The organism is Psychromonas sp. 14N.309.X.WAT.B.A12 (assembly GCF_030397575.1).
In the GTDB taxonomy this organism is placed as follows: Bacteria; Pseudomonadota; Gammaproteobacteria; order Enterobacterales; family Psychromonadaceae; genus Psychromonas.
The window spans coordinates 230,687-288,357 of sequence record NZ_JAPNXS010000004.1 but is presented as its reverse complement, the minus strand read 5'-3'; the positions used below and the strand labels follow the sequence as shown (position 1 = coordinate 288,357).

At 37.9% G+C, this 57,671-nt stretch carries 47 protein-coding genes and 7 tRNA genes (2 of these 54 running past the window's edge); 19 read left to right on the top strand and 35 right to left on the bottom strand.

Annotated features, from left to right (window positions below; genetic code table 11):
* From OW492_RS07760 to OW492_RS07750, 3 genes are all read left to right on the top strand, one after another.
* Positions 1 to 512 carry the 3' portion of a fumarylacetoacetate hydrolase family protein gene (locus tag OW492_RS07760; protein ID WP_290039357.1) on the top strand. It extends 268 nt beyond the left edge of the window, so 512 of the gene's 780 nt are visible here — the last part of the coding sequence; the start codon falls outside the window, past its left edge; its stop codon occupies positions 510 to 512.
* A 49-nt stretch (positions 513 to 561) separates the two neighbouring features.
* Positions 562 to 1,452 (top strand): NAD(P)-dependent oxidoreductase, encoded by an 891-nt coding sequence (locus OW492_RS07755; protein ID WP_290039356.1) that lies wholly within the window; start codon positions 562 to 564, stop codon positions 1,450 to 1,452.
* 178 nt (positions 1,453 to 1,630) lie between these two features.
* Positions 1,631 to 2,389 (top strand): aspartate/glutamate racemase family protein, encoded by a 759-nt coding sequence (locus OW492_RS07750; protein ID WP_290039355.1) that lies wholly within the window; start codon positions 1,631 to 1,633, stop codon positions 2,387 to 2,389.
* Between the two features lie 113 nt (positions 2,390 to 2,502).
* On the opposite strand, the gene OW492_RS07745 is transcribed toward OW492_RS07750, so the two are convergent.
* The 11 genes from OW492_RS07745 to OW492_RS07695 form a co-directional block, all read right to left on the bottom strand.
* Positions 2,503 to 3,198, bottom strand: coding sequence for a GntR family transcriptional regulator (locus tag OW492_RS07745; protein WP_290039354.1), 696 nt, complete (start codon positions 3,196 to 3,198; stop codon positions 2,503 to 2,505).
* A 178-nt stretch (positions 3,199 to 3,376) separates the two neighbouring features.
* Positions 3,377 to 4,795 carry an amidase gene (locus OW492_RS07740; protein ID WP_290039353.1) on the bottom strand — a complete coding sequence of 473 codons (1,419 nt, stop codon included), beginning with the start codon at positions 4,793 to 4,795 and terminating at the stop codon, positions 3,377 to 3,379.
* Complete coding sequence (locus OW492_RS07735) at positions 4,796 to 6,088, bottom strand: TRAP transporter large permease (protein ID WP_290039352.1); 1,293 nt, start codon at positions 6,086 to 6,088, stop codon at positions 4,796 to 4,798. It abuts the gene before it with no gap.
* 11 nt (positions 6,089 to 6,099) lie between these two features.
* A complete protein-coding gene (locus tag OW492_RS07730) occupies positions 6,100 to 6,654 on the bottom strand; it encodes a TRAP transporter small permease (RefSeq protein WP_290039351.1) in 555 nt (184 codons plus the stop codon).
* Positions 6,655 to 6,779: 125 nt separating this feature from the next.
* Complete coding sequence (locus OW492_RS07725; RefSeq protein WP_290039350.1) at positions 6,780 to 7,769, bottom strand: TRAP transporter substrate-binding protein; 990 nt, start codon at positions 7,767 to 7,769, stop codon at positions 6,780 to 6,782.
* 1,199 nt (positions 7,770 to 8,968) lie between these two features.
* Positions 8,969 to 9,061 (bottom strand) — tRNA-OTHER (locus tag OW492_RS07720).
* Between the two features lie 62 nt (positions 9,062 to 9,123).
* Positions 9,124 to 9,200 (bottom strand) — tRNA-Pro (locus tag OW492_RS07715).
* Positions 9,201 to 9,346: 146 nt separating this feature from the next.
* A tRNA-Leu gene (locus tag OW492_RS07710) sits at positions 9,347 to 9,431 on the bottom strand.
* A 35-nt stretch (positions 9,432 to 9,466) separates the two neighbouring features.
* Positions 9,467 to 9,542: transfer RNA gene (locus tag OW492_RS07705), tRNA-His, on the bottom strand.
* Between the two features lie 19 nt (positions 9,543 to 9,561).
* A tRNA-Arg gene (locus OW492_RS07700) sits at positions 9,562 to 9,638 on the bottom strand.
* 48 nt (positions 9,639 to 9,686) lie between these two features.
* A tRNA-Pro gene (locus OW492_RS07695) sits at positions 9,687 to 9,763 on the bottom strand.
* A gap of 461 nt (positions 9,764 to 10,224) precedes the next feature.
* On the opposite strand from OW492_RS07695, the gene OW492_RS07690 reads away from it, so the two are divergent.
* On the top strand, positions 10,225 to 11,139 hold the full coding sequence (locus OW492_RS07690) for a DUF3014 domain-containing protein (RefSeq protein ID WP_290039349.1): 915 nt from the start codon (positions 10,225 to 10,227) through the stop codon (positions 11,137 to 11,139).
* A 163-nt stretch (positions 11,140 to 11,302) separates the two neighbouring features.
* Here the strand turns inward: OW492_RS07690 and OW492_RS07685 are convergent, their stop codons facing one another.
* The 4 genes from OW492_RS07685 to OW492_RS07670 form a co-directional block, all read right to left on the bottom strand.
* On the bottom strand, positions 11,303 to 13,075 hold the full coding sequence (locus OW492_RS07685) for a sugar phosphorylase (protein WP_290039348.1): 1,773 nt from the start codon (positions 13,073 to 13,075) through the stop codon (positions 11,303 to 11,305).
* Positions 13,076 to 13,157: 82 nt separating this feature from the next.
* Positions 13,158 to 14,381, bottom strand: coding sequence for a glycosyl transferase (locus OW492_RS07680; protein ID WP_290039347.1), 1,224 nt, complete (start codon positions 14,379 to 14,381; stop codon positions 13,158 to 13,160).
* Between the two features lie 16 nt (positions 14,382 to 14,397).
* Positions 14,398 to 15,261 carry an HAD-IIB family hydrolase gene (locus tag OW492_RS07675; protein WP_290039346.1) on the bottom strand — a complete coding sequence of 288 codons (864 nt, stop codon included), beginning with the start codon at positions 15,259 to 15,261 and terminating at the stop codon, positions 14,398 to 14,400.
* Between the two features lie 511 nt (positions 15,262 to 15,772).
* Positions 15,773 to 16,876, bottom strand: a complete 1,104-nt coding sequence (locus OW492_RS07670) for an OmpA family protein (RefSeq protein ID WP_290039345.1) — start codon at positions 16,874 to 16,876, stop codon at positions 15,773 to 15,775.
* 178 nt (positions 16,877 to 17,054) lie between these two features.
* On the opposite strand from OW492_RS07670, the gene pdsR reads away from it, so the two are divergent.
* From pdsR to pyrC, 4 genes are all read left to right on the top strand, one after another.
* Positions 17,055 to 17,762 carry a proteobacterial dedicated sortase system response regulator gene (pdsR, locus tag OW492_RS07665; RefSeq protein WP_290039344.1) on the top strand — a complete coding sequence of 236 codons (708 nt, stop codon included), beginning with the start codon at positions 17,055 to 17,057 and terminating at the stop codon, positions 17,760 to 17,762.
* Positions 17,762 to 19,924, top strand: coding sequence for a proteobacterial dedicated sortase system histidine kinase (gene pdsS / locus OW492_RS07660; RefSeq protein ID WP_290039343.1), 2,163 nt, complete (start codon positions 17,762 to 17,764; stop codon positions 19,922 to 19,924). Before pdsR ends, pdsS begins: the two co-directional genes overlap by 1 nt.
* 31 nt (positions 19,925 to 19,955) lie before the next feature.
* Positions 19,956 to 20,915, top strand: coding sequence for a coproporphyrinogen III oxidase (locus OW492_RS07655; RefSeq protein WP_290039342.1), 960 nt, complete (start codon positions 19,956 to 19,958; stop codon positions 20,913 to 20,915).
* A 142-nt stretch (positions 20,916 to 21,057) separates the two neighbouring features.
* Entirely contained in the window at positions 21,058 to 22,089 is a 1,032-nt protein-coding gene (pyrC, locus tag OW492_RS07650) for a dihydroorotase (protein WP_290039341.1), read from the top strand.
* A 112-nt stretch (positions 22,090 to 22,201) separates the two neighbouring features.
* Here pyrC and OW492_RS07645 read toward each other — a convergent pair whose 3' ends face one another.
* Positions 22,202 to 22,801, bottom strand: a complete 600-nt coding sequence (locus OW492_RS07645) for an alkylphosphonate utilization protein (RefSeq protein ID WP_290039340.1) — start codon at positions 22,799 to 22,801, stop codon at positions 22,202 to 22,204.
* Positions 22,802 to 22,889: 88 nt separating this feature from the next.
* A complete protein-coding gene (locus OW492_RS07640) occupies positions 22,890 to 23,966 on the bottom strand; it encodes a glycosyl hydrolase family 18 protein (RefSeq protein WP_290039339.1) in 1,077 nt (358 codons plus the stop codon).
* 115 nt (positions 23,967 to 24,081) lie between these two features.
* On the opposite strand from OW492_RS07640, the gene OW492_RS07635 reads away from it, so the two are divergent.
* Positions 24,082 to 25,230 (top strand): methyltransferase, encoded by a 1,149-nt coding sequence (locus tag OW492_RS07635; RefSeq protein ID WP_290039338.1) that lies wholly within the window; start codon positions 24,082 to 24,084, stop codon positions 25,228 to 25,230.
* 48 nt (positions 25,231 to 25,278) lie between these two features.
* Here the strand turns inward: OW492_RS07635 and OW492_RS07630 are convergent, their stop codons facing one another.
* The 9 genes from OW492_RS07630 to sdhC form a co-directional block, all read right to left on the bottom strand.
* Positions 25,279 to 25,767, bottom strand: a complete 489-nt coding sequence (locus OW492_RS07630) for a hypothetical protein (protein WP_290039337.1) — start codon at positions 25,765 to 25,767, stop codon at positions 25,279 to 25,281.
* A 396-nt stretch (positions 25,768 to 26,163) separates the two neighbouring features.
* A complete protein-coding gene (gene sucD / locus OW492_RS07625) occupies positions 26,164 to 27,036 on the bottom strand; it encodes a succinate--CoA ligase subunit alpha (protein WP_290039336.1) in 873 nt (290 codons plus the stop codon).
* Positions 27,036 to 28,202, bottom strand: coding sequence for an ADP-forming succinate--CoA ligase subunit beta (sucC, locus tag OW492_RS07620; protein ID WP_290039335.1), 1,167 nt, complete (start codon positions 28,200 to 28,202; stop codon positions 27,036 to 27,038). The genes sucD and sucC overlap by 1 nt, the downstream gene beginning before the upstream one ends.
* Before the next feature lie 120 nt (positions 28,203 to 28,322).
* Positions 28,323 to 29,489: a 2-oxoglutarate dehydrogenase complex dihydrolipoyllysine-residue succinyltransferase gene (gene odhB / locus OW492_RS07615; RefSeq protein ID WP_290039334.1), complete on the bottom strand. Its 1,167-nt coding sequence runs from the start codon at positions 29,487 to 29,489 to the stop codon at positions 28,323 to 28,325.
* Between the two features lie 49 nt (positions 29,490 to 29,538).
* Complete coding sequence (sucA, locus tag OW492_RS07610) at positions 29,539 to 32,349, bottom strand: 2-oxoglutarate dehydrogenase E1 component (protein WP_290039333.1); 2,811 nt, start codon at positions 32,347 to 32,349, stop codon at positions 29,539 to 29,541.
* Positions 32,350 to 32,402: 53 nt separating this feature from the next.
* On the bottom strand, positions 32,403 to 33,119 hold the full coding sequence (locus tag OW492_RS07605) for a succinate dehydrogenase iron-sulfur subunit (RefSeq protein ID WP_290039332.1): 717 nt from the start codon (positions 33,117 to 33,119) through the stop codon (positions 32,403 to 32,405).
* Positions 33,120 to 33,132: 13 nt separating this feature from the next.
* Positions 33,133 to 34,899: a succinate dehydrogenase flavoprotein subunit gene (gene sdhA, locus OW492_RS07600; RefSeq protein ID WP_290039331.1), complete on the bottom strand. Its 1,767-nt coding sequence runs from the start codon at positions 34,897 to 34,899 to the stop codon at positions 33,133 to 33,135.
* Positions 34,900 to 35,244: a succinate dehydrogenase, hydrophobic membrane anchor protein gene (sdhD, locus tag OW492_RS07595; protein WP_290039330.1), complete on the bottom strand. Its 345-nt coding sequence runs from the start codon at positions 35,242 to 35,244 to the stop codon at positions 34,900 to 34,902.
* Positions 35,238 to 35,612, bottom strand: a complete 375-nt coding sequence (sdhC, locus tag OW492_RS07590; RefSeq protein WP_290039329.1) for a succinate dehydrogenase, cytochrome b556 subunit — start codon at positions 35,610 to 35,612, stop codon at positions 35,238 to 35,240. The genes sdhD and sdhC overlap by 7 nt, the downstream gene beginning before the upstream one ends.
* Positions 35,613 to 35,980: 368 nt before the next feature.
* Here sdhC and gltA point away from each other — a divergent pair, with 368 nt between their 5' ends.
* Both gltA and aat read left to right on the top strand, forming a co-directional pair.
* Positions 35,981 to 37,258 carry a citrate synthase gene (gltA, locus tag OW492_RS07585; protein ID WP_290039328.1) on the top strand — a complete coding sequence of 426 codons (1,278 nt, stop codon included), beginning with the start codon at positions 35,981 to 35,983 and terminating at the stop codon, positions 37,256 to 37,258.
* Positions 37,259 to 37,342: 84 nt separating this feature from the next.
* Entirely contained in the window at positions 37,343 to 38,053 is a 711-nt protein-coding gene (aat, locus tag OW492_RS07580; protein ID WP_290039327.1) for a leucyl/phenylalanyl-tRNA--protein transferase, read from the top strand.
* A 225-nt stretch (positions 38,054 to 38,278) separates the two neighbouring features.
* On the opposite strand, the gene OW492_RS07575 is transcribed toward aat, so the two are convergent.
* Entirely contained in the window at positions 38,279 to 38,677 is a 399-nt protein-coding gene (locus tag OW492_RS07575; RefSeq protein WP_290039326.1) for a CBS domain-containing protein, read from the bottom strand.
* Positions 38,678 to 38,799: 122 nt separating this feature from the next.
* Between OW492_RS07575 and OW492_RS07570 the strand changes: the two genes are divergently transcribed.
* Both OW492_RS07570 and OW492_RS07565 read left to right on the top strand, forming a co-directional pair.
* On the top strand, positions 38,800 to 39,345 hold the full coding sequence (locus OW492_RS07570) for a DUF2058 domain-containing protein (RefSeq protein WP_290039325.1): 546 nt from the start codon (positions 38,800 to 38,802) through the stop codon (positions 39,343 to 39,345).
* Between the two features lie 103 nt (positions 39,346 to 39,448).
* Positions 39,449 to 41,770 carry a PilZ domain-containing protein gene (locus OW492_RS07565; RefSeq protein ID WP_290039324.1) on the top strand — a complete coding sequence of 774 codons (2,322 nt, stop codon included), beginning with the start codon at positions 39,449 to 39,451 and terminating at the stop codon, positions 41,768 to 41,770.
* A 99-nt stretch (positions 41,771 to 41,869) separates the two neighbouring features.
* Here OW492_RS07565 and serB read toward each other — a convergent pair whose 3' ends face one another.
* Positions 41,870 to 42,889, bottom strand: a complete 1,020-nt coding sequence (gene serB, locus OW492_RS07560; RefSeq protein ID WP_290039323.1) for a phosphoserine phosphatase SerB — start codon at positions 42,887 to 42,889, stop codon at positions 41,870 to 41,872.
* 127 nt (positions 42,890 to 43,016) lie between these two features.
* On the opposite strand from serB, the gene OW492_RS07555 reads away from it, so the two are divergent.
* The 5 genes from OW492_RS07555 to OW492_RS07535 all read left to right on the top strand — a co-directional run bounded on the left by OW492_RS07555 (position 43,017) and on the right by OW492_RS07535 (position 50,142).
* Positions 43,017 to 43,667 carry an AhpA/YtjB family protein gene (locus tag OW492_RS07555; protein ID WP_290039322.1) on the top strand — a complete coding sequence of 217 codons (651 nt, stop codon included), beginning with the start codon at positions 43,017 to 43,019 and terminating at the stop codon, positions 43,665 to 43,667.
* A gap of 117 nt (positions 43,668 to 43,784) precedes the next feature.
* A tRNA-Val gene (locus OW492_RS07550) sits at positions 43,785 to 43,860 on the top strand.
* A gap of 864 nt (positions 43,861 to 44,724) precedes the next feature.
* Positions 44,725 to 46,323, top strand: a complete 1,599-nt coding sequence (locus OW492_RS07545) for a glucan biosynthesis protein G (RefSeq protein ID WP_290039321.1) — start codon at positions 44,725 to 44,727, stop codon at positions 46,321 to 46,323.
* Positions 46,311 to 48,464, top strand: a complete 2,154-nt coding sequence (mdoH, locus tag OW492_RS07540; protein WP_290039320.1) for a glucans biosynthesis glucosyltransferase MdoH — start codon at positions 46,311 to 46,313, stop codon at positions 48,462 to 48,464. The genes OW492_RS07545 and mdoH overlap by 13 nt, the downstream gene beginning before the upstream one ends.
* A gap of 127 nt (positions 48,465 to 48,591) precedes the next feature.
* A complete protein-coding gene (locus OW492_RS07535; protein WP_290039319.1) occupies positions 48,592 to 50,142 on the top strand; it encodes a glucan biosynthesis protein in 1,551 nt (516 codons plus the stop codon).
* Between the two features lie 120 nt (positions 50,143 to 50,262).
* Here the strand turns inward: OW492_RS07535 and OW492_RS07530 are convergent, their stop codons facing one another.
* From OW492_RS07530 to OW492_RS07505, 6 genes are all read right to left on the bottom strand, one after another.
* A complete protein-coding gene (locus OW492_RS07530; RefSeq protein ID WP_290039318.1) occupies positions 50,263 to 50,805 on the bottom strand; it encodes a GNAT family N-acetyltransferase in 543 nt (180 codons plus the stop codon).
* Positions 50,806 to 50,929: 124 nt separating this feature from the next.
* Positions 50,930 to 52,198 (bottom strand): ArgE/DapE family deacylase, encoded by a 1,269-nt coding sequence (locus OW492_RS07525; protein ID WP_290039317.1) that lies wholly within the window; start codon positions 52,196 to 52,198, stop codon positions 50,930 to 50,932.
* A 116-nt stretch (positions 52,199 to 52,314) separates the two neighbouring features.
* Positions 52,315 to 53,373: an extracellular solute-binding protein gene (locus OW492_RS07520; protein ID WP_290039316.1), complete on the bottom strand. Its 1,059-nt coding sequence runs from the start codon at positions 53,371 to 53,373 to the stop codon at positions 52,315 to 52,317.
* A gap of 22 nt (positions 53,374 to 53,395) precedes the next feature.
* Entirely contained in the window at positions 53,396 to 54,190 is a 795-nt protein-coding gene (locus OW492_RS07515; protein ID WP_290039315.1) for an ABC transporter permease, read from the bottom strand.
* Positions 54,187 to 55,083, bottom strand: coding sequence for an ABC transporter permease (locus OW492_RS07510; RefSeq protein WP_290039314.1), 897 nt, complete (start codon positions 55,081 to 55,083; stop codon positions 54,187 to 54,189). Before OW492_RS07510 ends, OW492_RS07515 begins: the two co-directional genes overlap by 4 nt.
* 4 nt (positions 55,084 to 55,087) lie before the next feature.
* Positions 55,088 to 56,182: an ABC transporter ATP-binding protein gene (locus OW492_RS07505; RefSeq protein WP_290039313.1), complete on the bottom strand. Its 1,095-nt coding sequence runs from the start codon at positions 56,180 to 56,182 to the stop codon at positions 55,088 to 55,090.
* 157 nt (positions 56,183 to 56,339) lie between these two features.
* On the opposite strand from OW492_RS07505, the gene OW492_RS07500 reads away from it, so the two are divergent.
* The gene (locus OW492_RS07500) at positions 56,340 to 57,149 is read left to right on the top strand and encodes a helix-turn-helix transcriptional regulator (RefSeq protein ID WP_290039312.1); all 810 of its coding nucleotides are present in this window, start codon (positions 56,340 to 56,342) and stop codon (positions 57,147 to 57,149) included.
* A gap of 1 nt (position 57,150) precedes the next feature.
* Here OW492_RS07500 and OW492_RS07495 read toward each other — a convergent pair whose 3' ends face one another.
* Positions 57,151 to 57,671 carry the 3' portion of a LysR family transcriptional regulator gene (locus OW492_RS07495; protein ID WP_290039311.1) on the bottom strand. Its footprint extends 406 nt past the window's final position, so only the last 521 of its 927 coding nucleotides appear in the window; the start codon falls outside the window, past its right edge; it ends in the stop codon at positions 57,151 to 57,153.

Sequence of the window (57,671 nt, the reverse complement as noted above, 5' to 3'; positions counted from 1 at the left end):
AGCGGGAAGATGAATGCTTATTCACGGGCTTAGAATTAGAGTTAGCGGTCAAGTTAAATAAAACATTATATGCAGGTGATAATTTAGATGATGCGAAGGCGGCTATTGGTGAAGTTTATTTAGCATTAGAAGTATGCGACCAGCGAGCTCAGCAATGGCAATCTTTACCTAGCTTATTCAAACTAGCAGATCACCAAATGAATCGAAGTATTATTTTATGTGGCATGCCTTTATCTGAATGGGACGAACAATTAATGAATATCGCCCCTTTTATACAACTTGGCAAAGAGGTGATTAATGACAATACATTAATCACTCACCCACAAGGGCATCCACTAAAAATGCTGCCATGGTTAGCGACACTGAGCGAACAGCTTTATCAGCAACCTTTACAGGCTGGCAGCATTATAGCAACAGGTGCTTGGGCTGGGATACAAACCATCAGTGAATCAACCCCATTCAAAGCCACTCTGAATAACTTCCCAGAGATTAGGGTCGCACTAACAGCATAACAATAATTTTAACTTTAAATATAAATAACGCAGTTAAAAAAATAGCACTGTGTTTCAGCAATCAAAGGAAAATAAAAATATGAAAAAATTTGGATTTATAGGTTTAGGCATTATGGGTAACGCAATGGCTTTAAACTTACTCAAAGCAGGATTTGATGTCACTGTTTGGAATCGCAACCCTGATAAATGTACAGAGTTAGTTAACCAAGGCGCACATCAAGGTAAATCACCAAAAGAAGTTGCAACACATTGTGATGTTACTTTTACTATTGTTTCTGACCCTGCTGCTGCGATGGCTATTTGTAATGGTCCTGAAGGGGTTGCTGCTGGTATTGGAGATGGCCGTTGTTATATTGATATGTCAACGGTAGACGATGCCACTTCTCAATCGATTGCAACAACGATTATTGAAGCAGGTGGACGCTTTTTAGAAGCGCCAGTTTCTGGTACCAAAAAACCAGCAGAAGATGGTACGCTCATTATATTGGCAGCAGGAGATAAATCAGTCTATGACGAAGCATTACCAGCCTTTGAAGTCATGGGTAAAATGTCACCTTATCTTGGTGAAGTTGGTCAAGGTGCTAAAATGAAATTAGTACTAAATATGGTGATGGGAGGCATGTTAAGTATTTTCAGTGAAGGGCTTTCTTTAGGGTTAAAAGCAGATTTAGATGGTCAGCAAATTTTAGATATTTTAGATGCAGGAGCTATGGCAAACCCAATGTTCAAAGTGAAAGGACCGATGTTGTTAGATGAAAACTATACAACAAGCTTCCCTCTTAAACATATGCAAAAAGACATGAGATTAGCAGTCGATTTAGGTGACAAATTAAATTTAACCTTACCCACTGCTGCTATTGCCAATGAATCATTTAAACAAGCACGTAAAGCGGGTGCAGGTGATGAAGATATTGCTGCTATTTATAAAATAATAAAATAACATCTAACTAAACACCCAAAACATATAGTCGTTAACTAGTTAGGTTTTAAGGGGAAAGAGGTAAACAACTTATTGAAATAACAGGTTATATATAACTTTTAAAAAGCATCTGTAATCTAATGAAATGAATCACCTAAATTTAGGTGTTTCATTTTTTAAATAAATTGAGCGTACTATTATGAAATTATTAATAATAAATCCCAACATTTCAGAATCTTTAAGTGATTTGATCGAACAGGAAGCGAGACTAAGTATATCTAACGATACAGAGTTAACTGTATTAACTGCTCCGTTTGGAGTTGCTTACATAGAAACACGAGCAGAAGCGCAAATTGCAGGATATGCAGTAATGCAATTAGCAGCTGAAAATTATATGTATTATGACGCAATTATAGTTGCTGCTTTTGGAGACCCAGGCCTTGATGCCCTACGTGAAATATTACCTATTCCTGTTATTGGCATGACTGAAGCGGCATTAGCAAGTGCAAGCCAATTAGGAGGTAAGGTATCGATCATCGCTATTTCCCAACGAATACAAGCTTGGTATAAAGAAACAGTTGAAAAAGAAGGTTTTTCTTTAAAACTAGCTTCAATCAGAGCGTTAGATGAAACACTCGCAGACATTAGTTTAGTACAAGAAAACCAAGGTACTCGTCTCATTCAACTTGCCAATGAAGCGATTAAACAAGATGGTGCGGATGTGTTAATTTTAGCAGGAGCCCCATTAGCCGGCCTAGCCAGAAGCGTTCGCTCACAATTACCTGTTCCAGCACTGGATGGTGTAAGTTGCGCGGTCAAACAAGCAGAAGTTCTGGTACAACTGTACCCTGACCAATCATCACGTTTAGGGAGTTACGCATCTCCACCTAAAAAAGGATGTAAAGGGTTATCTACAGAACTATCAAATTTAATTGGAAGAGAAATTTTCGTTGAATAACTATAAAAGTGATAAGTTTTAATTGAAAAAAGGCTATTGATAACTGGCTCATGTTAGTAGCCACTAACGAATTGGCCTATAACTTAAAGAGTGATGCCATGTATCACTCTTTATTAAATAGCATTTAACGCATCAGCAAGGTCAAAACTTGTTTCTTTTTCATCAACCAAAATAAGATGCTCTTCTATTTCTTCGATATGCTTGACCATCAACTCAACAGCCTTTTTATTATCACCTTCCTGCAATGCGCTGAGGATATTCTTATGCTCACATGAAGCACAGCTTGGGACAGCATTACGGGAATAAAGCATCTCTATCATTGAGCTACGAATAAGTAAATTATCTAAAATGTCCATCAGTACAGAGTTCTCTGATACCTTGGCAAGGAGGCGATGAAAGGAAGTCAAGATCAATACAATTTTATGTGGGTCACCTTTTTCTATAGTGAGGCTCTCTTCTTCAATATGTGTAGTAAGCTCTTTTTGATAAGTGTTTATTTTTTCTGGTGTAATTTGCTCTAAAATTCCAAGCTCTACAACTCGGCGTGCTGCAAATACATCTCTAGCTTCCTTCGCGCTTGGTTGAGAAACAAAAGCCCCTTTATTTCGTTCAATATGGACAATATTCGCTAGTGCCATCTGTTTCAAAGCAACTTGAACATGGTTTCGGTTCGCATTTAAAATTTCTACAATCTTTGATTCTACAATACGTTGCCCGGGTTTAAGACGCCGCTGCGCAATTGCATTAACTAGTGTTTGAACAATACGCTCAATTTCACTTTCTTTGCTGGCTGTCACTTTTTTACTCATAAATCCTATTTTATGCTTAACAAAATAATGGCTTATTCTAGCATGCGTTAACAAACGATATAAACTATATTTCTGGCAAGTGAAATTGCTAATACACGATGATTTTCTCTAGACTTTACCTATTAAAACAATACTAAAACACTGTTAAATAGAGCTTAATTTTCTCTTAAATATTCAATTATTTATCCATAAAAGCCACTGTAGGCCATTGGCCTAACCAACTTTGCTTATCTTCTATTTGTTGTGCCAACTGCAGCAGCAACTCGTCTTGACCAAAACCTCCAACAAACTGAATACCTATTGGCATCGATTTTTGAGTCATTTTTCCCGGCAGGCTAATTGCTGGATGACCGCAACCATTGACCCAACCAGTAAAAACAGCAGAACCACGAGGGCCAACTGGTTGCCCGTCTATTTCTGTCGGAAAGTCCATTGCAGTAGACCAAGGCATAGCGGCACAGCAAGGGGTCATAATAATATCGAGAGTATCAAATACCTGAGCGGCCTGGTTCCTCAATTCTGTAATAATTTCAATAATATTTAATAAATCAGCTGCACTATGCTGGGTCTCTGCCCATTGAATATATTTACTAGATGCTAGCTTGCGTATATCTGGCTCACGTTGAATCAGCATGTTTAAACTAATACTGGCGATTGAAGCCCAGTGTTCGCTTAGTGGTTGAATATCTAATGGCAGTTCACCTGTCTCAACTTGGTGCCCCATCGATTTCATTAACTCGATCATTTGTCGGAAGCTATTGCGTATATCGGGATCCACAGGGTCACCAGCAAATTGCTCAACGGCGAGAATACGTAGTGACTTAGGTGCTTTTAATAAGTTTTGCATACTATTAGCAGGGGCAAATTGCAAAGAGCGATGATCTCGAGTATCTGGTTGTGCTAATACATCAAACAACATAGCTTGATCGCGTACACTACGGGTCAGTGGGCCAATTACTTCCATATCTAATAACAATGGCGGTAACCCACCTCCCCTAGGAATGCGCCCTAGTGTTGTCTTCAAACCAACTAAGTTAGTATAAGCTGCTGGGCGACGAATAGATCCGCCACCATCAGTACCAATGGACAACGGTATCATCCCTGCCGCTACAGCAGCAACACTACCTCCACTTGAGCCACCAGGGGTCATTGATGTATCCCACGGGTTAACCGTAGTACCGAATAATTTATTAGCAGTAAACCCTTCAACAGTGAACTCTGGTACATTAGTCTTACCTACAATCACAGCCCCAGCTTGGCGTAATTTTTCTACTGGAATTTCATCCTCACAGTCTATTTGCTCTGCGTAAAATTGGCATCCCCAAGTGTTTGGCATACCTTTAACAATTAAATTATCTTTAATCAAAATAGGTAAGCCGTCGATCAAGCTCAATGGCTTTTTCTCGGCTATCCGTATTGCACTAGCTTGAGCATTTTCCAGCGCTTCTTGACTGAGAAAAACAACAGCATTTATAGCTGGGTTTAATTGATCTATTCGTTCAACAAACTTCATTAATAAATCAACAGGATCGAGCGTACCTGCACGTAGTTGGCTGGCTAATGCAAAACCATCTTGTTGCCAGAAATCTACCTTCATTTACATCGTTCCCGTCAAGAACAAAGAGATAGGAGGAAAGAAGGTCACCAGCAAAATAACAACCGCTTCACAAATAACAAAAGGCAATGCCCATTTTGCTGCAGTTTCAAAAGGAACATTACCAATTTTAGCTGCAAGCATTAAACCAACTCCCACTGGAGGTGTTAAATGTGCCATCGACAAGTTAACGGTCATAATCGCACCAAAATGAACCAAATCAACACCCGCTGATAACAAAGCAGGCTTAACCAACGGTACTAATAAATACATTGCTGCAATAGGTTCCAAGAAAGCCCCTGAAACTATCAACAATCCATTAATCATTAAAAGCATTGCAGCAGAACTCTCACCGGACCAGGCAATTAACTTGCTAGTGACTAAAGCAGCTAACCCCTGTGTTTGCCAAATCCAAGCAAAAACTGATGAACAAGCAATAATTAAGACAATAACACCAATTGTTTTACCTGACTCAAGTAGTAAGTTTGGATAATTTTTGAGTCCTATTTTGCGGTAAATAAGCATATCAATCAGAAAAATATATACCACTGCAACTGCTGCTGCTTCTGTTGCAGTGAAAAGACCCGAATAAATACCACCTAAGATCACAACAGGTGCCATCAAACCCCAAAATGCATCCACAAAGGCAACTCTAAATGATTGCCAAGTGCGCTCAACCGCTAAACCTCGATAGCCATTACGTCTCGAAATAAAATAAATACAAAGACCTAATACCAAAAACATTAATAACCCTGGCCCTATACCTGCAAAAAACAGCTTAGGAATAGATTGTTCCGTGATCACACCATAAATAATCATACCGAGGCTTGGTGGAATCACCACTCCAAAAGTACAACCTGCGGCAACAACTGCGACAGCAAAAGGTTTGGGATAACCAACACTGGCCATAGCCGGAATAAGAAAACTTAATGCGGCAACAGTAGCGATGTTTGACCCAGACATAGAACTAATAACTGCACCAGTTAAAAGAGTCGCTAAAGCTAACCCACCCGGTAGTTGCCCGAGTACAACTTGGGCTAAATTAACGATTCTCTGTGACATACCCGATTGAGTGATCATTGCCCCAGCAATAATAAATAATGGTGTCGCTAATAGCGGGAATTTATCCAGCGAGCCACCTAAAATATAAGGAACAACCACCAAAGGGGCCGCATCAAAAAATATAATAGTAAAGAGAGCCGCTAAAGCCAGTGATGCAAAAACTGGCATATTAAACAGTAATAATAAAAGAAATACTGCAAAACCGATTACGCTTGGATTACTTAAAATATCCATAAAGTGAGTTCCTAACCTTCTACGTCTAATTTTTTACTTTCTGGTCGTTGCTCAGCTTTAAATGCGCCAAGAAAAAAACCTTGAATACAACGAATAGCACCAATGACAAAAGCGAGCATCATCCCAAAATTTATAACCCAAACAGGAATTTCAGTAGTCGTACTTATTTGCCCACTTTGGAAAGACTTTAGAGTCGACACCCCAGACATATAAATTAAATAAGACATAAACACTAAGATACCTGTAGCAACAAATATCTCGACAACGCGCTGCCACCGAGGACTAAACCGGTTGACGATAAGAGGGATACCGTTATGTTCACCAGTTTTAAAGGCTGCTGATGCACCTAATAAGCCACCCCATAAAAAAATAAATCGAGCAAGCTCTTCACTAAATGCAATTGAATAGTGAAAAACAAATCTTGATAATACACCCGAGAAAATCAGCACAACAACACCAATTAAGAGTGATACCAACGTCCATTTTTCAATGGCGTCGAGTGCTAACCCTAATCGTGTCGCTATCGTTTTAACTAAAGAGGAGCACCTGTTATAATTAATAATCATCTGCATTAATACCAAACGTTAGTGGTTAAAATTATGACTTTAAAAATTCAGATTAAAGTGGCTACTTTACAATTAACAAAGCAACCACTAAATCAGATCTTTCAGTTGAATAACTAACAATAAATTTATTTAGTTAAAGCTTTAACTTCTTCTTCAACCTTAGTAACTAACTCGCTACCAACAGACTCTTTAAATTGATCGTAAATTGGTTGCGCAATTTGTTTAAATTGGCTTAGCTCTTCATCCGTAGGTACATAAATTCTTGAACCTGCAGCGGTCATCTTAGTTAAGTATTCACTATTTTCTTTAAGAGCCAGTGCTCGTTGTGCTTTCATACCTTCGATAGCAGCTTGTTTAATAATGTCTTGATCTGCTTCACTCAGGCCATCTAACATCGCTTTATTTGCAATCATGCCAACAGATTCAAATGAGAAGTTAATAACTGAAACATACGGAGCAACTTCGTAAAATCTCTTAGCATAAATCAAAGGTGTTGTTGCTACACCACCATCGATAGCACCAGATTGTAATGAAGAAAATATTTCAGAAAAACTAATTGGTGTTGGCTCAGCCCCCACTCCATTCCATGTTTTAACAAAGATAGGGTTTCCAGGTACTCGAATCTTTACACCTGCGATATCGTTTGGAGTTTTAATAGGACCCTTTTTTGAATAAAGCTGGAAAAACCCCCCATCCCCCCAAGCTAGAGCCTCAAGACCAACTTTATTAAGGCTAGTAGAAAGTTGCTGACCAGTAGGGCCGTCCATAACTTCCATTGCTACTTCTGCATTTGGAAACATCCACGGCATTGCAGTTACTAAAAAGTCTTGGTTCAACTGTGACAGCCAAATCGTCGTTTTCATGATGATGTCTACTGCACCCGCTTGAGCCATTTCCAACTCAACACGATCGTTCCCACTAGCCAATACACCATTAGGGTAAATTTGAACAGTATGGGGGGTTTTACTCTCCACTATTTCTTTAAATGTATTAGCAGCTTCCATCCAATTTGATGTTTCTGGAACAGTCGTACTAATTTTAATCGTATTTGCCAAGGTTGAACTAGCGAAGGTCGCCAATGCCAGTGACAGTATTCCTGCTTTTAATCTACGCATAACTTTACCTCTATTTTATTATGAAATATGTGAATACATTTTATTTAGCTGTAACGTAGAATTAAATCTTCATTCATTACTAGCAATATCAATTATTACAACAAACTTAACAAGCAGCTAACGTGCCAAAAGATAAAAAAATTATTTTTTGATATAACTCTTTGTTTATAAATTGAATTTTAAAATTAAAATATAGAACTGAGACATTGTCATTTGCATAACCTGCCCTAAAAACCACAATTGCTAGCCATTTCAGCACAACAAAGGTGCAAAAATCAAAAATAGCTAGCAATAAATAAAACAACTAACCTCTTAAACTTAAAGTACTATTTAATACTTACTTTTTAGTTTCGATATTTTATAGTTATGCTCACCTCAGATTAATAGAACGTTTTGTATATAGCATTAAAGTAACTTTCATATATCTAGCTAGGAGTGGTATCGTTTTCTAGTTAATTAAACGGTCAAAATATGAAGAAAACACTCAAAATATAGTCTACCAAACAGCACTAACAACCAAAATCATTATTTGCATTTTAGAAAAAGAGACTGAGGTTTTAAAATGCGAAAGCCCGCAACATGATTAAATATTACGGGCTTTTCAAATGTGGTCGATGATAGATGGAGCGAATAAGCGACAGCTTAATGTCTGAGCTATCTTTTCAACTAATCTCGTACTTTCAAAGCCATAAACGAAAAAATCCGCTTAACTATTTCTAGCTAAGCGGATTATGCGGATTTTTTTTAATGTGGTAGGTGATAGATGGAGCGAATAAGCGACAGCTTAGTGTCTGAGCTATCTTTTCAACTAATCTCGTACTTTCAGAGCCATGAACGAAAAAATCCGCTTAACTATTTCTAGCTAAGCGGATGATTCTTAATGTGGTCGTGATATTAGACAGGAACCTAAAAACACTCTGTTCCAACTCTTTTTCAAAACACTGGAGATGCGCTACCAAACTGCACTAATCACCGAATATTGTTATTTGTATTTTAGAAACGAAAAGTAGAGGTTCTAGAATGCAAAAAGCCCGTAACATAATGAATGCTACGAGCTTCTTTAATGTGGTCGGTGATAGATGGAGCGAATAAGCGACAGCTTAGTGTCTGAGCTATCTTTTAAGCTAATCTCGTACTTTCAGAGCCATAAATGAAAAAATCCGCTTAGCTATTTCTAGCTAAGCGGATTATTCTTAATGTGGTCGGTGATAGAGGATTCGAACCTAAAAACACTTCTGGTCCAACTTTTACCCAAAACATGGAGATGCGCTACCAAGATGCGCTAATCACCGAGAATTTATTTCTAAAATGCAAAAAGCTCGTAACATAATGAATGCTACGAGCTTCTTTAATGTGGTCGGTGATAGAGGATTCGAACCTCTGACCCTCTGGTCCCAAACCAGATGCGCTACCAAGCTGCGCTAATCACCGAGTTTTTTATTTGTGATTTGTAATAATGGGTCAAACCCTCTGGTCCAACTTTCATCCAAAACACTGGAGATACGCTACCAAGCTGCGCTAATCACCGAGTTTTTGTTACATTTTAATCAACCGTGAGTGGTTGATTTTAGTTTAAATGGTGCGGAAGGAGAGACTTGAACTCTCACACCTTGCGATACTAGAACCTAAATCTAGCGCGTCTACCAATTCCGCCACTTCCGCAACTACTTAAACTTTTTAACTTAAGATTTAAAAAATGGGGCGAATGACGGGGTTTGAACCCGCGACAACCGGAATCACAATCCGGGGCTCTACCAACTGAGCTACATCCGCCACTAAACTTTTTTAAAAATGGTACGCCCTACAGGATTCGAACCTGTGGCCTACGGCTTAGAAGGCCGTTGCTCTATCCAGCTGAGCTAAGGGCGCAAAAGCAGGATTTATACCTTTATAACGATTTCTCATTATATTTAAATGTGGTCGGTGATAGAGGATTCGAACCTCTGACCCTCTGGTCCCAAACCAGATGCGCTACCAAGCTGCGCTAATCACCGAGTATTTATTTGCGCTTTGTAATAATGGGTCAAACCATCTGGTCCAACTCTTATCCAAAACACTGGAGATACGCTATCAAACTACGTTAATCACCAGTTTTATGCTTTAGCAGCAAAGGAAACTAAACAATCATTTCGTTACCTTTTGTGTTGAAACGCTTAATGCCTGTCAACGAGGCGAGATATTACTGAGTTGCGGACTTATCGTCAAACTTTATTTACATATATTTTGTTGCTTGCCGAATAATTAAACGCATTGCACAATATTAATTCACATATTAATTAAAAATGCTTTTTAATGCTATTTTTTAAACAGGTTTAACTTTATTTATCTCAATTAATTTATATGCTTAAGCAAAAAATCTACATAAACTGTTGTTAAATTCAGATATAGTGAATGTGCAGTTGAGTTAATGTCTTATCTCAACATGTTAACTACTTTAAAATGGAGTAAATAACACATGCCCTACCCTGACTTCCCAAAAGAAAAATCGTATTCATGGCTAAATATTCTATTAATTGTCATTTGTGTCTCAATATTTGGTTACAGTATTTTTTATTTCACTTACCCAGACCAGCACCATAGGCTAGTTGAAAGACTTGAATTATCTTCCTTATTTAATAATAACCAACAAGTTAGCAATGAAGATAAAACAACGGTTATCACTCAACCAACAGAAAGTGACACTAGCATGACTAAAAATGTAGGTGCGCCTTTAGTTTCATCCGCAGAACCTACAATCATAGCGCCTGTAGATCCTGATTTGCCGACATTGATGGAGTCTGACCCAGACGTATTATTATCCATTGAGGAATTTAGTAAGCCAAGTTTAATGAATAACAAGATTCTACAAAAAGGGATTATTAGCAGTACTGTTGTATTTATTGATAATTTTAGTCGAGGTGATTTCATTGCTAGTTTCAGCCCATTACTTCCACCTAAGTTACCTTTTGTCATTGATAGGGAAGCAGGACAGGCTATTTTATCTCAACAAAGTTACCAGCGTTATGATAAATATGCGGCTTACATTGACTCATTAGATGTTAAGAAGTTGATAAAGGCTTATCATACTTTTAAACCTTTGATAGACGAGTCATATCATGAAATCGCTCGTCCAGGATCGGAGTTTCATGATGTGTTAAATAATGCGATTGACGTTGCTTTAAGCGTCCCTGTCATTGAAGAGCCAATTACTTTGCATTCACCTTCTGTTATGTACCTATTTGATGATCCGACTTTAGAGGATTTAAATGATGCACAAAAGCTGTTGCTTCGCTTCGGTCCTGATAATTTGATCACTATACAAAATAAATTAGCAGAGATTCAATTGGAATTGAATAACCCCGAATCAACTGACGCATCTTCTTCCTTATAAATGAAAAAGCCAATCGTATTATCGCGATTGGCTTTAACATTATTGGTGCTTAAATGGTTAAGTCACCTTTCTTGAACATATCTATCACATCATAGACCAACCACGTATTAAACTGATTTCAGTTAGTATATCCAGTTATGCGCTATAGCAACTTTATGAGTGATTATTCATATAAAATATTACTTATCCAAACTGTTTGATACGGTGCAAGCATCATCATATCTGCCTGTACATCTATGACCTCGCCAGAGATTAATTCATACCAATTATCTGTCATAATAAGGTTGAGGTCATGAATAGCAAGTTCCATTTCATGACTTGTAATATTACTGATACAGAATATGCTTTGTTTTCTATCTAAGCTTTGACGCCAGAAACCAAACATTTGTAACCCTAAATGTAACGTAAATTGCGTTGCATTAGGATGGAATGCTGGTTGTTTAATACGAATATCCAATAAATCTTTTAATGAGTTTAATACGATTGAATGGTGGTTAGTTTCGTCATCTAGATTATCTTGTAACTCTTCGTAATCCCAACGATGTCTATTAATAGAGCGATTGTGCTGTGTATTAGCCACTTTCTCATAATCGTTTTGCGTTCCTAATAAACTATGAATGTAAACGCCAGGCACCCCTTCTAGCCCGAACATAATGGCATGAGCACACAAAAAGCGTTGTAGTCCTAATTTATCTTTGCCTTTGGTTGTTCCTTGTAATGCATCGTAGAGTGCAATATTAATTTCATAAGCTTTAGGTGCACCGGTTTCAGTGGTACGCCATGAAACCTTACCGCCAAATTGCTGCATGGTTTCTACTAACGTTGTTAATTCATAATCATTTAATAACCCTTCAGCTGGACGTAAACCGATACCGTCATGTGATGCAATAAAGTTAAAATAGAAAGTACCATTTTGTGAAGGAGGCATACTCATTAACCAGCGTTTTAGGTATAAGCAGTTGCCGGTTACTAACGTATTAATCAGTAAAGGAGGTAATGAGAAGTTATAGATTGCATGGGCTTCATTAGCATTACCAAAATAGGTCAGATTTTGAGTATTAGGGATGTTTGTTTCCGTAATAATCACTGCATCATGTTGAGCATGCTCTAATAAGGTTCTTAATAAACGAACTACTTCATGGGTTTCAGGTAAGTTGATAGAAGTGCTATTAAGTTTTTTCCATAAAAACGCTACGGCATCAAAACGGAAAATTTTAACTCCCATATCCAGATATAAACGGATAATAGACACAAAGCTTTTGAGCACTTCAGGGTTTCTAAAGTCAAAGTCGACTTGGTCATGGCTGAAGGTACACCATACATGTTGAGTGCCTTTACCTGTTTCTGTTTCTCTTAATAGGTCAGAGGTTCTTGGACGGACCACATTTGATAAGTCATCATCAGGTGATGCGGTATAGAAAAAGTCACTACCAATCCCTTCGCCTTTAATAAAATTATCAAACCATGCACTTCGACTAGAACAATGGTTAATCACTAAATCAGACATTAAGCGACGATCTTTCGCGATTGATTGAATTTCTTCCCAACCCCCTAGCGATTCATTAACACTAGAGTAATCAATAACTGAAAAACCATCATCTGAGCTATAAGGGAAAAAGGGTAAAATATGTACACTATTAACGCTATCACCAAGGTAATGATTCATAAAATGCTGAAGCGTCACTAACGGTTTTTCATCCGCTTTCATAACACTATCACCATAGGTGATCATGATAATATCTTTCTGTGACCAATGATTTTCATGAGGAACTGGCGCTGTGCAGCTTTCATTTAAACGCATCAATTCAACTAATTGATCGCTTAAATCTTCACAACTAATACTTAGCTCAACATCTTTATAAATAAAATTAAGCTGTTGTGTTAATTTACTTTTTAACAGTAACAGTTCATTTTCTGCTGCACTTAATTCCGCCATAAAACTCCCCTTATTAACACCAAGTAATTAACAGTGATTGCTTGGTGTCATTTTATTATTGATTTTAATATGAGTGATGCTTTTACTCACTGAACTCTTGATAATCTAACTCTACCGCTTCTTTCAGCTGGTCCAACACATCTGGCATCGCACTGATAACACGGCTCCATGATGGAATGAAAGGCGTATCCATTGGCTTATCTAAGAAGATCTGGCCTGCAGTCATGACATTCTCAGCAAACATCTCTATGGCTTTTTCTTCATTATGGATATCTAAACTTAACCCATTCATTAGTGCATCACCACGATACATTTCTAAATAATCTAATGCGATACGGTAATAAGTTGCTTTTAAAGTACGAATACTTTCGGTACTAAATGTTTCACCCTGTGTTGCCAGTTTACGAATAAAGGCTTTAGTAATGTCCACGGACATTTTAGATAATCCACCTTCTACGTTGTCCAGCGATAAATCTTGGTGTTTATGATCGTATGCATCTGAAATATCAACCTGACAAGTGCGGTTACTTGCATAGTTACGGTGCATTTCAGATAACACACCTATTTCAAGACCCCAATCGCTTGGAATACGCAAATCACTTAATACATCTTTACGGAATGAGAATTCTCCTGCCAATGGGTAAAGGAAGCTATCAATAAATTCTAGATAATCATTATGGCCAATAGTTTTCTTTAACGCTTTAACTAACGGCGTAACTAATAGGCGTGATACACGACCATTCACCTTGCCATCGGCAACCCTAGAGTAAAAACCTTTACAAAACTCATAGTTAAAACCAGGGTTTGCCACTGGGTAAATTAAGCGTGCTAATAGGGCGCGATCATAGGTTACGATATCACAATCATGTAATGCCACTGATTCTGCTTTGCCTGAAGCTAATGTATAGCCCATGCAATACCAAACATTTCGGCCTTTACCCAATTCTTTTGGTGCAACGCCCAGTGCTTGTAATTTTGCATCTAAGGCTTTTAATCTAGGTCCTTCATTCCATAATACTCGATGATGCTGTGGAAGCTTTTTGAAAAACTTAAGTGCATGACGATATTGCTCTTCATTAGCTCGATCCAATCCAATAACAATTTCGCTTAGGTAAGGAACTTCACAAAGGTGATCGACGATATCTGGGAATGCATCGCCTTCTAATTCAGAAAAGAGTGAAGGTAAAATTAAGCCCATTGGGCGTGCGGATGAAAATTTTTGTAGCTCTGCTTCTAGGTTTTCATTACTACGCTGTCTCAGGTTATGCATTGTAGTGACAATGCCATTTTGATAAAAATCAGCCATTATACAATTCCTTAATTTAGCAAATTAGTGTCGAAGATAAAATTTCATGTAACGATTCGGCCCAGCCAGCGGGCCCATACTGACGGCTTTGATAAATATTATTTTGTCTATTGAGAGTTGGAAATTCATGCACTGGGGATTTTATTTGGACAGCAAAAGTAGCCTGTTCCAGCATCGCGATGTCATTTTTACCATCCCCTAGTGCAATTGTGATGATATGTTCTTGTGGTGCGATGAAAGATGTTTGTGAAGAAGATTTTGCAGCATATTGTGAATATTGCTCGCTAAGCCACTGTTGCGCTTGCCCTTTGTCGCAATGTCCACTGATATGCAAAAAACGCCCTCCTTGTAATACTCTTGCACCATGAGACTCCATACAAGTAATAAATTTAGCTTGTGTTTGTTCATCTCCCTTCCAATGCAGAGGTTCGCTAAATTGTCGTTGCTTAGCCATTGACGCATTTTCATGACTTAAATCGGTTAACGCCATAAGATCTTCAACAGACATTTCAGAAAAACCTTGGAAATAAGGTTTAAAGTCTTGTGCATGTTGTTTTAATAGTGATTGCCAATGTTCACTATCATATGAAAAAGATTTAACCCAGTATTGCCCTGATATTACGGTGTCTATAGGTTGCTTTTCGAAATAGTCGATTGGGATGTAAATGGCCGCGCCATTCTCGGTGATAAAAGGAGAGTGAAAAGAGAGTTGTTGTCGAATCAGTTCGATTTCGGGTAATGTTTTACTGCTGTTTGGGATAATGGCAATGTCACTTTGCTTCAACCTATCCATCATATCTTGTGCATCTTCTGTTTGATACGTGTAATGGTCTAATAATGTGCCATCTAAATCAGTAAAAACTAATATTTTTTTATTCATCTATATTCCATTTATTTGATGAGCCACTTCTATTTTTTACCCTAATCAATATATTAATTCCATTAATATTATGCAATTTTCTGACTTTTAATAGATAAAAATCAATTTCAGAGAAAAATTGATAATCCTTATTTATTAGTTATTTAACAACAAATACCTCTTTTTTGTTAGGGCCAAAAAATGAATAATTTATATTATTTCAATTTCTATGGTGCCAACAACTTATTTCTAGAGATTTTAATACGTTAAAATATAACAATACATTAAATAGATAAATTGTACTAATTTTCGACAATTAACTGAGGTAACAATAGAGGTGTTAAAGCGAGCTTAATGGCGACTAAGCGCCGCCACTAAGTGATTAAAAAATAATAAATATTTAAATAAAAAAATGAATTAAGCAAAACAAACTAATACTCGAAATGAGAATTGAATTAACTAATTCACCCGCATTAAACGTATCATTCATATTTGATTGGTTATCTTGTTGTGATGACATACATAACTCCCTTTATAGTGAATAACCTGAGGCATAAGCCAGTGACTCAGGTTCATTTAGTGATAAAGTCGATACTTGACTAGTACTGATACTATTTTGAGTGTTAAGCAGGTTACTACCATCATCCACCAGCAACTCTTTATTGTTATTAATTCGATGGTTTGAAAGTGACTGTTTCATGCTAACTTCTTGTTCTTGCAAGTTTATATCACCCAAATTTAATTCAGTATTTAGTTGTACCGTATTATTATCTTCCTTTAATGTTTCAGTGATGTGTCGAAACTCCTTTTCGATTACATTTTTTTGATTATTAAGCTGTGCCTTAACCAAGCGATATTGCTCTGCTTGTTGGTTATCTCTCTTAATCATTTTAGCTAACTTTTCGATACTCGATTCGTAAGGCATCACCTGCACTTTTCTTAAACTTGCGTTATAAGTGCTGTTTTCAGTATGCCCTGCTTCATATTCACCTAAGGTGAATAAGGTTAGCTGTGTTTGTTGAACGCCATGCTCAACAAGAAATCGAGCGACATTATTAGCCCTTTCTTTTGCTAAATCTAAATTATAACTAGCACGTCCTGATTTATCGGTATGCCCTACCACTTGCCACTTTGTCTGGTCACCATGGCTATTAATGTAATCAGCAACGTCCAATAATTGTAACTTATATTCAGGTGTAATCTGTGAAGAAGATAACGAAAATAAGACATTCATATCATTTGGATCTATTTTCTGGGCTTGTTCTTCATTTAGATCTTGCTGTGAGATCGACTTATTTAATGCTATTTTTTCTGGTTGTACGTCTAATGGTTTTGACATCATACTTGTCTGTTTAGCAACTAAATTTTGCTCTGCAATTTTCGCTAATTCATTAGCATCAGTCGTCAATAGACTATCATCCTGATGTTTTTTAAAGAACACTTGCTCATGACCCTGCTGTGATTTTATTGTGACAGGATGACTAAATTGTTTTAAATGCTCTGAAAATTGCTGTGCTTCCCTAGTAATTCTGTAATCCTCTAAAATGACTAACCCACCAGTTAGTGCAGACAAGGCAACAATGCATACCATGGATTTTTTTAAATTAGCCGATAGTTTTTGAGATGATGTTGTCATAGTGTGACTCCTTAATAATAAATGCAACTTAGGTTGTTGTTTTGATGTCTGTATTAAAACAAACCTAAATGGCAAGATTAGGGAGCAAAAAAGGCAAACTACTGATCAATTATGTTCAAAAAGTGGCGGAGTCAATCTCTAGCTTGCATTGATACAAACCAAGAGGACTTTGTAATTTATGAAACGTATTGCCATCATTGAAGATGACCTTGCTATTCGAGAAAACTATCGTGATGTAATGATCCGTCATGGTTATCAAGTCGATGGCTATCAAGATCGTGAGCAAGCCATACAAGCATTTACAATTCAACTACCCGATTTAGCGATTATTGATGTGGGGTTAGGTCACGAATATGATGGTGGCTTTCTCCTTTGCCAACAATTACGCCAACTTTCTGCAACAGTTCCAATTATATTTTTAACTGCCAGAGATAATGACTTTGATACTATTTCAGGGCTGCGTTTGGGGGCAGATGATTACCTTAGTAAAGAGATTGGATTGGAACATTTAATGGTGAGGATCAGCGCTTTGTTTAGGCGAGCGAGCTTACATGAATCTGTCCCGCTTACTGAAAGCTCAGTCGTTATTCGAGGGGCGTTAATTATCGATAACGACAAAATGCAAGTTAGTTGGAATGAGACTTTATTGGATGTCACTATCACTGAATTTTGGATTATTCACGCGCTAGCGAATAAACCTAGTATGGTGAGAAGCCGTCAGCAATTAATGAATGAAGCTAATATGCTTGTTGATGATAATACTATCACTTCACATATTAAGAGGATTAGAAAAAAGTTTATCCAAATTGACCCCGGTTTTGATGAAATTAAAGCCATTTACGGTATGGGTTATCGTTGGGATGTCAGTACAGAGAGTGTTAAATAATGGCTATTAAAGTTGGCTTAAGAGCCAAACTTTTAATCTTGAGCAGTTTATTTTTATTGCTACCTTGGTTTGCCTATCAATTTGTCACTGAAATGGAAAGCTTCTTAAAATCAGGCCAACAACAAACCTTATTAGGTACCACTAGTGGAATAGCAGCAGCTTTGCATGAACGTTCAAGCTTATTTAATACTGATATCAACAATAATGACAATATTAAACAAGGTCATGACTTATATGTTTATAACCTTGAGCAGCCGATGATATTAGATGGAGAGGAAGATGATTGGCAAAGTATTATTAGCTTTAAGAATCATTACTCAGCAACAACATCAACAACAAAAGTTAACAACCCAGTACAGTTTGAACAGATATTAGGTAAATATAATGGTTATTTATATGCTTTTTTCAAAGTAAAAAATCAACATCCACTTATTCGTAGTATCGATACACCTCAATTGAATAAAGCTGACCATATGATCATCGCCATGAGCTCTCCACAAGGGAAATTGATGCGTTATATTGTTTCTGTCACTTCAGATGGTTGGTTTAATGCATATCGTTACCCTGAGCATAGCCTTTACACAACCCCAACTAATAGAGAAAAATCAATTCAAGGCATCTGGAAAACAACCAGCACTGGCTACGATATAGAGCTTCGTTTACCACTTGAGTTACTAGGTAATAAACTAGGTTTTCAACTTAATACTAGAGCCAACATTAATAGTAATAAAATCGATCAACAAATCATGACCTCAAATTTATTAGATGTTAAAGGCTTAGGCAGTGTTTTAATTCCATCTCCAGAGATCAAGAGCCTTCTTCAAGCTATGAGCCATACCTCTTCTCGATTGTGGGTCGTGGATAAGTTTCAACGAGTTATTGCGAACACCGGAGATATTCACCAAGCAAAAGGTATTTGGCCAGGCAGCTTGAATGATATAAACCAGAATAAGCAAGAGCATAACCTTTGGGAAACGATACAAGAACAGCTTTTATCACCTATTTATGGGCTGTTTTTAGATAAACCGGACCCTAGCTTTACTGATATTAAAATAAATCCAACGCACTTAAATGAGACGCTATTAACTCAAGCTTTATCTGGTATTGCTGCAACGCAGTGGCGCTCAACCAAGGACCATAAGGCATCCATTTTAAGCGCAGCACACCCTATTTTTGTCAATGGAAAAGTAGTTGGCGCAGTCTTAGCTGAAGAAACCAATCATGGATTACTAAGCTTACGAAATGAAGCGTTACAGAAGTTATTTAATGTATTGTTTACCGTACTCATTGTGGTTGGAATATTGCTTTTTGGTTTTATGTCGACAGTGGTTAAACGCATTAGACACTTACGCGATCAAAGTGAATCAATGCTCGATCAAAATGGCCGTTTAACCGGACACTTTGTTGCCAGTGGACAACAAGATGAAATAGGTGATTTATCACGCAGTATGGAGAATATGATAAAACGCTTAGGTCAATATCATCAATATGTTGAGCAGTTATCAGCAAGGTTATCCCATGAATTACGCACTCCTGTTGCGATAGTGAGGTCGTCTCTAGAAAACCTTTCCGCACTTCCGTCTGATTTAGAACAGCAGAAATATGTAATTCGCTCTCAACAAGGCATTCAACGTTTAAATAAAATTTTAACCAGCATGAGTGAGGCGAGTCGTATCGAACAAAGTTTATCTCATCTTGATAAGCAAAATATCGATCTGAATGAGTTAATCAAAGGTTGTGTACAAGGTTATCAGATGATTTATCCTAATAATGCCTTTACCGAACATCAGTCGTCGGCATCTATTCTGATAGAGGCAGATCCTGACTTTATCGTTCAATTATTAGATAAATTAGTGCATAACGCCGTTGAGTATTCTCCGCAAGATGAAGCAATTGTTTTTGAGCTACAACCCCACCATCAACATGCGATCCTTAGTATTAGTAATAAAGGCCCTTTACTGGTGGAAGGAACACAGCAAGATCTATTTCAATCTATGGTATCAATTAGACCCGAAGCACATCAACATGATGCTCACTTAGGGTTAGGGTTATATATCGCGAAAATGATTTGTGACTATCATGATGCAGATTTGAAGATCGCAAATAATACAAACTTGACTGGGGTTACAGTAACCATTACCTTTCCTATCATCCAACATTAATCCATGATTGACTCGATACTATAGGAAGCTCATGCGCGTACTCGCCACATCAGAACAAGCAAAATTTGCATTAACCGAACTTAGTCAAGTACAACATTATTTTGTAGATAAATTGTCGACACTTTCGACAGGCACTAAATTCTCACCTGTTGAATGGCTACGTGATGAGGGTTCTCATGGCGGAGGGAAACGCTATGAAGCTAGCAATAACAGTGTTTTTAACCGCGCTTCCGTCAATATATCGCAAGTACAATATGAAGATAAGCCTGATAAGGCCTTTTTATCTGCTACCGCATTATCGACAATTATTCATCCTCAACACCCTTTAGCACCTTCTATTCATATTCATGTTAGTTGGACTGAATTGAAGAATGGTCAACGCTACTGGCGACTGATGGCTGATTTAAATCCAGCTATCGAAGATGCAGCAGATAAAACCTTGTTCAATGAAACATTAAGGCATGCAAGTGGTAAATATTACGATAGCGGTATTGAACAAGGCGAACAGTATTTTTATATACCAGCATTAAATAAACATCGTGGTGTTTCTCATTTTTATTTAGAGGGATTTGTCGGCGATGAACAAACACCAAAGCACTTTGCCATTAACTTCGCTAAGCAAGTTATCGATTGTTATATCGCTATATTAACCGATAAATTTAGTAGCCTTCCACCTCCTTCTGACCAGGAGCTTGCTCAACAATTGGATTATCATACCCTGTATTTTTATCAGGTATTAACACTAGATAAAGGAACCACTGCAGGCCTATTAATTCATAACCAAAATGATGTTGGTACGTTGGGGTCTCTGCCCGCTTATATTAATCGTCATTTACTTTTAAGTTGGGTTGAGCAATCTGAAACAGCACAACAACCTTTGGTACAAGCATTAGTTAATTTGTTCCCAGAGCAACAGGCAGTTCATGTTAGCGCAACTATTAAGGCAAAAATTGCAGAGGCTATTCGAGCACATTATGCTCAATTAAGTTAACCAACAACTACACCGCTTGTATCTTAAGTATAAGCAGTAATATTGTTAAATGATTAAACCGGCCAGTTTGCTCTTTACTTAACTTAATGTAACTTCTAGAATCAGCCTCAACTTCCCCAGCCTCTATCACACGGAGTATTATATGAGCACTAAACTAACGATCACACGACCTGACGATTGGCACGTACACTTACGCGATGGCGAAGTGTTGGCAGATACAGTTCGCGATACCAGCCGTTATATGGGGAGAGCGATAGTCATGCCTAATTTAGTGCCACCGGTGATGACAACTGATAGCGCATTAGCATACCGCGATCGTATTTTAGCTGCACAACCAAAAACGACTTTTACACCTTTAATGGTGCTTTACCTAACAGACAATACAACACCAGAAGAGATCAAAAAAGCCAAGGCATCAGGCCATGTTTATGCAGCTAAATTATATCCTGCAGGCGCAACGACTAACTCTGACTCAGGTGTAACAGATGCAACTAAACTAAAGGCGACTTTTAAAGCAATGCAAGAAGTCAACATGCCTTTGCTGGTTCATGGAGAAGTGACTTCAAATCACGTTGATATTTTTGATCGTGAAGCGGTATTTTTAAAAGAGGTGTTATCACCAATTGTTGCTCAGAATCCAGATCTCAAGATTGTTTTAGAACATATTACGACAGCCAATGCTGTCGAGTTTGTTAATAAAGCTGGTGATAATGTGGGCGCGACAATCACGGCACATCATTTAATGTTTAATCGTAATCACATGTTAGTGGGCGGTATTAAACCACACTTTTATTGCTTACCAATTTTAAAAAGAAACACACACCAGGCCGCGTTAGTTAAAGCAGCGACTAGCGGCAGCAAAAAATTCTTTTTAGGTACCGATTCAGCGCCTCATGCTATTGGCGCAAAAGAGTCAGCTTGTGGTTGTGCAGGGTCTTATACCGCATTTGCTGCGTTAGAGCTCTATGCTGAAGTATTTGAAGCTGAAAATGCATTAGATAAATTAGAAGGCTTTGCTAGTTTCAATGGTCCTGATTTCTATGGCATTCCTCGAAATCAAGATACTGTAACATTAGAGAAAACGGCATGGCCGGTGCCAGATTCATTAGCTTTTGGTAATGATATTGTAGTGCCTATTAAAGCCGGCGAAGATATGACATGGAAAGTACTTTAATCGTCATTGAATAAAAAATTTAGTATTGCTAAAGGCCCTATCACTATTGAGTGTTAGGGCCTTTATAATTTTTGCATATAGTTCGTTGAATGGTTAGTTCATGTAACTGATATTACTTATCTTCAAACAAAGGCATCTTTTTAAGGTAAGTTGTTAACAAAACAATGCGTACGCCATTAACACGCCCTTCTATGTGCTCCGGGTTATCAGTCAATGAGATATTACGGACGGGAGTACCACGTTTTGCGGTAAAGTTTGCGCCCTTGACTTCTAAATCTTTAATCAGAGTTACATTATCACCCGCCACTAAAATTGTGCCATTAGAGTCACGTGTTGGTGCTACTTCCTCGATATCATCAGCTGCAACTCCATAATCAGCCCATGCTTTTTGTTCATCTTCCATGTACATCATATCTAATAAGTCTTGTGCCCAGCCTTCACCAGCTTTACTTAAACGAGTTAACATACGGAAAGCCGTTACTTGTACTGCTGGCACTTGGCTCCACATGCTATCGTTTAAACAACGCCAATGGTTATTATCCATTTCAGCTGTTTTAGCAATTTGCTCAGAACAGGTCGCACAGACTAATACTGACTTATCCGAATTAGGTTCTTTAACTGGTGGGACTTCAAATATAGACAATTCGTTGGTAGATGAACACAATTCACAACATCCGTTGCTACGTTCAGTTAAAGCGGCTTTAATCGGCATAATTCGACCTTAATGTGGTTAGAAAAAATAAGGGCGCTATTATGCGCCCTTTTAACCACAAAAAAAACCATGGAATTATATTTTATAATTAATCACAAATATCGTTTGCACTACCTGATACTTGCCAATCAACTGCCGCTAATATTGAGAAATAATCACTATCAAAATAGTCCTGCTCTAATGACGTAATAATTACACCGCCCGCATAAGACTGGGCATACTCTGTTTTATCGTTTACTGTTGGAATACCGTTGTAGTTAATGTCATCGTAATCATTACCGTCTTCATCTTCTACATTAGAAGCTTCATCAACACAGGCATTATCATCATCGTCATCAACAATTTCTCGGAAATCCAGCACACCATCACCTTTAGAATAAGCTGGGATTGCTAATACTAGTCGGTTTTTAACCACGCAACGATCAGTCCAATATTCAATGGCATCTTCCGCATCTTCCAATGAAGAATGTAAATCGTCATCATCGGTTGTATTTAATGCCATCACGTTCATAAAATCAGCATAATCTAATACATCATCTTGAACGCCATCGTCTGTGTCATCATCATCTTGCCCAGTATCAACCACAAAACTAAAGATTTTATCTTCGTCTTCTAATGATTCACTGACCTCTTTGACCAAGTCTTCAAAAAGATCACCTTCATCATCACCTTCTGGAAACTGCCAATTGATATCAATACCATCAAGGTCATAATCATCAATTAGGTCTTCCATGTTATCAATAAAATTACTCATAGCAGAGTCACTAGCAGCAATCGTATTAAATGCGGAGTCACTTGAGTTACCAATTGAAGCCATAGCATAAATACCCGCATCATGTGCGGCCTCAATCATATCTTCAAAATCGTCAGTGTCATCCGGTAATACTAATTCGCCACTAGAGGTCACACCAATTTTGTTATAGATAACATGAGTTAACATAGTAAAATCGATATCATCTAGCGTATCTTCATCATTCTCGCCCCAATAGGCAATCTGTTTAAAGTTAACGGTAGTCGTATCAGTGCCACAAACGACTTCATCTTCTCCATCGGCAATATCAGATAAAATATCATCAATTTGGTTATCACAAGCTGTTATAGTGAATAATGAAATACACATAATTAGTGCTTTCATTAATTTATTTTTAGTTATTATTATATTCACAAAGCATCTCATCCTTATTCATTTTGAGTACAGGCATAATATCACTTACCTTAAGCAAGCAAGCAAGTTAAAATAGCACATTAACTTACACTATATACATAACTAGGCTAAACCTATGAATGAAGCATTAATCATTGCAGATCAAACATTAATTTTACATCGTCACCCACGCAGAAAAAATGAAACCTTACAAGCATGGGATTCAGCAGATGAATACCTGATCAACCACTTCCAGGATAATGAATTAGGTAAATACATTACCGAAGATGGGCAATTATTAATTATCAATGATGGTTTTGGTGCACTAAGCTGTTTTTTTAAAGAGACACAAAGAACCGTTGTTTCAGATTCATTTTTATCTGTCAGCTCTATTAAACTCAATATGCAGCGTAATCAATGTCCTACTGAGACACTATTAATTCAAGATAGTTTGCAGCCATTACCAACAAATGCAAAAGTAGTGCTAATTAAAGTACCTAAGACGTTGTCTTTTTTAGAGCATCAATTACAACAATTAAGCACTGTTATCAATAAAGACACAATCGTTGTTGCTGCCGGTAAAGTTGATGCGATTCATAAATCAACATTAGCATTATTTGAAAAATATATCGGTACCACTAAAACTTCATTAGCTAAGAAGAAATCTCGTCTTATATTTAGCTTACCTGATCAAATAAACGTTCCAGAAAAAGAAGTAGCAATCACTTGGGACATAGAACGTTTTGATTGGAAAATACACAATCACGCCAATGTATTTTCACGCAACCACTTAGATATTGGTGGCCGTTACTTGATGGATAACCTTCCTGAAGGCGATTTCACTAAAGTTGTGGATCTGGGTTGTGGTAATGGTGTAGTGGGTATGGCTGCAGCACAAGCTTATCCAGATGCGCAAATTACCTTCATTGATGAGTCATATATGGCTGTTGATTCCGCACGTATTAATATGCTGAAAAACTTTGAAGAAGAGCGTTCAGATAACACGCGTTTTGTAGTGAATAATGGTTTAGTTGGATTCAAGTCTCGTAGCTATGATTTAATTTTATGTAACCCACCGTTCCATCAACAACATGCTATTACCGACCATATCGCTTGGAGCATGTTTAATGATGCACACTTCTGCTTAGCAATTAATGGTGAATTAGTTATTGTTGGTAACCGTCATTTAGATTATCAAGATAAGTTAAATCGTATCTTTGGTAATTGTGAGTTAATTGCAGAAAACAAAAAATTCGTTATTCTGCGTGCAATTAAAAGAGATTAACCTGCATATAGATCAGTTGATTAGGTCAGTGAAATTGACCTAATCATATTAAGCTCTAACGCATTGAATTAATTCACTGTAAGCATCTGACTTAACCGTTAACTCATTCTTGCTTAAGTTCACAATCTTTCCTGATTCATTAACCGTCGCTGGTAATATCTTCTTTAAATTTAAAATTGATTCTAGTTCTGGATGACTGACATTTTTAAAGTCTATATTTTGAGAATTCATGCTCAAAACGTCTTCTTTTAACTGCCACGTAGAGCTATCCGTTATACTGTATTTTAATTTTGGCATACCGCTTAACGTAAACAATAAAATCCCATAACCTTGCGAGGTATTATCTTGGTTATATTGGATACGGTAATTAACATCAACCACCATATTAGAGTTAGGCTCTTCAATTTTATGCTGACAAAACCAACTGCCATAGAGGTTGCTTGGATTGATTGGAGTTACATTGGTAACGCTTGTTTCTGCCATACTTGGGATTGCATAAAACAATAATAACGCAGGCAGTGTTTTAACTAAGTTCATGGATAACCTTGTCACAGACTAAATAAGAAATTAACAATAAAGCTTAAGTGATAATTAAGCTTGTCACAGTACTTAGTCAACAAGTTGGGTAAATAAATCCCATTATTTTAATAAATATTTTTTATAAAAAAGTCCGGTAAAATACGCGGCCCAATGTGATATGAATATCTATTATAAATGACCTTTCTTCCGATACACGGCAATAACTAGTTCAGTAAAGGTATATAAAAAGCATAAAGTAAATCGACTCGCTCTTTGACAAGAGTGCAGTGTCACTCTCAGTCAAAAAAGACTATGTAATAAGGAGAGAATAAAATTTGAGTGATAAAGTGAATACATAAAAAACCCCGCATAAGCGAGGTTTGATAATGAGATGGTAAAATTAAACTAAGTTAATTACCAACCAGTAATTTCACGCAATGCTTTGCCGATATCCGCTAACGATTTAGTGGTTTTAACACCTGCATCTTCTAATGCTTTAAACTTATCTTCAGCAGTACCTTTACCACCAGCGATGATAGCGCCAGCATGCCCCATACGCTTACCAGCAGGTGCAGTTACACCAGCAATGTAAGAAACAACAGGTTTAGTCACGTTAGCTTTAATGAAAGCAGCCGCTTCTTCTTCAGCAGTACCGCCGATTTCACCGATCATCACAATCGCTTCTGTTTCTGGATCTTCTTGGAACAGCTTTAAGATATCAATAAAGCTTGAACCAGGAATTGGATCACCACCAATACCTACACACGTTGATTGCCCAAAGCCTTCGTCAGTAGTTTGTTTTACAGCTTCATAAGTTAATGTACCTGAGCGAGAAACAATACCTACTTTACCTTTCTTATGAATATGACCAGGCATGATACCGATCTTACATTCATCAGGTGTAATAACACCAGGACAGTTAGGACCAACCATCACAACACCCGCTTGATCTAGTTTGATTTTAACTTCAACTAAATCCAAAGTAGGGATACCTTCAGTGATAGTAACAATCAACTTAATGCCTGCGTCAATTGCTTCTAAAATAGCATCTTTACAAAATGGAGCTGGTACATAGATAACAGAAGCTGTTGCGCCTGTAGATTGTACCGCTTCGCTTACCGTATTAAATACAGGTAAACCTAAATGCGTTTGACCACCTTTACCTGGTGATACACCACCGACCATTTTTGTACCGTACTCAAGCGCTTGCTCAGAATGGAATGTACCTTGTCCACCAGTGAATCCCTGACAAATTACTTTAGTATCTTTATTAATTAAAATGCTCATTATTTGCCACCTACCGCTTTCACAGATTGCACAGCTGCATCTGTTAATGATGTTGCTGCAATAATATTTAAACCAGACTCCGCTAAAATCTTACGACCTAATTCAGCGTTGTTACCTTCTAAACGAACAATAACTGGTACTGATACACCGACTTCTTCAACAGCTCCGATAACACCGTCAGCAATTAAATCACAACGTACAATACCACCAAAGATATTCACTAATACCGCTTCCACTTTATCGTCAGATAAAATAATCTTAAACGCTTCAGTCACACGCTCTTTAGTTGCACCGCCACCAACATCTAAGAAGTTAGCCGGGTTACCGCCATGCAAATGTACAATATCCATTGTACCCATTGCTAGACCAGCGCCGTTAACCATACAACCGATGTTACCATCAAGTGCTACATAGTTAAGTTCCCACTGAGCAGCATGCATTTCACGTGCATCATCTTGAGTAGTATCGTTAATTTCATTTAGTGCTTTTTGACGATACATTGCATTAGAATCAATGGAAATTTTGCCGTCTAAACAGATCAGGTCATCGCTACCAGTCACAACCAGCGGATTAATCTCTAATAGAGATAAATCTTTATCTTGGAAGATAGTCGCTAAGCCTAAAAATATTTTTGTAAATTGACCAATCTGCTTGCCAGAAAGACCTAATTTAAATGCTAATTCACGACCTTGATATGCTTGCGCACCAACCAATGGATCAATCGTCACTGTATGAATAAGTTCAGGTGTTTCTTCAGCAACCTTCTCGATTTCAACCCCACCTTCAGTAGATGCCATGAACGTCACACGTTGTGATGCACGGTCAATAACTGCACCTAAATATAATTCATTGGCAATATCGCTACAGCTTTCTAATAACAACTTGTTCACTGGCTGACCATTGGCATCAGTTTGATAAGTTACTAAGTTTTGACCTAACCATTTATTAGCAAATTCACGAATAGACTCTTTTGAATCAACTAACTGCACGCCACCCGCTTTACCGCGACCGCCTGCATGTACTTGGCACTTGATAACCCATTTGTCGCCGCCTAACTTAGACGCGGCATTAACTGCATCTTCACCACTATCACAGGCAACACCCTGTGGAACTGGTAGACCGTACTCTTTAAATAGCTGTTTTGCCTGATATTCATGCAAATTCATGTTTGATTTCCATTTGTTGAGTTAAACTTAATAGCCCGAAAGCTGTGAGTGTAAAAACAATTTATGAAATTAGCTGCCTACCAATATAGGCAGCTAAGGAAGGGATACTGAAGCGTGGAATTAAATGTCTAATAATAGACGAGTTGGATCTTCTAGTAGCTCTTTAATTGTTACCAAGAATCCTACTGATTCTTTGCCATCAATTAAACGATGATCATACGAAAGTGCTAAGTACATCATAGGTAATATCTCAACTTTGCCATCAATAGCCATTGGGCGGTCTTGAATTTTGTGCATACCTAAGATAGCAGCTTGCGGTGGATTAATAATTGGCGTTGAAAGTAATGAACCAAATACACCACCGTTGGTTACAGTGAAGTTCCCCCCCATCATTTCATCAACAGTTAATTTACCGTCACGGCCTTTAATTGCAAGGTCACGAATGCCCTGTTCAATCTCAGCAACGCTAAGTGTATCTGTGTCACGTAATACAGGTGTTACTAAACCACGTGGTGTAGATACTGCAATGCTAATATCGAAGAAGTTATGATAAACAATATCATCGCCATCAATCGCTGCATTTACTTCTGGGTAACGTTTTAACGCTTCAGTTACAGCTTTAATGTAGAAAGACATAAAGCCTAAACGAATACCGTGTTTTTTCTCGAATACTTCTTGGTATTGCTTACGAAGATCCATGATAGGTTTCATGTTCACTTCATTGAAAGTGGTTAACATTGCAGTAGAGTTTTTCGCCTCTAACAGACGTTCAGCAACACGTTTACGAAGACGAGTCATTGGAACTCGTTTATCACTTCGTGCGGCAACAGCAGCAACGATATCAACCTTAGGCGCAGTTTCACTTTTGTTCTTCTCTGTGCGGAATTTCTCAACGTCTTCACGAGTAATTACGCCGCCTTTACCAGAGCCTTTAATATCACGAGCATCTATATCTTGCTCTAACATTAAACGACGAACAGATGGGCTTGCATCAGCAGCTTTAGCAGGAGCTTGCTCTTCGACTACTTCCTCTTCTTTCGCCGCTGGCGCATCACCTTCTTCAAGTTTTGCTAACAATTGCTTAGATAAAACCGTTGCGCCTTCATCTTCAATAATTTCTTTTAAAATACCTGTCACTGTAGCAGGTACTTCAAGGACTACTTTGTCAGTTTCGATTTCAACTAAAACTTCATCGCGCTCTACAAAATCACCAGGGTGTTTATGCCAAGTTGCCACTGTTGCATCTGCAACTGATTCAGGCAATTCTGGAACTAATACTTCAATCATAATTAATACTTCCTACAATAAATTTTTATATAATTAAATTTAATTTTGATTACTGTTCATCAAAACCAAGTGCTTCATTAACTAATGCTTTTTGCTGCTTCACATGCAGTGACATATAACCTACCGCTGTTGATGCTGATGCTGCACGACCTGCATATTGCAAGTTAGCACCTTCTGGCAGAACAGTTCTAAAGTTATGTTGACTACAGTACCAAGCACCTTGATTTTGTGGCTCTTCTTGACACCAAACAAAGTCTTTAACATGCGCGTATTGTTCAATTATGTCGTTTAGCTCGTCCATTGGGAAAGGATAAAGTTGCTCAATACGAACGATAGCAACGTTATTTAATTCTTCAGTGCGACGTTTGTCTAATAATTCGTAGTAAACTTTACCACTACAAAGCACAACGCGATTGACCGATTTTGGATCTAACTCATCCACTTCACCAATTGCATTTTGGAATGTACCAGACGATAGTTCATCTAAACTAGATACGGCCATCGGGTGACGTAATAAAGATTTAGGTGACATAACGATTAATGGACGACGCATAGAACGAATCACTTGGCGACGTAACATGTGGTAAACCTGTGCAGGTGTAGAAGGAATACATACTTGCATATTATGTTCAGCACATAATTGTAAGTAACGTTCCAAACGTGCAGATGAATGCTCAGGTCCTTGACCTTCATAACCATGAGGTAACAACACAGTTAGACCACACATACGGCCCCACTTCTGTTCACCTGATGATAAGAACTGATCAAATACAACTTGCGCACCATTCGCAAAATCACCAAACTGCGCTTCCCATATACATAGACCTTTAGGTGCAGCTGTTGAATAACCGTATTCAAATGCTAAAACCGCTTCTTCTGATAATACAGAATCATGTACATCAAAATGGCCTTGCTCATCTGAGATATTTTGTAGTGGAATGTAACGACCCGCTTCAGATTGCTCATGTAAAACAGCATGACGATGGAAGAAAGTACCACGACCAGAATCTTGACCGACTAAGCGAATGTTGTAACGAGAATCGAGTAACGTTGCGTATGCTAAGTTTTCAGCAAAGCCCCAGTCACATAGTTTTTCACCACGTGCCATCATCAAGCGATCTTTATAGATTTTTGCAACACGTGAATGCTGTACTTGATCTTCAGGGTATTGACTAATAGATTCCGCTAATTCTCTTAAACGCTCTTTTTGGAAAGAAGCTTCGTAAGGTGATTGCCAAGTATGTTTAAGGTAAGGAGTCCAATCAATAGAGTTACCTTGCATCTCTTGCCATTCTTTAACAACACACTCACCGTTATCTAACGCATCACGATATGTGCTAATTAAACTCTTAGCATCTGCACTGCTAATCACACCTTCGCTTTCTAACTGTTTAGAGTAGATTTCGCGTGTAGTTGGGTGTTTTTTGATTTTTTTGTACATCACAGGCTGTGTTGCACTTGGCTCATCAGCTTCATTGTGACCATGGCGACGGTAACACACTAAATCAATGACAACATCACGTTTAAATTTATTACGGAAATCAATTGCAATTTGCGTTGCATGCATTACCGCTTCAGGGTCATCACCGTTAACATGGAAAATAGGTGCTTGGACCATTTTCGCGATATCAGTACAGTAACGCGTAGAACGTGTATCTTCACGATTAGAGGTTGTGAAACCAACTTGGTTATTAATCACAATGCGGATAGTACCGCTTACTTTGAAGGCTCTTGCTTGTGACATATTGAATGTCTCTTGCACAACACCTTGACCAGCAATCGCCGAATCACCATGAATAGTAATAGGCAGTACACTTTCACCGATACCGTTTAAACGTTCTTGACGCGCACGAACCGACCCAAGTACCACTGGATTAACAATTTCTAAATGTGATGGGTTAAACGCTAGTGATAAATGAACGTTACCTTTAGGTGTTTTAAAATCACTACTGAAGCCTTGATGATATTTAACATCGCTTGAGCCATCAATATTGTCGTGTTTACCAGCAAACTCATTGAAAAGATCAGTTGGCTTTTTACCTAATACATTAACCAGTACGTTTAGACGACCACGGTGAGCCATACCAATAACAACCGCTTCAGCCCCTTGCTCTCCAGAACGACGGATCAATTCTTTAAGCATTGGAACAAAAGAATCACCACCTTCTAATGAGAAACGTTTTGCACCTGGGAATTTCGAGCCAATGTAACGCTCTAATCCTTCAGCTGCCGTTAACTCTTCAAGGAAGCGTTGTTTTGCTTCATTACTGAAAGATGGACGACTTTCACTTGATTCAATACGATTTTGAATCCAACGCTTTTCTTCAGTATCCGTGATGTGCATATATTCCACACCTAACGAACCGCAGTAAGTACGTTTTAAAGAAGCCACTAAATCTTTTAAGATCATAGTTTCATTGCCAGCAGCAAATGAACCTACATTAAAGTTGGCATCTAAATCAGACCCTGTTAAATCATGGTAAAATGGGTCTAATTCTTTAATTGTTTCGTTTTTAACTAAACCAAGTGGATCTAAGTTAGCGGCTTCATGACCACGATGACGATATGCCCCGATCAATTGCAACACTTTTACTTGTTTAGCATCATTATGAACAGCACCTTGAGGAGGAGTGAAACATTTTGGCGCTTTAGCCGCATGTTTCATCTGTTCGCGGATAACGGAGTGACGCTCTTCAGGAGTGTCGCTCACACTTGGTAATTCATCAAAGACTTCTCGCCAATTAGCATCCACAGAGCATGGATCGTCTAAATAAGACTCATAAAGGTCTTCAATATAAGTGGAATTTGCCCCGGAAAGATGCGATGAGGCTAACCAAGTTTCCATAACATTAGTTGGCATTAACGTTCCTTATATTATTATGATTATTTCACTAATCATGTGTAAATTAGTAATTAAACAGCGCGCTGTAATAACATCGATTTTATTTTACCAATCGCTTTGGTTGGGTTTAATCCCTTAGGACAAACACTAACGCAGTTCATGATACTGTGACAACGAAAAACACTAAAAGCATCATCTAAATTCGATAAGCGTTCTTCTGTTGCACTATCTCGGCTGTCAATGAGAAAACGATAAGCAGCCAATAACCCAGCTGGACCAATAAACTTATCTGGGTTCCACCAAAATGAAGGACAAGAAGTTGAACAACATGCACATAAGATACATTCGTACAATCCATCAAGTTTTTCACGCTCTTCTGGTGATTGTTTAAATTCACCAGCAGGTGGAGTTCTGTCATCGTTAATTAAAAATGGTTTCACTTTTTCATACTGAGTATAAAATTGTGTCATGTCGATCACTAAATCGCGAATCACAGGTAAGCCTGGTAATGGACGAATAATTACTTTTTTGCCTGTTGATAACACCTCAGACAATGGCGTAATGCATGCAAGTCCATTTTTACCATTCATGTTAACGCCATCAGATCCACAAACCCCTTCACGGCATGAACGACGGAAAGAAAGTGACGCATCTTTTTCTTTTAGCAAGATAAGTGCATCTAACACCATCATATCTGAACCTTCAGGTACATCTAACGATGTATCCTGCATATAAGGTTTAGCATCAACATCAGGGTTGTAACGGTAAATTGAGAAATTAATATTCATATCTATAAACCTTCTAGTAAACACGCGCTTTAGGGGGGAAAGCTTCACGTAGTACTGGCGCCATATTAACGTCACGTTTACACATACTTTCTGTTTCTGCGATATACATACTGTGATGTAACCAGTTTGCATCATCACGATCAGGGAAATCGAAACGGCTATGCGCACCTCGACTCTCTGTACGGAAATTAGCTGATTTAGCAGTTGCCAAAGCAGTTTCCATCAAATTATCTAACTCTAAACATTCGATGCGATCAGTATTAAATTCACTACTCTTATCGCTTAATTTAGCATTTTTCAAACGCTTACGAATGTTTTCAAGTTCAGCAAGACCTTCTGCCATCGCTGGACCATCACGGAATACACCGAAGTTATTCTGCATACACTCTTTTAGGTCTTTACGAATTTCGTTAGGGCATTCAGTACCATCACCATTTTCCCAACGATTATAACGCTCTAATGCAGCTTCAATATTTGCTTCAGTTGGTGCTTTAGAAGTGTTTTCAACGCTCAATACTTTGCCTAAGTGTTTACCGGCTGCACGACCAAATACCACTAAGTCTAGTAAAGAGTTACCGCCTAAACGGTTAGCGCCATGAACAGATACACATGCGATTTCACCTACTGCAAATAACCCTTTCACTTCTACATCTTTACCATCTTTATCAAGTTTCAATACTTGACCATTAACAGTTGTAGGTACGCCACCCATCATGTAATGACAAGTAGGAATGATCGGAATTGGTTCATGTACTGGATCAACGTGTGCAAAAGTACGTGATAATTCACATACTCCTGGTAAGCGACTTTCTAGCACTTCTTTACCAAGATGATCTAATTTTAATTTAATGTGTGTACCCCAAGGTCCATCACAGCCACGGCCTTCACGGATTTCGATCATGATTGAACGAGCAACCACATCACGACCCGCTAAATCTTTAGCATTAGGCGCATAACGCTCCATGAAGCGTTCACCATCTTTATTTAAAAGGTAACCACCTTCACCACGACAGCCTTCAGTAACGAGTGTTCCTGCACCTGCTATACCGGTTGGGTGAAATTGCCACATTTCCATGTCTTGTACAGGCACGCCTGCACGAAGAGCCATACCAACACCATCACCAGTATTAATATGTGCATTAGTTGTTGATGCATAAATACGACCCGCACCACCTGTAGCAAGCACGGTAGCCTGTGCTTTAAACATGCACACTTCACCGGTTTCTATTTCAATAGCAGTACAACCAACAATATCGCCATCATCATTTTTAACTAAATCAAGCGCATACCATTCCGAGAAAACGGTTGTTTTATTTTTAATATTTTGCTGGTAAAGCGTATGTAACAAGGCATGACCTGTTCGGTCTGCTGCTGCTGCAGTTCGCGCAGCTTGTTCACCGCCAAATTCTTTAGATTGACCGCCGAATGGACGTTGGTAAACTGAACCATTTTCAAAGCGAGAAAATGGTAACCCCATATTCTCAAGTTCACGTACCGCCTCAGGGCCTTCATTACACATATATTCGATAGCGTCTTGATCACCGATGAAATCTGAACCTTTAACGGTATCGTACATATGCCACTGCCAATCATCTTCATGTGCATTACCTAGAGCAACGGTAATACCACCTTGAGCAGATACAGTGTGTGAACGCGTTGGAAATACTTTACTAATCAACGCACAGCTTTTGCCTTCTTGCGAAATTGATAATGCTGCGCGCATACCTGCACCACCAGCACCAATCACAATCGCATCAAATTCTCTAATTGGTAAACTCACTTAAACACCCCACAAAATTACAAAGCCAAAAATAACATACGCAAATGCCACTGTTGTTAGCACAAATTGCAATGTGCCACGTAATAATGTGCATTTAACGTAATCGGTCAGTACTTGCCATAGTCCAATCCATGCATGTACTAACATTGCAACTAAAGCTAACAGGGTCATCACTTTAGTAAATGTTAATGAGAAAAAGCCTGTCCAAACTTGATAAGTCAAATCAGCAGTTGCCACAAAACCCACAAGATACAAAATGTAGGCTAATAAAATAACTGCACTGGCACGTATCAGGATGTAATCATGTACACCACTGCGTCCAAAAGTACCTGCGATGTTTACCATACTAAAATCCCCGCTAATATTGATAATACAACAGTGATACCGAAGCCCACTTTTGCACTTAATGAAGCACTGTCTAACTCTTCCCAATGACCCAAGTCTTGAATCATATGGCGAACACCAAATACCGCATGGTATGCCAAGCCAGTTAATGCTCCCCAAAAGATAAACTCAACGATAAACATATCAAGGTAACCTTGCACACGTTGGAAATCTTCAGCGGATGATAATGAACAGTTTAGAAGGATGAGGAATATTGCTAAAGCAATAAAAACGATGATCCCAGATACACGATGCAAAATAGAAGCAATGGCGGTAATGGGAAATTTAACCGTGGATAGGTCTAAGTTTTTGGGTCTCTCTTTGCGCACAATTTATCTCTTTATTAATGGCCAAAAGTTAGGGGTTGGTTTACAGACGCTATTGTTATCACAATGTTAACAAGTTGTGATGGTCAATTCTATCTTTTGTGAGCTAAGCACGAAAAAAAATGAACTTTGTGACAGATAAAACACAAAAAATAATTAACTCAAACATCAGGATATCAGAGACTTGAACGAACTTGTAGTACTAATTTTCCTAATAGATTTTAAGGTGTCAAAGACGCCTAGTAACTCGCAAAGTTTAAATGTTAAATTTGACAAGCTTAAATTTAGACTGTAAAAATATGCCATCAAAAAACAGTCTAAAGAATACAGAATATAAGAATCATTATAATTTACAGACAAAGGGGAAAATAATGTCGGATAAAATCGCAATACTTCAGTTACCAGGGCAAGAGCCTGTTGAACTTCCTATCCATAAAGGATCTGCTGGTAACGATGTAATTGATATCCGTAGCTTAGGTCAATCAGGCTACTTCACTTACGATCCTGGTTTTCTAGCAACAGCTTCTTGTGAGTCTGCAATTACTTACATCGATGGTGAAAAAGGTATTTTGTTACACCGCGGTTACGCAATCGACGAATTAGCAGATAAATCAGATTACCTAGAAGTATGTTACCTATTACTAAATGGCAAACTTCCTTCAGCAGATGAATTTGCTAAATTCAAACATACTGTATTACATCACACTATGTTACATGAGCAACTTGTAGCATTCTATCGTGGCTTCCGTCGTGATTCACACCCAATGGCTATTATGGTCGGTGTAGTTGGTGCCTTATCAGCCTTCTACCATGACTCTCTTGATGTGGCGAACGAATCTTGTCGTGAAATTGCAGCTTTCCGTCTAATCTCGAAAGTACCAACGCTTGCTGCAATGAGTTACAAATATTCGGTTGGCCAACCATTTATGTACCCAGATAACACATTATCTTACGCGGGTAACTTCTTAAAAATGATGTTTGGTATTCCATGTGAAGAATACGTAGTTAATCCTGTACTTGAGAGTGCAATGGATAAGATTTTAATCCTTCATGCTGATCATGAACAAAATGCTTCTACTTCAACAGTACGTTTAGCTGGTTCTTCTGGCGCAAACCCATTTGCTTGTATTGCAGCTGGTATTGCATCTTTGTGGGGCCCTGCTCACGGCGGTGCAAACGAAGCTTGTTTAGAAATGTTAGAAGAAATTGGTACCGTTGATCGTATTCCAGAATTCGTTGCTAAAGCAAAAGATAAAAATGACCCATTCCGTTTAATGGGCTTTGGGCATCGTGTATACAAAAACCATGATCCACGTGCCACTGTAATGCGTAAAACATGTCATGAAGTACTAGAAGAATTAAATATCGACGATCCATTGTTAGATGTTGCGATGGAATTAGAGCGCATTGCTCTTGAAGACCCATACTTCATTGAGAAAAAGCTATATCCGAATGTTGATTTCTATTCAGGTATCGTATTGCGTGCAATGGGCATTCCTCGTACTATGTTTACCGTTATCTTTGCGGTATCTCGTACTATTGGTTGGATTTCTCACTGGAAAGAGATGCTAGATCAACCTGGCCAAAAAATCGGTCGTCCTCGTCAGTTATACACTGGCCAAACAGATCTAAAGTACCCTGAAAAATAGATACAAGTAGTATCACGTAGTGGTATCAAATAAAAACAAGCCAGTCATGTGACTGGCTTTTTTGATGGAGCTTATAAATAAACAATGACTAAACGTTTAATTGTTCTTTCTGAAGATAACCTATCATTCCCAGATCCTGAAAATGCATTAGACGATCCTGATGGCCTACTTGCCATTGGAGGAGACTTATCTGTTGCACGTTTACATAACGCATATCAACATGCGATTTTCCCTTGGTTCTCTGAAGGTGAGCCCATTTTATGGTGGAGCCCTAAACAACGTGCAGTGATCAAACCACAACAGGTTCATATCAGTAAAAGTATGGCTAAATTTATTCGTCAAACCGCACTAACACTGACTATTAATCATGCCTTTGTTGATGTGATTAATGCCTGCTCTATGCCTCGTAAAACACAAGCGGAAACATGGATCAGCTCCGATATTATTAAGGCATACCATCAATTACACCTACAAGGTAAAGCACATTCAGTTGAAGTTTGGCTTGATAATAAATTAGTTGGCGGTTTATATGGAGTGAATGTGGGCAGTGTTTTCTGTGGCGAATCGATGTTTCATCAACATAGCAACGCATCTAAATTGGCTTTTATTGGATTATGCCAACATTTTCAACATCATGGCGGAGAAATTATTGATTGCCAAATGATCACTGCACATCTAACAAGCCTTGGTGTTAAAGAAATATTAAGAGGTGATTTTCTTGAACAGCTTAATCAATACAAAACGTCTAAAGTTGAAGCACAATGCTGGAAACCACAAAGTATATTATTGGGATAACGCAATAATATATTCTGATTAAACCTGGATTTTGCTAAAGATTAATACGGCGTACTATTAAAATACGCTGTATTAATGATTATTTAATTGTCTCTTATTAACTAAGGCTAAGTATTTAAGTATTTAAGTATTTAAGTATTTATATTCATTAAACCCTTTTATTTTTAGTACTTTAAGCGCCCTGTTTAGAAATAAATATTTAAGACTGACTTATCACTATTCAGTTTAGAGTTGAGTTTTTATGGCACCAAGCACCATTTTACGAGTGATTAATCCAACATAGACCTTGTCTTCATCTAATACTGGGTACATTTTAGGTTTCTCATTGATCATCTTTTGCGCTAAGTCGACAATACTTAATGTAGAAGGAATACTTAAAGGAGCACCAGACATAACATCCTCAACTAAAGCAGAATGATCACTGTAATAACTTGCTTCAATTAATTTAGCTAAACAATCTTGTTCAGACAACCAACCTACAACATGTCCTTCAGAGTTGACCACGGGTCCACCAATTAAATTAGATGCTAAAAGCTTGTCCACTGCTGTTTGTAAATTCATTTCTTTAGTAAATGCAATCGTCTTACCTGACATGAATTTCTTCACCTGTAAATTATCTAACATATTCAGATCCCTCATTTTTTATGTTGTTTTTTAAATCTAGACCATTTTAATCACAAAGTCGACATAGCACATTCTATAGTGTGATAAACTAATCTTTTCAAATTTTACCAAAGGGTTTCAATATGGCTTCATTACAAGATCAATTAATGAATTCAGGATTAATCAATAAACAAAAAGCGAAACAGGCGCAAACTGAAAAACGCCGTCAAGCGAAACAAAAAAAGAAAAAAGGCACTGTCGCTGTTTCTGATCTTCAAAAAGCAGTACAAGAAAAAGCAGAATTGCAAAAACAAAAAGATTTAGAAAATAATCAACAATCGCAACAAGAGCTAGCAGCACGTGCCGCACATGGCAAGCTAATACAAATGATTGCACAACATTGTGAAAAGGATTATCAAGGCGAACTGGATTATCATTTCACCTATGACAATAAAGTGAAACGTATTGCTGTAACACCTAAAATTCAACAAGGCTTAATTAAGGGTAGTTTTGCAATTTGTGTTTTAAACGATGAGTTTTATTTAATTAATAAAGAAGCAGCAGAAAAGTTACGTGCCATTGATGAGTCAGTATTAGTTGCATTACACGACCAAAGTGAAAATGACACTGCAACTGATGAAGATGATCCGTACGCAGAATTTGCAATTCCTGATGACTTAATGTGGTAGATAGCCACTATAAATGACTTATTGCTAGTGGTAAGTAAATTAATTACTATCTACTTACCACCATATTTCAACGCTTTACCGAATACATGAGATACTAATATTTATGAACTTTAAGGATTACCAACCTCAAATCAATGCATTGATTCCCTATAGAAATAAACCAGATTTTAATAGCATGCTTGATAAGATATTTTTTGGGGAAAGTAATAGCGATAAATTCCTAATTAAGATGGAACTCAATCGTCTTGTTAAACCTTGTACACGGATTATCGATTTACGTGAAAAAGTCATAGAAAAAACCGATCAATATGTACATTTTGAAATCACCCACTACCTTACCTTATCGGCAAATAGAGCTCTTAAATCAGCAATTAAGCTATACGGAGGTTATACAGTCGGTGCTTATGAACATGTCATCGAGCATGTACAAAAAGTAAAGCAGATTCAAAATGCAAAAGCACTACAAGCCAGTGCGACTGAAATAAATGAAAATATCACTGAAAACATAGAATTAAATAATCATCGCAGGCAAGCGGCTGCACGTATGTTTTTTGTGTCTAAGGTCAGTATCATATTAGCGGATGGTACCAACATCGAAGCTGCTACCTCTAATATTTCAGTAACTGGTATTAAAGTTAAATTACCTGAACAAGAACAATACTTAGAAGAGCAGTTAGTTAAAGTCATGTTTACTGCTTTAGGCAGTGAATATAAAGACAAAGCCATCACCAACCGTAAAATTTGCTACCGTTTAGTTAAACAACAGCAAGAACGAACTGGGTTTTATCTTTACCTCAATTTAGAAGATGACAAACCTGAATTTGTTAAATTTATTCAAGGGTTTATACGTGCCAACCAGCATAAGTATAAGTTAGATGTACTGTATTACTTTAGCATTGCGCGTGAAAAAGCATTAAAGAATAGCACCTTAAATGCATTAAACACCTTACCGATTTTTCTAAATAGCAATCAAGAAAAGCCGATTCTTTTTATGCTGCGAAATGCAGTAAATAAAGAGATTCTGAATCAATGGCGTTGTAATAATACCAATCAAATGCCCTTTCTGTTTACTGCTCAACGTTTAAAATCCTTTGTGGATTTGTCTCAACCTAAAATGAGCACTACAATTTACAGCTTTACCTACATTAAAGAGGGTGAAGAATATCTGCTATCTGCTACAGAGCAAGAGCTACAACAAAGTGGCTTAAAACATCTTTTTATTGAATATGGTAGAAGCAAGACTAATTGGCACTGCTACCACCTAACACTGCAAGAATACACCTATGAAGCCATCAAAAATTACAAGCTAACGGATGTGCGCCCTAAAATTTTTAATGATATCACTCATGTTGCAACGTTAACTGAAATCGCAACACATGAAATGATAGAAATTGATCCAAGAGCAGAAAAAGGTAACCCCAATTTACTCAATAAGTTTGTTCATAAAGATACCGAGAAAGGCTTTACTCCCACTTATGACCTATTTCCAGATGAATTACGTAAAGAAGAGCGCTACAGTTATACAAGTAATATCGAACTCAAAGTCGCAGAGCAAGTATTAGCCGCGAAAGTCGTTGATTTTTCAGGGTCTGGTTTAAAGATTGAATTAGCAACCCCTAAAGCGATTGCCAAGCGTAGTCTGGTCAGTATTAATTTTATTGATTTACAAAAAGTCACAAAACAGTTCACTTTAGCAAACATTAATTACCGCGTTGTTTCAGCCAGTGCAAAGCATATTTATCATTTACAAATAGCTTCACGTGATAGCTATATGACAATGCAGCAATTCTTTAGTTTACTAGTGAGAAGTAACCCTGCCCACTTTAACGAAATCCCATTAAAGTCATATAAACAACCGGTTACACCGCGCTTACATGAGGCAGCAGAGGTCGCATTACATCCTGCTTTTTTCTATGTTTCAATCATTAATGGTAAGCCTAAAATTAGCTTTTCTTCAATTACGAGTACTTCATCCGCACTGAAACAAATTTTTAACTTTGACTGTAAAAGCAATAATCAAAATAACCATATTCCGCTATCCAATAATCGATTACTCGATCGTCTCTTGGTTACGCCATTGCGACACACTAATCTTGGTGAAACCGTCTCCAATTTTGAACGCACGCTGTACGTCAAAAAAATTAAAGATGATAATAATAAGTGGTCTATTGAAACTTATTTAGATGAAGATTTTGAGTCTGAATTTGCTAAACGTGAATTTATTGTTGAACATAAAAAACTTGAACAGTTGCAGATACTTCACTATCGATTAAGCACTATTGATATCCCTAATTTGGCATTAGTTAAATCAGAATTAGATATTATCTCTTGCCATGCTATGCACCTTAGTAAGCGTTTAGAAGAAGAGTTATTAAATGTGAAAGCAATCATACAGGTCATAGATAGAACAGAACAAGTGTTGTAGCCGTTGCTTTTGAAAGTATGTGGGTTGTTAGATTTGTTACCAAGCACAGGGAAATGTAAAGGTTGAGTAGCCTTTTAAGTAGCTACTCAACATATAAGACTAAGCTAAAGGTAAAGAAGCTTGTAACAAGCCTAACGCCCCTTCCAAATCTAAGTGATTAAGGGCCACAGAAGCTTTCTCTTGTACAATCGGTTTAGCATGAATGGCAATGCCTAAAGAAGAAGCAGCCATCATAACCAAATCATTAGCGCCGTCGCCAATCGCAGCAGTTTGAGACATAGGTATATCAAACTGTTCAGCCAACTCATTTAAGGTACGTGCTTTAACATCTGCGTTAACAATCTCGCCAATAACTTGACCGGTTAATGTATTATCTACAATCTCTAGGGTATTAGCATAGGCAGCATCAAACCCGTGATCGTCCTTTAATCTGTTAGCAAAATAAGTAAAGCCCCCCGATGCAATCGCTACTTTCCAATTTGCAGCTTTTAATCCTGCAATCAGTGCTAATAAACCAGGCATTAATGGCATATTATCAGCGACCTCTTTAATCACACTTTCTGGTGCATTCGCTAATTTACCAACACGAGTACGTAGACTTTCATTAAAGTCTAACTCACCTCGCATTGCAGCGGCTGTTACCGCAGAAACTTGATCACCCACACCATATAAACGTGCAATTTCATCAATACACTCAATTTGAATTGTCGTTGAATCCATGTCCATTAGGACTAAACCCGGCTTAGAAAAATCTGGTAATTTAGCTACCAAAGCAAAGTCACAACCCGTATCAGTAGCAAACTGCTTAATCACTTCTTGTAACTCATCTTTTGTTTTATCTAAAGATAACCTAACTAAATCAACCCCTTCGACTTGGCTTAAATGGTTCAATTGTGCTTTAGACACTGACTGCTTAATTAATAAATTAGTTAACGTTATCAGTGTATTTGTGTTTAAATCTCTTCCCATTAAGACTAACTCAGATTGAGTAGCTATATCATTTGAGCCATTAATCAAGAATAATGAATGGTTATTTTCAATCATTGACTGTAAATCAGATTTCCATTGCATAATTGAAAGAGGGTTTGAAGGGAGTTGAAGTGTTATAGTCGTTTGCACTGTAATATGCCTATGGGTTAATTGATGTAAAATTCTGTTATAAAAATAGAATAAAAAGATGAGTCACAAGATAACGATTGCTAATTTATAATGCAAGTAGAGATAGTGTAACGTAAGGGTTAAAGATATGGGTAAAAAAATTTTTTGGATAGTACGACTGTCACAAATAGCCGCAATACTGTGTCTATTTGCGATCATTGCTTTCCAATTTAACAGCCTACAAAATGAATCCAACGGTGTTCGTTACCAACAAACAGAAAAATTTTCCTATTCATTGACTAACCTTGCAGCAGCTGAAGCTTCGCGCTATCTAGCCCAACAAAACCAAGAAGATTTAAAGTTATTAATAGATGATTTAAGCGACGATCCTATTGTTCGAGACGCAACTATCTATGATGAATTTGGAAAAATTATTTATCAATCAGAACAAGTGCTTCCTTTACCTGAATTACTACAATTGAATGATGAAGGCTCACATGCTGTTGATGGTGTGATTCCACATATTGCAGAGCTTTATTCTGATCAGACAAAAATTGGTTATATTCGTGTGACATTAGAACAGGGAAAAATTCTAAGCTTGATCGAAACTTATCAAGAGCGCGGCCTGTCTATTTTGAGCCTATTAACCTTGTTAGCTTTTATAGCTGGTATGTTATTAACCATCGTTTGCTATAAAAGAGTTAATATTATTTACAAACAATCCTTAGCAGAGATACCTAAATTGATTGAGCGTACCAAATCAGAAGCCGCCAAATGGCAGAAAACGGAGGATAAATAAACACTTAAGCCTTTCGCCGCACAAAAATACATCAAACAGTCTAAACTTAGTAAAGTTTTATTGACAGTCTCACCAAGATGTCGCAAAATCACTTTGCTTTCAACAGCTTCTTAATAAGCTCGCTTAACTCAGTTGGTAGAGTGCCGCCATGACATGGCGTAGGTCACTGGTTCAAGTCCAGTAGCGAGCACCACTTTTTAGTCTCAAACCGCAACAAACATATTTTGATTTAACAAGCGAATACCCTATTTTTGTTTAAAACACCTAAACCTCTGTTAAATTTTACTTTTAATAAAAACTCAAAGTAATATGACTAAAACTATCTATTGTTCAATTAGCTAGTATCTATATTTCCTATATTGATATTTAATGCTCAAATACACACCTTCATGTTACAAAACACCTCTCTCCTTAGATCAGTGCCTTTGAGCATACAGACTACACTAAATTATGACCTTATCCCCTGAACGGGGTAAGTAAACTCATCTCTTGCTAATGAACTCCACACCTAAAACGGCAGAAACTAACATAGTAAATTTGAACACATCTAGTTATTGAATTAATAACACTCTCCAATTAATTGGTAAAAAAGTGCTTTTCATTTTTAGAATACGATTTGCTAAATTGCCAACATAGCGCTGCTAAACAGCAAGAAGAAAATAAAAAATGATAATCAACCTGATGATGCCAGGCACAAACAACAATAAATTAGTTACTTTAACTTGATGTTATTAATGAAAATATCGAGAGTTTTAAATTTAATATTTTTTAAATGAAACTATTAAACCTATGTGCAGTCTTTATTAATAGTATGTATTCATCATAAACACAACAAGTTAAACGATAAACATTCTCATTATGAAAGCCATCGAGAATTGACTTTTAATTAATGTGTGATTGATGTTAAATGTTCATATTATAGCCAAATAAAAAAGCTTTCTATTTATTTATATAAACCTAGTTTCACATTAAATAAAAATGTAAACCACTTATTAGTAACATCTTATTGTCATCTATTAGTTAATATATTTTGGTCATCACTGGAGAGTTAAATTATATGCCATTGTTATCTACAAGCATGCGTCATTTTACTTTAAAAAAATTGATAGTAGTAAGCAGTTTGTTGCCCGGTTTGGCAATCTCTGATACCACTTTTATTAATGAGACTTTACCAAGTGCACAAGCGGCAGACACGCCGAATATCATCTATGCAGTAAATGGTGAATTTAATCGTAATACGGTAATTAATTTAGCGCGTGATTTGGCTAAAGAGTCATATCAAGAGCCTGACTCTACACTACCTGCTGAATTACAAGACCTAAACTATGACCAGTACCGAGATATCCGTTTTAACCCAAATGCGTCTATTTGGAAAAATCAATCATTACCTTTTCAAATGCAACTATTTCATCGCGGCTTTTACTTTAAAGAAACGGTAGAGGTAGCTATCGTTGAAAATGGCCAATCACAGCATTTACGTTATAACCCTGAAATGTTTACTACAGGAGAAGTAATGCAACGCGCCTTGCCTAATGCTGATGTTGGTTTTGCAGGTATTCGTTTACATAACCCTTTAAATTCAACAGATTACTATGATGAAGTCGCAGTGTTTCAAGGTGGCAGTTATTTCCGCTCTCTCGGTAAACATCAAGGTTATGGTTTATCAGCACGTGGTTTGGCTCTGAAAACTGCCGATCCTGAAGGCGAAGAGTTTCCCGCTTTTCGCGCATTTTGGATTGAGAAACCAGCCAATGATAATAGCTCGATCGTTGTTTATGCCTTATTAGATAGTCCAAGTACCACAGGTGCTTACCGCTTTACTATTCGCCCTGGCGATAATACTGTGATGGATGTTGAAGCCACCCTATTTCCTCGTGAAGATTTAGATAAAGTAGGCCTCGCGCCCGCAACCAGTATGTTTATGTTTTCTTCTTACGACCGAGACCAAGTAGATGACTTTCGTCCTCGTGTTCACGACTCAGACGGATTATTGATGATTAACGGCCGTGGAGATAGATTATGGCGCCCTTTACGTAACCCTAATAACCTAGAGGTCAGTGCGTTTAGTGATAATGGTCCCCTTGGTTTTGGTTTAATACAACGCAACCGTGATTTTAATAATTTTCAAGACTTAGAAGCTAAATATGAGCAACGTCCTAGTTTATGGGTTGAACCTTTGGGAGACTGGGCAAGAGGCTCTGTTGTATTAGTTGAAATCCCAACAGACTCTGAAGTTAACGATAATATTGTTGCTTATTGGGCACCTAACGAGGTGATACCTGCAGGCTCGGAATACCATTTTGCTTATCGTTTATTGTGGGGACAAGCTCCCTCTGCGAATAAAGGTGAAGCGATCGTTGAAGCAACACGAAATGGTCGAGCAAGTATTAATGGTCCAACTGAAAAACGTTTGTTTGTTATTGACTACCGTTTTCCAAATCCAACTGACAACACCAACAATCAAAACCCTACTGCGCACATCGAAAATACAGCGGGTGAAATCCATAACGTGGTTGTCGCTAAAAACCACAATAATGGATACCGCGTCACTTTTGAACTTGATCCACTTGATGCAGAATTAATTGAATTGAGATTGGACTTACAGTTTACCGATGGTAGAAAAGCGGAAAATTGGATGTATCAATGGACAAAATAATAGATAAAAATGCAGCTCAATCAGTGTGGAAATCCGTGGAACCTGGCATGCCAGATGAGCATTTCAAAGAGATGCCTATTCAGTCATTAAGCCAGTTTGATGCCAGCAGTAAACGGGCTAGCGTTAATCCTAATGGGGTTAGTTCTCAAGTGCTAAGAAGATGGGTCGTGCTAGGGTCATCATTGTTATTGTCTGTTTGGGGCATTAATGAAATGCATGCGGTGCTAGGGGCGAACAACATGACCTTTATCCAATATGTATTTCTGGTTTTATTCGCCTTAACCTTTAGTTGGATCACCATCTCTTTCAGTGCGTCGATTGTTGGCTTCTTTTTAGTGTGCAAACAACGCCGTAGCAAGCCTAAACGTTTAACCAATCAATTAGCGGGTCGCACTGCGGTATTGATGCCAACCTATAATGAAGACCCTGACCGTATTTATGCCTCTATTGAAGTGATGGCAACGGCTATTTATCAATCAGAAGAAACCAATGCCTTTGACTGGTTTGTTATTAGCGATACCACAGACCCAGAGGTTGCGTTAAAAGAGGAAGCTTGCTTTCACCAGCTGCGCGAGCGGTTAGACAAGGATATCAATGTTTATTACCGCCGACGTCAAAAAAATACAGCCAGAAAAGTAGGTAACATTACAGATTTTTGTACTCGTTGGGGAGCAAATTACGATCACCTATTAGTGCTAGATGCTGATAGTTTGATGGAAGCAGATACCATGTTGGAATTAGCTCGTCGTATGGAAGCAGATCCCGATGCGGGTTTGATTCAAACCATACCACAACTGATTAACGGCACAACATTAATGGCAAGATTACAACAGTTTGCCGCTTGTGTTTATGGCCCTGTTGTTGGTGGTGGTCTTGCTTGGTGGAGTGATAAAGAAGGCAATTTCTGGGGACATAATGCCATTATTCGCACTGAAGCACTGATGTCTGCTGCTGGTTTGCCCAGTATTAAAGGTGCACCACCCTTCGGTGGCCATATTTTAAGTCATGATTTTGTTGAAGCCTCTTTAATTAGACGAGCAGGCTGGAGCGTCACCATTGCAGCGGATCTCTATGGCTCTTTTGAAGAGTGCCCTCCCTCTATGACTGACTTAGCTATTCGTGACCGTCGCTGGTGCCAAGGTAACCTTCAACATGGTCGTATTATTACGGCAAAGGGTCTACATTGGGTGAGTCGTTCGCATCTATTAACGGGGATCATGTCCTACATCTCTTCCCCATTATGGTTGATGTTGATTCTTGTTGGTTTAGCACTGTCATTACAGGCGGAATATATTCGCCCTGAATACTTTGGTGATGAATTTTCATTATTTCCAACTTGGCCACAAATGGATGCGGCTCGCGCCTTAAGCTTATTTGCTTTTACCATGGTGATACTGTTTACGCCAAAAACCTTAGGCTTGATTTCCTACATAATTGATGGCCGATTAAGAAAAAGCTGCGGTGGTTTTTTCATGTTAATCATCAGCTTTATTGTAGAAGTTATTTTATCAGCGATGGTCGCGCCTATTATGATGCTTATTCATACTGGCGCTGTTTTGTCGATTTTAATGGGTCAAGACTCAGGTTGGAATCCGCAACGACGTGACGATGGTAGCTTGCCCATTAAACACCTAATTTACCGACACCGTTGGCACATGATTGCAGGACTATTACTCACCCTTGCAGGTTACCTCAACTCATTAGCTTTATTAGCTTGGCTATCACCTGCCATTATCGGCATGTTGTTATCGGTACCTTTATCTATGTTTACAGGATCATGGGCCGTTGGGGATTTTATTAAAAGATGCAGAATATTGTCCACACAGTATGAAAAAGCAGAGCCAAACATTCTAAAAGCAATGAATGAAGCAAGAAGTATTTATGAGCAGTCGGTGAATGATGCTCCTGATTTAGCTCGAATGGCTTCAGATCCTAAATGGTATGCACGTCACCTCGCAGTAATCGACGCAATTCCCATTAGAAAGGCTGGACAAGTCGATATCATTGAAGCCACAGCCACAATGAAAATATCCGATGCAAAAAATGTAGCTGAAGCAGTTAGTTACCTTAATAAACAGGAGCAAGCCTATGTACTGGCAACACCTGATTTATTTAAAGCATTGTCGGCTTTAGCGAGATAAACCTATCAAACATGATCATTATTTAAAAACACATATTTAGTTAAAGCTATTTCTAAAATAGTTCAGAGAGTTAATAAATGAAGTGTGGAAAACACGCACGTTTTAGAGTCAACTTATTGGAGTTTTTATGAAATCACAATTACTTGCCGTCATCATTATTTTTACATCAGCTTCTATCTCTATGCTGTCCTCGGCAGCAGAAGTGTTAGATGGAAGGGAGTTTACCTTCGAAGACTTAAAAGCACTTGCCAAAGAGGCTGCAAGCAAACCTTACTCTCCATCGGTCAACCCTGCCCCAGAGTTAATCGATAAAATGACTTATGACCAACACTGGAAAATAAGTTTTAAGAATGAAAAAACCCTCTACCCAAGTGGGAAAAATTCGCCCGTACAATTATTTTACCCCGGACGATATTTTCCAGACCCAGTGAGAATCTACATCAGAGACAATAAAAACTGGGTTCAATCCGTACCTTTTAACAATGAATTTTTTGATATGCCGGCTGATAGCCCAGCCCACGACCTACCTGAAGGCTTTGGATTTGCAGGCTTCAGAATCATGCGTCCGAAGATGGAGCCTGATTGGATATCATTTCTTGGTGCATCCTACTTTCGTACCGATGGTCCTGAAAGGCAATATGGGTTATCAGCCAGAGGTATTGCTATCAATACAGGCATGAGCCAACCTGAAGAGTTCCCGCGTTTTTCTGCATTTTGGCTTGGCCCTGCAGAACAAGAAGGAGAAAGCTTGTCGGTTTGGGCATTACTTGAAGGGCCTTCCATTACTGGAGCCTATCGTTTTGGCTTAAGTAAAGATAACAAAAATGCAAAAGGGCATATTACCTCTGTGAGCGCTAATTTATATATGCGTGCAGATGTTGAACGATTAGGCATCGCACCGTTAACCAGTATGTATTGGTACTCAGAAACCAATAAAACCATCGCTAAGGACTGGCGTCCTGAGATTCACGACAGTGATGGTTTGGCTATCCACACAGGTACAGGGCAACATATTTGGCGTCCACTAAATAACCCGAAGTCAGTATCCACCAATAGTTTTATCGATGAAAATCCAAAAGGATTTGGACTCATTCAAAGAGACCGTAATTTCAATCACTACCAAGACGACGGCGTATTTTACCATAAGCGCTCTTCAGCTTGGATTAAACCTCTTGGAAATTGGGGTAAAGGTGCCGTTCAATTAATCGAAATTCCAACAAAGGATGAAACCTTCGATAATATTGTTGCTTACTGGGTACCTGAGAAACCCGCTCGTAAAGGCGATGAGTTTAGTTTTTCCTATGATATTGAGTGGCGTCCACTAGATCCAAAATCACAAGCCTTAGCAAGTGTAGTCAGTACTCGACAAGGTTTAGGCGGAATTCCAGGGCAACCAATACCTGAAGACATCAATAAAATGGTCATTGATTTTGAAGGGCCTGTACTGGAAGGGCTTGATCGAGACAGTGAGATTCAACCTATTGTTGAAGCCAGCAACGGTGAAATTCTAGAACCTATACGCGCTTACCCGATTGTCGGTACAAACCAATGGCGATTAACCTTTGACTATAAACAGGTTAATAAAAACCCGGTGAGTATACGAGCTTACTTAGCTGATAAAAAAGATCAAGCGATAACAGAAACGTGGGTAAGTGATGCAACAGTCACTATTAAATAAGCTCCATTCTATATGGCCAAAATGATATAAGATCATCTAATGTTTAATTTACGTGGCAGATTCATTCTTGAACTGCCACCATAAACATAATAAAACCTGAGCAATTCAATCTTTATCTGCTTAGCAATCAATCTCTGAATATTGCATAATTTGATTGGTTAAGTTGCTTTGAAAACTAACATAAAGTGCTTCTGTTAATTCTGGGTAAGACATAATGACTAGCGAATGTGGCTCAGTCTCATTACGATAGGATGGGTGGATATGCTCTTTATCGCTAACCACAAAACCAAGGCGCTGATAAAAGGCTTTACGCTTTTTAGAGACGGTATCCACGGGCGGATCTATTTCTAACAAAATGGTTTTATCTGCAACCTTCTTAAGGTGTTTTAAAGTACGAGTCCCTAAACTTTTCCCCCTTGCTAAAGGCGTAATAGCAAAATGCTCAATATAAATAAAATCTTCTTTATTCCACGTGAGTAAAATTCCTAACAGATCCCCTTCTACCTTTTTAATAACAATAAAATGGTATTCACTGTCAGTTAAAGCAGCGACCTGATCATACTTCGCTCTTCTTTCAAAAACCGGAAAGCTCTTTTCATAAATTGCAAAAGCTTTTTCAAAATCAGGATGATGCTTATCCTCTATTCTTTCGAACATTAACATAGTTTTTACCTTATTATCGCCAACAAAAACTCCCTGAGATGTTGGCTATGACTTTAATCAGAAACAGCCGATTAAGCACTATTTACTGCTGATGGCATAAGCATCTATAACTTATTACCATTAATTATATTTTCTCTAAACCACACCAGTTAGCAATAAACACAGCTAAGACCTGTGCAACTTGTACTGTGCTGTTAATAGATACTCGCTCATTAAAACCATGTATGTTTTCAGCAACAGGACCATAGCAAGTAGCAGGTGTGTTTCCGTATAACTGAAAGAAACGTGCATCAGTTGTACAAGTTACAGCTAATGTTTCGCAATCTTTATTCGCGACAATGCGGTGTGCTTCTTTGATTGATACAATTAATGGAGCCTCTTCTTCGATGGCACAACCTTCAGCTTGGAAACCTGTATAACAAAGCTCAACCTTGATATCACTTGCAACATCCGCTTCGTTAATAGTTTGTTGTAATTTTTCTTTAACATATTCAAGCGACATTCCTGGATAAAAACCCACACGAAAATCAGCCTCACAATAACAAGCAACCGTTGAAGCCCAGTCCCCTCCTTGTACTTTACCAAGATTAAAATTGATAGGATGATCATGTCCGCTGTAACAAGGATGACGATGCTCGTGTTTATTCCACTCTTCTTCTAATGCTTTTAATTTATTTGTCACCACGTATAGCGAATCAAATACGTTACTACCATTTGAAGTATCGAGTACGTGTGCAGGTTTACCTGTTAATTTTAACTGAAACCACATCACCCCTAATTGAGCAACAAGACAAGACTGCCCGAAAGGCTCAGGGATAACAGCCGCATCGGCAGTATAACCAGCATCTAGGCACGCTAGTGCGCCATTACCGGTACACTCTTCTTCTACTACGCTTTGTAAAATAACTTCAGCTGCAGGTTGATAGCCTAAATCTTTTAATGCTGCAAAGGCATTACAATAGGCAACAATTCCTGCTTTCATGTCGCCACTACCACGCCCATAAAACCAGTCGCCCTGTACATGTGGTGAAAAAGGATCAACTTCCCAAAGGTGACGTGGTCCAGTAGGAACAACATCCATATGGCCATTTAAAATAAGTGACTTACCCACTGTATTTTTAGGCTTATGAATGCCCACTACATTAACTCGACCATCAGTATCATGAGTCACTGGTGGTGAAAAACCTGGTAAGCTAGCCAATTTTTCAAGGTCAATAGTTACCTCTTCAACTTCGGTGCCTAACTCTATAAAGGTTTCTTTAATAATAGATTGCGCATGCTGTTCATTACCTAAAGTACTATCAGAAGACACTAAGTCAGTTAATTCATGAATAATATTGTCACGCCTATCTTCTACAGCTTTGAGGATTGCATTTAATAATGATTTATCCATTTTACTTTTCCCTATTGAGGAATTAGACGTTCTTGCAAGGTAATTAGTGAAGAACCATTTTATAAATTGAAGTAAAGGTGGATTAACATCTCAGCTATTCCACCATACCAGCCAAACTATCTTAATAAGTTAGTCCATAAGCGGTCATATAATTTAACGACTTCAGGACTACATGGTGGTACAAATTGTGGTGTTGCAGTACCTTCAGGAAGGTTTAATTCATGCGCGCCTTTAAACTCTTTTACAAGGTAAGCGTCAGCACCTTTCACACCGGGTGTATAACCTGTGACATTAGAAATAGCGGCTGCATTTTCAGGGTCTAGCATAAAGTTTAAGAACAATTTTGCATTCTCAATATTTTTTGATCCTTTTAACACAACAAGGTTGTCGGCCCATGCTGTCATCCCTTCTTTAGGATAAGCATACTCTAAGGTTGGTTTTTCTAAACGTGCTTGCAATGCCATACCATTCCATGACATTGATGCGGCAGCATCTCCTGAAATCAACATCTCTTTTGCACCATCAGACGCAATACTTAACCAGTGTTCTTTCGCTTCGCTTAACAGATCATTTACTTCACTTAATTGTTGACGATTACTATTACAAATTTCATAACCTTTATAACGAAGTGCTGCATTAATGACTTCGTTCACATCACGGAATATGTTAATTTTGCCCTTAAGCTCCTCAGGTGGATTAAATAAAATATCTAAGGTATTAATATCACCATCGTACACTGCTTTATCAACGACAAATGACGTAGTACCAGCTTGGTAAGGTACTGAATATTGATGACCAGGATCATAATAAACATCTATTAATTCTTCCTTAACGTTACTAAAATTATCTAATTTAGACGCTTCGATATTTTCAAGTAACCCTTCATCAATCATAATTTTAACCATATAATCGCCCGGAACAGCGACATCATAGCCCGTAACGCCAGACTTTAATTTAGACAACAATGTTTCATTACTATCATATGTGTCGTAAGTTATCTTGATATCGTACTTTTTAGAGAACTTATCTAATACCGCTTGATCCATATAATCAGACCAGTTATAAATATTTAATTGCCCTGCAGCATTAGCTGCTGTTGCCCCTAATAAACTCGCCGTAACAGCCATTGCCAATACTTTTGCCTTATAGGGAAATATACCTTTTACTTTTAACATAATAGAACTCCTTTCATTTAGTTTATGTAGTACTTTTACTTGAACGATTGCACCACCAAGAGGCAGTAACAAACAAAATTGAAATCAATAATAAAATAGTCGATATAGCGTTAATTTCTGGTGTTAATCCAATGCGTAACATACTGTAAATGGTCATTGGTAAAGTGCTTGAGCCCGGTCCAGCAACCATATTAGCGACGATAAAGTCATCTAATGAAACAACAAACGCAAGCATCAAACCAGAGACGATACCCGGCATAGCCATTGGCAAAGTAACATGACGGAATGCCTGCCAGCGTGAGGCGTATAAATCATAGGCAGCTTCATCAAAACTCTGCTTGATATCCTTTAGTCGTGTTGAAATAGGCAAGTACGCAAAAGGAATACAAAATACAATATGAGCTAATAAAATCGTTCCTAATCCCAAGGTCATATCGATAGCAATGAAGAAGATTAAACTTGCTACTGCCACTACAATCTCCGGCAGTAGCAAAGGTAAGTTGATCACTCCCACGACTATTTTTTGCTTTCTTAATGGTGCACCTCTTAACATCCCCATCGCTGCAGCAAGTGCGATTAATGTCGCAATTGAAGAGGCTAAGACGGCGATTAATAAAGAGTTCATCGTGGCATTTTGAATAGCAGGGTTACTAAATGCTTTTATGTACCAATCAAATGTAAACTCTCCCCACGTAGTAATCGAACGTAACGAATTAAAAGAATACAAACTAATAACGATAAGTGGCGTATACAAAATAAATAAACATAATATGGTGATTGGTTTAGTACCCGGGTAATAACTTATGCTGTGTTTCATTGTTGCTCTCCTTTTTTACGTAGAGAGAAAATCAGTAAAGTGATCAGTATGATGGTTAATAGAATAATCGCGATGGCTGCACCAAATGGCCAGTTACGTGAACCTTGGAATTGTAATGCAATCAAATTACCTATCATTAATTGTTTCCCACCTCCTAATAAATCTGGCGCAATAAATGAGCCAATTGAAGGGATAAATACCAATAAACAACCCGCATAGATACCATTCGATACACTTGGTATGAGTACATTTTTAAGCGCAGCCCAACGACTTGCATAAAGGTCATGTGCAGCAGTTAAAAGTGACATATCAAAACGAGACAACGCGGTATAAATTGGCAACACCATAAAGGGCAAGAAGGAATAGAATAGTCCTAGTGATACAGCAAACGGAGTGTAAGCTAATTTGATAGGCGTATCGATCCAATCTAAGTACATTAAAAACTCATTGAGCGGACCTTGATCTCTAATAATGAATAACATGGCAATGGTACGTACTAATAAATTAACCCAGTAAGGGATAGTGATTGCGAATAACCATAAGCTTTGAGTATTAGCAGGCCTTGTGGCAATAAAATAAGCGGTAGGAAAACCAATCATAAAGCACAATAAGGTGGCGATAGCGGCTTGTAAAAACGAACGTCCAAAAATCTCTAAGTATGCAGAAGTAAATTGTAGCTCTTCAGTTAAAAAATCTTCTTGAAATAAAAACTGTTTATAAGCATCTAATGAAAATACCCATTCCACTCCGCCGTATGTACCCGGTTGTAAAAATGAATAAACAAATACAATTGAGATGGGTATCAGTAGGAAAAAACCGATCATCAACATCGAAGGAGAAATCAGGCCATAACGCACTTTCTCTTCTTTTGATAATTTAAATATATTCAACATCCCCCTACCCCCTAATTAAACGAGCTGTAGATAGATCGAAACTAATATTTACTTTATCGCCCTGCTCAAAAGTCTTTTTCTCACTAGTAATATTTTGACTACGTATTAATAATTCACAGCCCGTATTAAGAGTCACAATATATTGTGTATCAGTCCCCATATAAATGCTTTGTTCAACAATCGCAGTGAGTGGGGTTTCTCCGGTCAAAGGGCCAATCGTAATACGTTCAGGTCTGATTGATAACTTTGCAGTTGGGCCTAAAAATAGTCGATTAAAGTAAGGTACCTGAATAACAGCACTGTCGTGGTGCTCTGTATCGTATGCCTGAATAGTGACATCAGCAGAATGTTCTCCTTTCTTTAACACATTAACGTTTAATAGATTTGTTTCACCAATAAAATCAGCTACAAATTCATTTACTGGCTCTTCATAAATTTCTGATGGTGTGCCTAATTGTTGTAAGTGCCCTGCTGACATGACAGCAATGCGATCCGACATGGTTAATGCTTCCTCTTGATCATGGGTCACAAATACAAATGTAATACCTGTTTGTTGCTGAATTTTTTTCAACTCTAAACGCATGTTTTGACGTAATTTAAGATCCAATGCAGAGAGAGGTTCATCTAATAATAATAATTTTGGTCTGGGTGCTAAGGCTCTCGCTAAGGCAACTCGTTGTTGTTGTCCACCAGATAATTGATTAGGTTTACGGTCAGCAAATTTTTCAAGCTGTACTAGTGCTAACATTTCGTCGGCACGTTTAACTCTTTCCGCTTTTGCAACACCTTGCATTTTTAAACCAAATTGCACATTTTCATGGACGGTTAAATGTGGAAAAAGTGAATAATGTTGAAATACAGTATTAATTGGACGTTTATTGGCTGGCAGGTTTTCTATTTTTTCATCAAACAACTCGATAACACCTGTGCTGGTTTGTTCAAATCCCCCTAATAGGCGCAATAAAGTCGTTTTCCCACATCCTGAAGGACCAAGTAGTGTAAAGAATTCTCCCTCTTGAATATCAAAAGATATTTCATTGAGAGCCTGAAAGTCTTTAAACTTTTTGGTCACTGACTTAAGCGATATTGCAGTCGTCATAATAAGTTCCTTTTTCAACTTTATTTAGCCATCAAACAAAAACATAACCCGAATATTATGGAATTAATCATAAAACTTGTTCAGTAAGGGGTATATAACCCCAGTGTGGTATGGTTTAATAAATATACATAATTTAATTATTTGATTAGGTAAAGGAATGCAAATAACCAGCAACCTGCAAAGCAAGCAAGATAAGGCATTAGGCGAGTTAGTGCGTCACTTGGATACCGCGAACTTTCCTGAAGCATTAAGTCACTTTGTAAGTAAGATTGTCACTTTCGATAACATGATCATCATTGCTTATCATAAAGATCACAATCCCGAAGGGTTATATCGAGAGAGCAATGATGACAACGTTTATAATCAAGTAGATAACTACTATGTTAAAGCGGCTTATTTATTAGATCCTTTCTATGAAGGGGTATTAGGAGGAATACAATCAGGTATTCATCGTATCTTTGATCTTGCGCCAGACCAATTCAAACAAACGACTTACTTCAAACAATATTACAGTAACACTACCTTAGTGGATGAATTTGCTCTGTTTTATGGGATTGCTCATGAAACAACCTTAACAGTCTGTTTTGGTAGAGATGAGAGTAGCGGCGTTCAATTTAGTAAAGGTGAGCTGAAAAGAATTAAATCCTACGAAACTATATTGTCAAGATTATGTGCATTCCATTGGCGACACTATAAACCTAAAGAGGGCATAAATATTGTCCTGCAACCAGTCACCCAACGCCTAAGAGCGACCTTAAAAGAACAACATGATATTAGTCTCAGTCCAAGACAAGCGGAAGTTGCGCTGTATATATTACAAGGCCATTCCTCGCTTTCGATATCCCTTAATTTAAATATTAGTAAGGAAACAGTTAAAGTATTTCGTAAACAACTTTATGCAAAATGTAATATCAGCTCACAAGCTGAATTATTTGCCTTATTGATGCCGATTCTCTCTTTATTGTAACTTAAACCTCATTAAAAACTCGGTTAAATACTTCGGTCAGTAATGCAACTTTATTAGCTTCACGGGGTGTTTTTTTAGCCACTAAAGATAAATTAAATGGGTAAGTTATCTCACTAGGGCGAATGATGCGCATCTCGCCTTGATTTAATTCCTCCTGAATATAACTTTGCGGCATAAACCCAATGTAACTTCCAGACATAATCATCGCTTTACGTGTATCAAATTGATACGACTTGGCCATTAGGTTTAATTTTTTCAATTGCTCACTACCAGAAGGCTCAATATCCACCCCAGGATGAATGGCAGGTACCTCAGCCAAATCAGCAGCACTAATTACAGTATCAACTTTATTAAAAAAAGGATGATCTTTACTGCAACATAAATAAACAGCCTCATCGGTAATATGTTGGTAGGTCAAGCCTTCTATTTGTTGATATCCAGGAAATAAACCAATATGTGCTTTATCTTTTAATAATGACTTTTCAATATTAGCGATAGGTTCACTGTCTAATACCAGGTGTA

Excerpts from the sequence above, each read along its gene's own strand:
- OW492_RS07750 (WP_290039355.1), top strand. The coding sequence starts at position 1,631 with ATGAAATTATTAATAATAAATCCCAACATTTCAGAATCTTTAAGTGAT.
- OW492_RS07745 (WP_290039354.1), bottom strand. The coding sequence starts at position 3,198 with ATGAGTAAAAAAGTGACAGCCAGCAAAGAAAGTGAAATTGAGCGTATT.
- OW492_RS07740 (WP_290039353.1), bottom strand. The coding sequence starts at position 4,795 with ATGAAGGTAGATTTCTGGCAACAAGATGGTTTTGCATTAGCCAGCCAA.
- OW492_RS07735 (WP_290039352.1), bottom strand. The coding sequence starts at position 6,088 with ATGGATATTTTAAGTAATCCAAGCGTAATCGGTTTTGCAGTATTTCTT.
- OW492_RS07730 (WP_290039351.1), bottom strand. The coding sequence starts at position 6,654 with ATGATTATTAATTATAACAGGTGCTCCTCTTTAGTTAAAACGATAGCG.
- OW492_RS07725 (WP_290039350.1), bottom strand. The coding sequence starts at position 7,769 with ATGCGTAGATTAAAAGCAGGAATACTGTCACTGGCATTGGCGACCTTC.
- OW492_RS07690 (WP_290039349.1), top strand. The coding sequence starts at position 10,225 with ATGCCCTACCCTGACTTCCCAAAAGAAAAATCGTATTCATGGCTAAAT.
- OW492_RS07685 (WP_290039348.1), bottom strand. The coding sequence starts at position 13,075 with ATGGCGGAATTAAGTGCAGCAGAAAATGAACTGTTACTGTTAAAAAGT.
- OW492_RS07680 (WP_290039347.1), bottom strand. The coding sequence starts at position 14,381 with ATGGCTGATTTTTATCAAAATGGCATTGTCACTACAATGCATAACCTG.
- OW492_RS07675 (WP_290039346.1), bottom strand. The coding sequence starts at position 15,261 with ATGAATAAAAAAATATTAGTTTTTACTGATTTAGATGGCACATTATTA.
- OW492_RS07670 (WP_290039345.1), bottom strand. The coding sequence starts at position 16,876 with ATGACAACATCATCTCAAAAACTATCGGCTAATTTAAAAAAATCCATG.
- pdsR (WP_290039344.1), top strand. The coding sequence starts at position 17,055 with ATGAAACGTATTGCCATCATTGAAGATGACCTTGCTATTCGAGAAAAC.
- pdsS (WP_290039343.1), top strand. The coding sequence starts at position 17,762 with ATGGCTATTAAAGTTGGCTTAAGAGCCAAACTTTTAATCTTGAGCAGT.
- OW492_RS07655 (WP_290039342.1), top strand. The coding sequence starts at position 19,956 with ATGCGCGTACTCGCCACATCAGAACAAGCAAAATTTGCATTAACCGAA.
- pyrC (WP_290039341.1), top strand. The coding sequence starts at position 21,058 with ATGAGCACTAAACTAACGATCACACGACCTGACGATTGGCACGTACAC.
- OW492_RS07645 (WP_290039340.1), bottom strand. The coding sequence starts at position 22,801 with ATGCCGATTAAAGCCGCTTTAACTGAACGTAGCAACGGATGTTGTGAA.
- OW492_RS07635 (WP_290039338.1), top strand. The coding sequence starts at position 24,082 with ATGAATGAAGCATTAATCATTGCAGATCAAACATTAATTTTACATCGT.
- OW492_RS07630 (WP_290039337.1), bottom strand. The coding sequence starts at position 25,767 with ATGAACTTAGTTAAAACACTGCCTGCGTTATTATTGTTTTATGCAATC.
- sucD (WP_290039336.1), bottom strand. The coding sequence starts at position 27,036 with ATGAGCATTTTAATTAATAAAGATACTAAAGTAATTTGTCAGGGATTC.
- sucC (WP_290039335.1), bottom strand. The coding sequence starts at position 28,202 with ATGAATTTGCATGAATATCAGGCAAAACAGCTATTTAAAGAGTACGGT.
- odhB (WP_290039334.1), bottom strand. The coding sequence starts at position 29,489 with ATGATTGAAGTATTAGTTCCAGAATTGCCTGAATCAGTTGCAGATGCA.
- sucA (WP_290039333.1), bottom strand. The coding sequence starts at position 32,349 with ATGCCAACTAATGTTATGGAAACTTGGTTAGCCTCATCGCATCTTTCC.
- OW492_RS07605 (WP_290039332.1), bottom strand. The coding sequence starts at position 33,119 with ATGAATATTAATTTCTCAATTTACCGTTACAACCCTGATGTTGATGCT.
- sdhD (WP_290039330.1), bottom strand. The coding sequence starts at position 35,244 with ATGGTAAACATCGCAGGTACTTTTGGACGCAGTGGTGTACATGATTAC.
- gltA (WP_290039328.1), top strand. The coding sequence starts at position 35,981 with ATGTCGGATAAAATCGCAATACTTCAGTTACCAGGGCAAGAGCCTGTT.
- aat (WP_290039327.1), top strand. The coding sequence starts at position 37,343 with ATGACTAAACGTTTAATTGTTCTTTCTGAAGATAACCTATCATTCCCA.
- OW492_RS07575 (WP_290039326.1), bottom strand. The coding sequence starts at position 38,677 with ATGTTAGATAATTTACAGGTGAAGAAATTCATGTCAGGTAAGACGATT.
- OW492_RS07570 (WP_290039325.1), top strand. The coding sequence starts at position 38,800 with ATGGCTTCATTACAAGATCAATTAATGAATTCAGGATTAATCAATAAA.
- OW492_RS07565 (WP_290039324.1), top strand. The coding sequence starts at position 39,449 with ATGAACTTTAAGGATTACCAACCTCAAATCAATGCATTGATTCCCTAT.
- OW492_RS07555 (WP_290039322.1), top strand. The coding sequence starts at position 43,017 with ATGGGTAAAAAAATTTTTTGGATAGTACGACTGTCACAAATAGCCGCA.
- OW492_RS07545 (WP_290039321.1), top strand. The coding sequence starts at position 44,725 with ATGCCATTGTTATCTACAAGCATGCGTCATTTTACTTTAAAAAAATTG.
- mdoH (WP_290039320.1), top strand. The coding sequence starts at position 46,311 with ATGGACAAAATAATAGATAAAAATGCAGCTCAATCAGTGTGGAAATCC.
- OW492_RS07535 (WP_290039319.1), top strand. The coding sequence starts at position 48,592 with ATGAAATCACAATTACTTGCCGTCATCATTATTTTTACATCAGCTTCT.
- OW492_RS07530 (WP_290039318.1), bottom strand. The coding sequence starts at position 50,805 with ATGTTAATGTTCGAAAGAATAGAGGATAAGCATCATCCTGATTTTGAA.
- OW492_RS07525 (WP_290039317.1), bottom strand. The coding sequence starts at position 52,198 with ATGGATAAATCATTATTAAATGCAATCCTCAAAGCTGTAGAAGATAGG.
- OW492_RS07520 (WP_290039316.1), bottom strand. The coding sequence starts at position 53,373 with ATGTTAAAAGTAAAAGGTATATTTCCCTATAAGGCAAAAGTATTGGCA.
- OW492_RS07515 (WP_290039315.1), bottom strand. The coding sequence starts at position 54,190 with ATGAAACACAGCATAAGTTATTACCCGGGTACTAAACCAATCACCATA.
- OW492_RS07510 (WP_290039314.1), bottom strand. The coding sequence starts at position 55,083 with ATGTTGAATATATTTAAATTATCAAAAGAAGAGAAAGTGCGTTATGGC.
- OW492_RS07505 (WP_290039313.1), bottom strand. The coding sequence starts at position 56,182 with ATGACGACTGCAATATCGCTTAAGTCAGTGACCAAAAAGTTTAAAGAC.
- OW492_RS07500 (WP_290039312.1), top strand. The coding sequence starts at position 56,340 with ATGCAAATAACCAGCAACCTGCAAAGCAAGCAAGATAAGGCATTAGGC.